Source organism: Paucibacter sp. M5-1 (assembly GCF_027498415.2).
Taxonomy (GTDB): domain Bacteria; phylum Pseudomonadota; class Gammaproteobacteria; order Burkholderiales; family Burkholderiaceae_C; genus Roseateles_E.
Window position 1 is genome coordinate 4,465,620 of sequence record NZ_JAPZLM020000001.1, and the last position, 54,518, is coordinate 4,520,137.

General features: G+C 68.8%; 56 protein-coding genes (2 of these 56 cut by a window edge). 36 read left to right on the forward strand and 20 right to left on the reverse strand.

The window, feature by feature from the left end:
- Nucleotides 1-306: the 3' portion of an acyloxyacyl hydrolase gene (locus O5M90_RS21230; RefSeq protein WP_269838169.1), read on the forward strand. Its footprint begins 237 nt before the window's first position; only the last 306 of its 543 coding nucleotides appear in the window; its start codon lies beyond the left edge, outside the window; the stop codon is at nt 304-306.
- 3 nt (nt 307-309) lie between these two features.
- On the opposite strand, the gene O5M90_RS21235 is transcribed toward O5M90_RS21230, so the two are convergent.
- The 3 genes from O5M90_RS21235 to metK form a co-directional block, all read right to left on the reverse strand.
- Entirely contained in the window at nt 310-1,326 is a 1,017-nt protein-coding gene (locus tag O5M90_RS21235; RefSeq protein ID WP_137944633.1) for a GGDEF domain-containing response regulator, read from the reverse strand.
- A 100-nt stretch (nt 1,327-1,426) separates the two neighbouring features.
- On the reverse strand, nt 1,427-3,064 hold the full coding sequence (locus O5M90_RS21240; protein WP_440402320.1) for a hypothetical protein: 1,638 nt from the start codon (nt 3,062-3,064) through the stop codon (nt 1,427-1,429).
- A 134-nt stretch (nt 3,065-3,198) separates the two neighbouring features.
- The gene (metK, locus tag O5M90_RS21245) at nt 3,199-4,383 is read right to left on the reverse strand and encodes a methionine adenosyltransferase (RefSeq protein WP_269838167.1); all 1,185 of its coding nucleotides are present in this window, start codon (nt 4,381-4,383) and stop codon (nt 3,199-3,201) included.
- Nucleotides 4,384-4,564: 181 nt separating this feature from the next.
- Between metK and O5M90_RS21250 the strand changes: the two genes are divergently transcribed.
- The 8 genes from O5M90_RS21250 (at nt 4,565) to cfa (ending at nt 12,882) form a co-directional block, all read left to right on the forward strand.
- On the forward strand, nt 4,565-5,425 hold the full coding sequence (locus O5M90_RS21250; RefSeq protein ID WP_269838166.1) for a lysophospholipid acyltransferase family protein: 861 nt from the start codon (nt 4,565-4,567) through the stop codon (nt 5,423-5,425).
- Nucleotides 5,425-6,312, forward strand: a complete 888-nt coding sequence (locus tag O5M90_RS21255) for an LpxL/LpxP family acyltransferase (protein ID WP_269838165.1) — start codon at nt 5,425-5,427, stop codon at nt 6,310-6,312. The genes O5M90_RS21250 and O5M90_RS21255 overlap by 1 nt, the downstream gene beginning before the upstream one ends.
- Nucleotides 6,313-6,410: 98 nt before the next feature.
- Nucleotides 6,411-7,268 (forward strand): diaminopimelate epimerase, encoded by an 858-nt coding sequence (gene dapF / locus O5M90_RS21260; protein WP_269838164.1) that lies wholly within the window; start codon nt 6,411-6,413, stop codon nt 7,266-7,268.
- Entirely contained in the window at nt 7,265-7,975 is a 711-nt protein-coding gene (locus O5M90_RS21265) for a DUF484 family protein (protein WP_137941309.1), read from the forward strand. Before dapF ends, O5M90_RS21265 begins: the two co-directional genes overlap by 4 nt.
- The gene (locus O5M90_RS21270; RefSeq protein WP_269838163.1) at nt 7,956-8,888 is read left to right on the forward strand and encodes a tyrosine recombinase XerC; all 933 of its coding nucleotides are present in this window, start codon (nt 7,956-7,958) and stop codon (nt 8,886-8,888) included. The genes O5M90_RS21265 and O5M90_RS21270 overlap by 20 nt, the downstream gene beginning before the upstream one ends.
- A complete protein-coding gene (locus O5M90_RS21275; RefSeq protein ID WP_440402322.1) occupies nt 8,885-10,411 on the forward strand; it encodes a hypothetical protein in 1,527 nt (508 codons plus the stop codon). Before O5M90_RS21270 ends, O5M90_RS21275 begins: the two co-directional genes overlap by 4 nt.
- 24 nt (nt 10,412-10,435) lie before the next feature.
- Nucleotides 10,436-11,620 (forward strand): class I SAM-dependent rRNA methyltransferase, encoded by a 1,185-nt coding sequence (locus O5M90_RS21280; RefSeq protein ID WP_269838160.1) that lies wholly within the window; start codon nt 10,436-10,438, stop codon nt 11,618-11,620.
- Between the two features lie 104 nt (nt 11,621-11,724).
- A complete protein-coding gene (gene cfa / locus O5M90_RS21285) occupies nt 11,725-12,882 on the forward strand; it encodes a cyclopropane fatty acyl phospholipid synthase (protein WP_269838159.1) in 1,158 nt (385 codons plus the stop codon).
- Here cfa and O5M90_RS21290 read toward each other — a convergent pair.
- Entirely contained in the window at nt 12,879-13,367 is a 489-nt protein-coding gene (locus O5M90_RS21290; protein ID WP_269838158.1) for an Lrp/AsnC family transcriptional regulator, read from the reverse strand. The two genes, cfa and O5M90_RS21290, sit on opposite strands and share 4 nt — an antisense overlap.
- A 142-nt stretch (nt 13,368-13,509) precedes the next feature.
- Between O5M90_RS21290 and glmS the strand changes: the two genes are divergently transcribed.
- The 6 genes from glmS to O5M90_RS21320 all read left to right on the forward strand — a co-directional run bounded on the left by glmS (nt 13,510) and on the right by O5M90_RS21320 (nt 24,078).
- Entirely contained in the window at nt 13,510-15,387 is a 1,878-nt protein-coding gene (gene glmS / locus O5M90_RS21295) for a glutamine--fructose-6-phosphate transaminase (isomerizing) (RefSeq protein ID WP_269838157.1), read from the forward strand.
- A gap of 161 nt (nt 15,388-15,548) precedes the next feature.
- Nucleotides 15,549-19,160: an alpha-1,6-glucosidase domain-containing protein gene (locus tag O5M90_RS21300; RefSeq protein WP_269838156.1), complete on the forward strand. Its 3,612-nt coding sequence runs from the start codon at nt 15,549-15,551 to the stop codon at nt 19,158-19,160.
- The gene (locus O5M90_RS21305) at nt 19,157-19,822 is read left to right on the forward strand and encodes a PEP-CTERM sorting domain-containing protein (RefSeq protein ID WP_269838155.1); all 666 of its coding nucleotides are present in this window, start codon (nt 19,157-19,159) and stop codon (nt 19,820-19,822) included. The genes O5M90_RS21300 and O5M90_RS21305 overlap by 4 nt, the downstream gene beginning before the upstream one ends.
- Before the next feature lie 158 nt (nt 19,823-19,980).
- Nucleotides 19,981-22,107, forward strand: a complete 2,127-nt coding sequence (locus tag O5M90_RS21310; RefSeq protein WP_269838154.1) for a DUF1800 domain-containing protein — start codon at nt 19,981-19,983, stop codon at nt 22,105-22,107.
- A gap of 25 nt (nt 22,108-22,132) precedes the next feature.
- On the forward strand, nt 22,133-23,482 hold the full coding sequence (locus O5M90_RS21315; protein WP_269838153.1) for a DUF1501 domain-containing protein: 1,350 nt from the start codon (nt 22,133-22,135) through the stop codon (nt 23,480-23,482).
- Nucleotides 23,483-23,727: 245 nt separating this feature from the next.
- The gene (locus O5M90_RS21320; RefSeq protein ID WP_269838151.1) at nt 23,728-24,078 is read left to right on the forward strand and encodes a cupin domain-containing protein; all 351 of its coding nucleotides are present in this window, start codon (nt 23,728-23,730) and stop codon (nt 24,076-24,078) included.
- Between the two features lie 36 nt (nt 24,079-24,114).
- On the opposite strand, the gene O5M90_RS21325 is transcribed toward O5M90_RS21320, so the two are convergent.
- The 8 genes from O5M90_RS21325 to O5M90_RS21360 all read right to left on the reverse strand — a co-directional run bounded on the left by O5M90_RS21325 (nt 24,115) and on the right by O5M90_RS21360 (nt 31,298).
- Complete coding sequence (locus O5M90_RS21325) at nt 24,115-24,744, reverse strand: LysE family translocator (protein ID WP_269838150.1); 630 nt, start codon at nt 24,742-24,744, stop codon at nt 24,115-24,117.
- A gap of 239 nt (nt 24,745-24,983) precedes the next feature.
- Nucleotides 24,984-25,646, reverse strand: a complete 663-nt coding sequence (locus O5M90_RS21330; RefSeq protein WP_269838149.1) for a nuclear transport factor 2 family protein — start codon at nt 25,644-25,646, stop codon at nt 24,984-24,986.
- Nucleotides 25,647-25,674: 28 nt separating this feature from the next.
- Nucleotides 25,675-25,914, reverse strand: coding sequence for a DUF1272 domain-containing protein (locus O5M90_RS21335; protein WP_269838148.1), 240 nt, complete (start codon nt 25,912-25,914; stop codon nt 25,675-25,677).
- A complete protein-coding gene (locus tag O5M90_RS21340) occupies nt 25,889-26,821 on the reverse strand; it encodes an alpha/beta fold hydrolase (protein ID WP_269838147.1) in 933 nt (310 codons plus the stop codon). Before O5M90_RS21340 ends, O5M90_RS21335 begins: the two co-directional genes overlap by 26 nt.
- A gap of 120 nt (nt 26,822-26,941) precedes the next feature.
- On the reverse strand, nt 26,942-27,673 hold the full coding sequence (locus tag O5M90_RS21345) for a response regulator (RefSeq protein WP_269838146.1): 732 nt from the start codon (nt 27,671-27,673) through the stop codon (nt 26,942-26,944).
- An 11-nt stretch (nt 27,674-27,684) separates the two neighbouring features.
- Nucleotides 27,685-30,633: an ATP-binding protein gene (locus O5M90_RS21350; protein WP_269838145.1), complete on the reverse strand. Its 2,949-nt coding sequence runs from the start codon at nt 30,631-30,633 to the stop codon at nt 27,685-27,687.
- Nucleotides 30,630-31,019, reverse strand: coding sequence for a hypothetical protein (locus O5M90_RS21355; RefSeq protein ID WP_269838144.1), 390 nt, complete (start codon nt 31,017-31,019; stop codon nt 30,630-30,632). The genes O5M90_RS21350 and O5M90_RS21355 overlap by 4 nt, the downstream gene beginning before the upstream one ends.
- Nucleotides 31,020-31,100: 81 nt before the next feature.
- Nucleotides 31,101-31,298, reverse strand: coding sequence for a hypothetical protein (locus O5M90_RS21360; protein WP_269838143.1), 198 nt, complete (start codon nt 31,296-31,298; stop codon nt 31,101-31,103).
- Between O5M90_RS21360 and hlyD the strand changes: the two genes are divergently transcribed.
- The 9 genes from hlyD (at nt 31,297) to O5M90_RS21405 (ending at nt 40,519) form a co-directional block, all read left to right on the forward strand.
- Nucleotides 31,297-32,283, forward strand: a complete 987-nt coding sequence (gene hlyD / locus O5M90_RS21365; RefSeq protein WP_269838142.1) for a secretion protein HlyD — start codon at nt 31,297-31,299, stop codon at nt 32,281-32,283. The genes O5M90_RS21360 and hlyD overlap by 2 nt on opposite strands.
- Before the next feature lie 11 nt (nt 32,284-32,294).
- Nucleotides 32,295-34,022 carry an ATP-binding cassette domain-containing protein gene (locus tag O5M90_RS21370; protein WP_269838141.1) on the forward strand — a complete coding sequence of 576 codons (1,728 nt, stop codon included), beginning with the start codon at nt 32,295-32,297 and terminating at the stop codon, nt 34,020-34,022.
- Nucleotides 34,019-35,131, forward strand: a complete 1,113-nt coding sequence (locus tag O5M90_RS21375; protein ID WP_269838140.1) for an ABC transporter permease — start codon at nt 34,019-34,021, stop codon at nt 35,129-35,131. Before O5M90_RS21370 ends, O5M90_RS21375 begins: the two co-directional genes overlap by 4 nt.
- Nucleotides 35,131-36,261, forward strand: coding sequence for an ABC transporter permease (locus O5M90_RS21380; RefSeq protein ID WP_269838139.1), 1,131 nt, complete (start codon nt 35,131-35,133; stop codon nt 36,259-36,261). Before O5M90_RS21375 ends, O5M90_RS21380 begins: the two co-directional genes overlap by 1 nt.
- Nucleotides 36,258-37,676, forward strand: a complete 1,419-nt coding sequence (locus O5M90_RS21385) for an efflux transporter outer membrane subunit (protein ID WP_269838138.1) — start codon at nt 36,258-36,260, stop codon at nt 37,674-37,676. The genes O5M90_RS21380 and O5M90_RS21385 overlap by 4 nt, the downstream gene beginning before the upstream one ends.
- 37 nt (nt 37,677-37,713) lie before the next feature.
- The gene (locus O5M90_RS21390) at nt 37,714-38,136 is read left to right on the forward strand and encodes an acyl-CoA thioesterase (protein ID WP_269838137.1); all 423 of its coding nucleotides are present in this window, start codon (nt 37,714-37,716) and stop codon (nt 38,134-38,136) included.
- A 32-nt stretch (nt 38,137-38,168) separates the two neighbouring features.
- The gene (locus O5M90_RS21395) at nt 38,169-38,702 is read left to right on the forward strand and encodes a DUF1203 domain-containing protein (protein WP_269838136.1); all 534 of its coding nucleotides are present in this window, start codon (nt 38,169-38,171) and stop codon (nt 38,700-38,702) included.
- 14 nt (nt 38,703-38,716) lie between these two features.
- Nucleotides 38,717-39,874, forward strand: a complete 1,158-nt coding sequence (metC, locus tag O5M90_RS21400) for a cystathionine beta-lyase (RefSeq protein ID WP_269838135.1) — start codon at nt 38,717-38,719, stop codon at nt 39,872-39,874.
- A 258-nt stretch (nt 39,875-40,132) separates the two neighbouring features.
- A complete protein-coding gene (locus tag O5M90_RS21405; RefSeq protein ID WP_269838134.1) occupies nt 40,133-40,519 on the forward strand; it encodes a tautomerase family protein in 387 nt (128 codons plus the stop codon).
- A gap of 112 nt (nt 40,520-40,631) precedes the next feature.
- Here the strand turns inward: O5M90_RS21405 and O5M90_RS21410 are convergent, their stop codons facing one another.
- Entirely contained in the window at nt 40,632-41,627 is a 996-nt protein-coding gene (locus O5M90_RS21410) for a GlxA family transcriptional regulator (RefSeq protein ID WP_269838133.1), read from the reverse strand.
- Nucleotides 41,628-41,686: 59 nt separating this feature from the next.
- On the opposite strand from O5M90_RS21410, the gene O5M90_RS21415 reads away from it, so the two are divergent.
- Nucleotides 41,687-42,364 (forward strand): DJ-1/PfpI family protein, encoded by a 678-nt coding sequence (locus O5M90_RS21415; protein WP_332909450.1) that lies wholly within the window; start codon nt 41,687-41,689, stop codon nt 42,362-42,364.
- Entirely contained in the window at nt 42,361-43,542 is a 1,182-nt protein-coding gene (locus tag O5M90_RS21420; RefSeq protein WP_269838132.1) for an acetylornithine transaminase, read from the forward strand. The genes O5M90_RS21415 and O5M90_RS21420 overlap by 4 nt, the downstream gene beginning before the upstream one ends.
- 41 nt (nt 43,543-43,583) lie before the next feature.
- Here the strand turns inward: O5M90_RS21420 and O5M90_RS21425 are convergent, their stop codons facing one another.
- The 6 genes from O5M90_RS21425 to O5M90_RS21450 all read right to left on the reverse strand — a co-directional run bounded on the left by O5M90_RS21425 (nt 43,584) and on the right by O5M90_RS21450 (nt 48,503).
- A complete protein-coding gene (locus O5M90_RS21425) occupies nt 43,584-44,441 on the reverse strand; it encodes an alpha/beta fold hydrolase (protein WP_269838131.1) in 858 nt (285 codons plus the stop codon).
- Nucleotides 44,442-44,461: 20 nt separating this feature from the next.
- Entirely contained in the window at nt 44,462-45,463 is a 1,002-nt protein-coding gene (locus tag O5M90_RS21430) for an NADP-dependent oxidoreductase (RefSeq protein ID WP_269838130.1), read from the reverse strand.
- A 9-nt stretch (nt 45,464-45,472) separates the two neighbouring features.
- Nucleotides 45,473-45,928, reverse strand: a complete 456-nt coding sequence (locus O5M90_RS21435; RefSeq protein WP_269838129.1) for a DUF2147 domain-containing protein — start codon at nt 45,926-45,928, stop codon at nt 45,473-45,475.
- Nucleotides 45,929-45,982: 54 nt separating this feature from the next.
- Nucleotides 45,983-46,588 carry a TetR/AcrR family transcriptional regulator gene (locus tag O5M90_RS21440; RefSeq protein ID WP_269838128.1) on the reverse strand — a complete coding sequence of 202 codons (606 nt, stop codon included), beginning with the start codon at nt 46,586-46,588 and terminating at the stop codon, nt 45,983-45,985.
- A gap of 86 nt (nt 46,589-46,674) precedes the next feature.
- Complete coding sequence (locus O5M90_RS21445; RefSeq protein WP_269838127.1) at nt 46,675-47,190, reverse strand: DUF1579 domain-containing protein; 516 nt, start codon at nt 47,188-47,190, stop codon at nt 46,675-46,677.
- A gap of 215 nt (nt 47,191-47,405) precedes the next feature.
- The gene (locus tag O5M90_RS21450; protein WP_269838126.1) at nt 47,406-48,503 is read right to left on the reverse strand and encodes a helix-turn-helix domain-containing protein; all 1,098 of its coding nucleotides are present in this window, start codon (nt 48,501-48,503) and stop codon (nt 47,406-47,408) included.
- A gap of 222 nt (nt 48,504-48,725) precedes the next feature.
- Between O5M90_RS21450 and O5M90_RS21455 the strand changes: the two genes are divergently transcribed.
- The 7 genes from O5M90_RS21455 (at nt 48,726) to O5M90_RS21485 (ending at nt 52,306) form a co-directional block, all read left to right on the forward strand.
- Nucleotides 48,726-49,526 carry an SDR family oxidoreductase gene (locus O5M90_RS21455; protein WP_269838125.1) on the forward strand — a complete coding sequence of 267 codons (801 nt, stop codon included), beginning with the start codon at nt 48,726-48,728 and terminating at the stop codon, nt 49,524-49,526.
- A 14-nt stretch (nt 49,527-49,540) separates the two neighbouring features.
- Complete coding sequence (locus O5M90_RS21460) at nt 49,541-49,678, forward strand: hypothetical protein (protein ID WP_269838124.1); 138 nt, start codon at nt 49,541-49,543, stop codon at nt 49,676-49,678.
- On the forward strand, nt 49,675-49,971 hold the full coding sequence (locus tag O5M90_RS21465; RefSeq protein ID WP_269838123.1) for a YciI family protein: 297 nt from the start codon (nt 49,675-49,677) through the stop codon (nt 49,969-49,971). The genes O5M90_RS21460 and O5M90_RS21465 overlap by 4 nt, the downstream gene beginning before the upstream one ends.
- Nucleotides 49,972-50,052: 81 nt before the next feature.
- The gene (locus O5M90_RS21470) at nt 50,053-50,667 is read left to right on the forward strand and encodes a response regulator (RefSeq protein WP_269838122.1); all 615 of its coding nucleotides are present in this window, start codon (nt 50,053-50,055) and stop codon (nt 50,665-50,667) included.
- A 28-nt stretch (nt 50,668-50,695) separates the two neighbouring features.
- Nucleotides 50,696-51,037: a hypothetical protein gene (locus O5M90_RS21475; protein ID WP_269838121.1), complete on the forward strand. Its 342-nt coding sequence runs from the start codon at nt 50,696-50,698 to the stop codon at nt 51,035-51,037.
- 201 nt (nt 51,038-51,238) lie between these two features.
- Complete coding sequence (locus O5M90_RS21480) at nt 51,239-51,775, forward strand: hypothetical protein (protein WP_262971454.1); 537 nt, start codon at nt 51,239-51,241, stop codon at nt 51,773-51,775.
- A 33-nt stretch (nt 51,776-51,808) separates the two neighbouring features.
- Entirely contained in the window at nt 51,809-52,306 is a 498-nt protein-coding gene (locus O5M90_RS21485; RefSeq protein ID WP_269838120.1) for a YciE/YciF ferroxidase family protein, read from the forward strand.
- A gap of 24 nt (nt 52,307-52,330) precedes the next feature.
- Here the strand turns inward: O5M90_RS21485 and O5M90_RS21490 are convergent, their stop codons facing one another.
- Nucleotides 52,331-52,678: a bacteriocin gene (locus O5M90_RS21490; RefSeq protein ID WP_262971452.1), complete on the reverse strand. Its 348-nt coding sequence runs from the start codon at nt 52,676-52,678 to the stop codon at nt 52,331-52,333.
- Nucleotides 52,679-52,939: 261 nt separating this feature from the next.
- Between O5M90_RS21490 and O5M90_RS21495 the strand changes: the two genes are divergently transcribed.
- The 3 genes from O5M90_RS21495 to O5M90_RS21505 all read left to right on the forward strand — a co-directional run.
- The gene (locus O5M90_RS21495; protein ID WP_269838119.1) at nt 52,940-53,890 is read left to right on the forward strand and encodes a hypothetical protein; all 951 of its coding nucleotides are present in this window, start codon (nt 52,940-52,942) and stop codon (nt 53,888-53,890) included.
- Between the two features lie 147 nt (nt 53,891-54,037).
- On the forward strand, nt 54,038-54,193 hold the full coding sequence (locus O5M90_RS21500; RefSeq protein ID WP_262971450.1) for a hypothetical protein: 156 nt from the start codon (nt 54,038-54,040) through the stop codon (nt 54,191-54,193).
- 65 nt (nt 54,194-54,258) lie between these two features.
- Nucleotides 54,259-54,518: the 5' portion of a hypothetical protein gene (locus O5M90_RS21505; RefSeq protein ID WP_269838118.1), read on the forward strand. It continues 49 nt past the right edge of the window; the window shows 260 of its 309 coding nt (coding positions 1-260); its start codon is at nt 54,259-54,261; the stop codon falls past the right edge of the window.

A 54,518-nucleotide genomic window follows, 5' to 3' on the forward strand; every position in this document is an offset into this window, starting at 1 on the left:
GATGCCGGCCGTGAGCCGCGCCGGCTGGCCCAGTTCAGTGCGGTGCCGCTGTGGCGCTGGTGGCCCAGCCAGGAGGCCCGCTGGTTCGTCGAGGCCGGCGTCGGCCCCAGCCTGCTGAGCAGCAGCCGTTTTGCGGACCGCCGGCTGAGCACGGCCTTCCAGTTTGCCGATCATCTGGGCCTGGGCTACGCGATCGACCGGGACACCCGGCTGGGACTGCGGGGCTCGCACTTCTCCAATGCCAGCATCAAGCGGCCGAATCCGGGCCTGGACATCTACCAGCTGACGCTATGGCGCCGCTTCTGACGCTCAAGGCACCAAGCCGCCCCAGGCCGTGTTGCCGCGCTGCTCCAGCGTGTCCATCTGCATCTCGAAGCTGAAGAAGCGGTTGCGCCCGCGCGACTTGGCCGCGTAGAGCGCGTCGTCGGCGCGGCGCAGCAGGCCTTCCAGGGTCGTGCTCTCGTCGGGCGTGCAGGTGGTGATGCCGCCCGACAGGGTCACATAGGGCGCGACGGCCGAATCCGGATGCGGCATCGCGGTCAGCGCCAAGGTGCGCAGCACCGCGCGCGCAAACGTCATCGCGCCGGAGCGTGGCGTGCCGGGCAGTATGAGTCCGAACTCCTCGCCGCCATAGCGGGCCGCGCAGTCGCGCGGGCGCCGGCAGGTCTCCTGCAGCAGCGCCGCCATGCGCTGCAAGCAGGCATCGCCCTCGACATGGCCGAGCCGGTCGTTATAGCCCTTGAAATGATCGATATCGCAGAGCACCAAGGTCAGCGGCTGCTGGTCGCGCCGGGCGCAGAGGATCTCGTGCTGCAGCCGCATATCGAAAGCGCGGCGATTCGGCAGCCGGGTCAGCGCGTCCTCGTTGCTGAGCCTGGTCAGCTGCTCATTGGCCAGGCGCAGCTCGTCCGAGAGCTCGATCAGCCGGGTCTGCATGCGGCGCAGGCGCTGCATCGCGCGCAGCTTGGCCTGCAGCACCGTGGTGGACACCGGCTTGACCAGGTAGTCGTCGCCGCCAGACTCGATGCCCTGCCAGAGGTCCTGGTCCTGGTCGCGGCTGGACAGGAAGATGATAGGCGTCCAGCCACCGGCCTCGCTGGCGCGCAGCTGGCTGGCCACCCAGTAGCCGTCATGGCCGGGCATCTCGACGTCCAGCAGCACCAGATCAGGCCGGCTGCTCTGAAATAGCGCCAGCGCACTGTCGCCGGAATCGGCCTCCATCACCCGATGGCCGGCGGCGCTGAGCTGGGCCGTCAGGACCTTGCGCGTCGAGGCCTGGTCGTCGACCACCAGGATTTGCAGCGGAGGCAAAGAGGAGGGCAGCATGGGGTGCCGGACCGGGGGCGTCGAATTGACGCTAGGCCATTATGTTGCCCTCTGTTACAGCCGCCTCAAGGGTTTGTGCGTAGCTTGTTTTCGAAGCGCTTCAGCGGGGGGTGTCGCCGGTCTTCGGTGCCAGGCATTGGGCGTGGGCCTTCCAGCGTGGTTTCGCGCATTGCGTCTGCATGCAGCGGTAGAGCGCGAAGTCGCTGCGTTTGCCGCAGTTGCTGCGCGGCGTTTCGGCGGAGCGGCGGGTCGGCGAGCTGCCTGGCTGGCTGGCGGCGCTCGCCGGCGGCGCTGACGAGGGCCCGGCGGCGGTGGGTTCGATGGGCAGCGGCTCGGACGGGGTGCCGGCTTCGGCGGGCGCCGAGCGCGCCAGCAGCTCCTCGGCTCGGCGCAGGTCGGCCTCGATGCGGGCGCGTCGGGCCGCTGTGGCGTCGGTGCCGGTATCTGCATCGGTGCTGCGGGCCGCGCCGCTGGCCGCCGCGTCGATGAACGCCGGCAGGGCGGCCATCGGTGCTTCCATCCGGCCGGCCTGCCAGAGACCCGCAGCCAGTGCTGCCAGCATCCCGAGCGCGGCCAGGGCCGCGACGCGCCGGGCCGGCGCCCGCCGCGCCCGGGGGGCTGTGTCGCGGACCTCGGGTCGGACCGGCGGCACGGATTCGGGCCGGGGCGGCACGGTGTTCGCGCGTCTGAGCTGCGCCAGGAATTCCGGCGACAGAAAGGCGTTGGCATCGTCCGGCGCAGCGCTGACTGGGGCCATCGCTACCGCCTCCTCGGCGGCGCGGCGCTCGGCCGGCGGACCGCCGAGCAGCCAGGCCCGGTACTGCGCGACGCCAGCGGGCCTCTCCTGGGGCCAGCCCGAGGTGGCGGCGTCCAGCGTATGCAGCAGCGGCAGGCTGTAGCGCGGGCGCGCATCGCTGGTGACGCAGCGCTCGATCAGCGCCGCCGTCGCTTCCCGGGGCTCGCCGCTTGGGCGCGCCGACGGCGGCATCGCGCCGCTGATGCAAAACCTCACAACTTCGCTGAGCGCGAACAGATCGAAGGCCGGATTCTGCGGTGCGCCGGGTGGGCTGCCCGGCTGCTCGGGCGGTGCAAAGCCGGCCAGCGCATCGGTCCGGGGGCTGCTGCCCAGGTCCAGCGCCAGCGTTGCGGCGGCCCAGTCGGGGCCCAGCAACAGCGGCCTGTCATCGCCCAGCAGCAGGATGCTGCCGGGATGGATGCCGCCGTGGGTCCGGCCCGTGCGGTGGAAGGCATCGAGCGCGCCGAGCAGATCGTCGAGCAGGGCCAGCAGCGAGGCCTCGTCGGGCGGGCCCGGCATATCGCGGCGCAGATCGAGCAGGGTCTGGCCGCCGCGATAGGGCATGGCGCGATAGACGGTGCCGCGTGCCTGCCACAGGCGTATCACCTGGACCAGGGCCGCATGCTGGCAGCGCGCCAGCATGCGCGCTTCATCGACAAAGGCGGCCAGGCCACGCTGATAGGCCGCCGCGTGACGGTCCTCCACGCAGGCGACGAGGCCCGCGCCATCGCGCCGTGCCAGCGCGGCGGGGAAATACTCCATCAGGACCACGGTCAGCCCCAGCTCCAGATCGGTCGCCAGATAGCTCAGCGAGGAGCCGCTGGCGGCGATCAGGCCATGCAGCTCGTAGCCGTCGAGCCTGTGGCCGCTGGGCAGCACCTGGTCGGCGTTTGGCAGTGCCGCAGGGCGGGCGGCGTCGGGCTGTGGGGCGGGCGAAGTCATGCGCGGGCGGAGGGTGTCGGGCTGACACAGCTTAACGAGAGCCGGGGCCGAGCTTGTACGCAGTTGTTGCGCGGCGGGGCAGCGCCGGTCACAAAAAAGCCACCTGGTGGTGGCTTCGGGTAAGGGGTTTCGCCTTACAGGCCGGCGGCCGCGCGCAGCGTCGCCGCCTTGTCGGTGCGCTCCCAGGTGAACTCGGGCTCCTCGCGGCCGAAGTGGCCGTAGGCGGCGGTCTTCGAGTAGATCGGGCGCAGCAGGTCCAGCATCTGGATGATGCCCTTGGGCCGCAGGTCGAAATGCTCCTGCACCAGCGCGGCGATCTTGTCGTCCGAGATCACGCCGGTGCCCTCGGTGTAGACCGTGACATTCATCGGCCGGGCCACGCCGATCGCGTAGGCGACCTGGATCTGGCACTGGCGTGCCAGGCCGGCGGCGACGATGTTCTTGGCCACATAGCGGGCCGCGTAAGCAGCCGAGCGGTCGACCTTGCTCGGGTCCTTGCCGGAGAACGCGCCGCCGCCATGCGGGCAGGCGCCGCCATAGGTGTCCACGATGATCTTGCGGCCGGTCAGGCCGCAATCGCCCTGCGGGCCGCCGATGACGAAGCGCCCGGTCGGGTTGATCAGGTACTTGGTGTCGGCCGTGATCCATTCCTTGGGCAGCACCGGCTTGATGATCTCCTCGCGCACCGCCTCGTAGAACTCGGGCTTCATCTTGTCGCCCAGGCTCCACTCGGGCGCGTGCTGGGTCGACAGCACGACGGTGTCGATGCTGTGCGGCTTGCCGTCCACATAGCGCATCGTCACCTGGCTTTTCGCGTCCGGGCGCAGATAAGGCAGGCGGCCGTCCTTGCGCAGCTGGGCCTGGCGTTCGACCAGACGGTGGGCGTAGTAGATCGGCGCGGGCATCAGCTCGGGCGTCTCGTCGCAGGCATAGCCGAACATCAGGCCCTGGTCGCCGGCGCCGATGTTCAGATGGTCGTCGGAGGCGTGGTCGACGCCCTGGGCGATGTCATTGCTCTGCTTGTCATAGGCCACCAGCACCGCACAGCCCTTGTAGTCGATGCCGTACTCGGTGTTGTCGTAGCCGATGCGCTTGATCGTGTCGCGCGCCACCTGGATGTAGTCCACATGGGCATTGGTCGTGATCTCGCCGGCCAGCACCACCAGGCCGGTGTTGCACAGGGTCTCGGCGGCCACGCGCGAACGCGGGTCCTGTTCGAAGATGGCGTCAAGAATTGCGTCCGAGATCTGGTCGGCCACCTTGTCAGGATGTCCTTCGGAGACGGATTCCGAAGTAAAGAGAAAATCGCTGTTCGCCACTTGTATGCTCCTAGTCGTCAGTCGGTCGGCGTTGCCGTGCTGTCGGGAGACGCGGCGAACGCTTTAGCGGCATTTATTGAGCATGACAGCCCGGCGGGGTTTTCAATGGCTTGATAAACACCCGCATCGCCCCGCAAGTTGTCCAAATTAACTCGGCGATGAGCCGATTATAGAAACACAAATGTCCCTGTTGCTGCGCTTGCTCTCCCGCTGCCCTTTGTGGCTGCTGCATGGCCTGGGCGCCATTGTTGGTTGGCTCAGCTGGGCGCTGTCACCCAGCTATCGCGCCCGCTTCAAGGCCAATGTGCAGACCGCCGGTCTGCGCTGGGCCCAGGCGCGGCCGGCTGTCGCGCACGCCGGCCGCATGATCGGCGAGCTGCCCTGGCTGTGGCTGCGGCCGCACGACCAGGCCCTGGGCGCGCGGGTGCGGCTGGAGGGCCGCGAGCATGTCGAGGCGGCGCTGGCCCAGGGTCATGGCCTGATCCTGCTGACCCCGCATATGGGTTGTTTCGAGGTCACGGCCCAGGCCTATGCCGAGGCCTACGGCGCGCGTGCGCCGATCACGGTGCTGTTCCGCCCGGCGCGCAAGGCCTGGATGCGCGAGCTGCTGGATGGCACGCGCGAGCGCCCGGGTCTGGCCACCGCACCGGCCAGCCTGGCCGGCGTGCGCCAGATGCTGCGGGCGCTGCGCCAGGGGCAGACGGTGGGCCTGCTGCCCGACCAGGTGCCGCCCGAGGGGCTGGGCGTATGGGCCCCGTTCTTCGGCCGCCCGGCCTACACGATGACCCTGGCGGCCAAGCTGAGCCTGCAAAGCGGTGCGCCCATCCTGCTGATCTGGGGTGAGCGCCTGAGCGGCGGGCGCGGCTATGTGGTGCGCATCAGTCCGGGTCCGAGCCTGCCGGCCGATTCCACGCCAGAATCCGCTGCCGCCATCATCAACAAGTCCATGGAAGACCTGATCCTGCTCGCGCCCCAGCAATACCTGTGGGGCTATCACCGCTACAAGAATCCGCGCGGCCTGGACCTGGGGCGGGGCGCTTGATGCTGGGCCGCCTGTCCGCCCATCTCTTCATCGGGCTCTTGTGGCTCTTGCATTTCCTGCCGCTGGGCCTGCTGGCGGCGCTGGGCCGGGGCCTGGGCTGGCTGCTCTGGCATGCGGCCGGCTCGCGGCGCAAGGTGGCGCTGCGCAATCTGGAGCTGTGCTTTCCCGAGCAGACGCTGGCGCAGCGCGAGCGCCTGGCGCGCGAGCATTTCGGCTGGCTGGGTCGCAGCTTTCTGGAGCGCGGCCTGCTGTGGTTTGCGCCGGCCGAGCGCTTGCAGAGGCTGGTGCGCGTCAAGGGCAATATCAAGCTGGCCGAGCAGGGTGGGGCGCCGGTGATGTGGCTGCTGCCGCATTTCGTCGGCCTCGAATGGTCGGGCCCGGCGCTGATGCTGAACCAGACAAGCCCCGGCGTCGATATGTACCAGGCGCAGAGCAACCCAGTCTTTGATGCCCGCATGCTGGCCGGGCGCTCGCGCTTCGGCACCACCGCCTTCGTCCAGCGCAGCGAGGGCATACGCCCGGTGCTGCGCCTGATCCGCCAGGGCTATGCCTATCTGAACGCGCCGGACATGGACTTCGGCGAGCGCGAGTCGGCCTTCGTGCCCTTTTTCGGCGTGCCGGCCTCGACCCTGCTGGCTCCCTCGCGGCTGGCGCGCAGCATGCAGATGCGGGTCCAGCCCATTGTCGTGACCATGCTGCCGGGCGGCCAGGGCTACGAGGTCGAGGCCGGCGAGCCGCTGGCCGGCTACCCCAGCGACGACCCCGAGGCCGACGCGTTCAGGCTCAACCAGTGGCTGGAGGCCCGCATCCGCGAGCGGCCGGCCCAGTATCTGTGGGTGCACAAGCGCTTCAAGACCCGGCCCGAGGGCGAGCCGGGCCTGTACTGAGCGCCCCCAAACCTGCCGCTGCGCGTCAGGCCCCCCGAGGGGGGTCAAGCAAACTCGGGAGCGGCCCTTCGTTCACTTGAGACGGTGATAATCGCGCCATGAAACTTCGCTTCACCAAGATGCAGGGGGCCGGCAACGACTTTGTCGTCATCGACGCCACCCAGGCGCCGCTGGCGCTGAGCGAGGCGCAGCTGCGCGCGCTGGGCGACCGCCGCTTCGGCATCGGCTGCGACCAGATCCTGGTGATCGAGCGCTCCGCCACGCCGGGCATCGACTTTCGCTACCGCATCTTCAACAACGACGGCGACGAGGTCGAGCATTGCGGCAATGGCGCGCGCTGCTTTGTTCGCTATGTGTCAGACAAGGGGCTGAGCGACAAGCGCAGCATCAAGGTCGAGACCGTCAACGCGGTGCTGGAGCTGCGGCTGCGCGAGGACGGCCGGGTCACGGTGGACATGGGCGCGCCGGTGTTCGCGCTCGAGCGCGTGCCCTTCGATGCGCAAGGCCTGACCCCGCGCGGCGAAGGCGGCTTCGAGCTCTGGCCTCTCGAAGGGCTGGCTTGCGAGGTGGCGGTGCTGTCGATGGGCAACCCGCATGCGGTGCAGCGCGTTGCCGATATCGAGTCCGCGCCGGTGCTGAGTCTGGGCCCGCAGGTCGAGCGGCACGCGCGCTTTGTGCGCCGGGTCAATGCCGGCTTCATGCAGGTGCTGGACCGGGGCCGCATCAAGCTGCGCGTGTTTGAGCGCGGCGCCGGCGAGACCCTGGCCTGCGGCACCGGCGCCTGCGCGGCCGTGGTGGCCGGCATCCGGCTCGGCTGGCTGGACGAGAAGGTCGATGTGCAGGCGCTGGGCGGCCTGCTGACGATTGAATGGGCCGGCCTGAGCCAGGGCCTGGCCGCGCCGGTTCTGATGACGGGACCGGCCCAAACTGTTTTTGATGGAGAGATCACGCTGTGAGCAGCAATCAAGGTACCCAAGGCATCACCGAGCAGGACATCGCCGATTTCCTGGCCAACACGCCCGGCTTTTTCGAGCGCCATGCCGAGCTGCTGGCCAGCGTGCAGCTGAGCCATCCGCTCGGCCAGCGCGCGGTCTCGCTGCAGGAGCGCCAGGCCGAGATGCTGCGCGAGAAGATCAAGGGCCTGGAGCACAAGATCATCGAGATGATCCGCAACGGCCAGGAGAATGTGTCTATCGCCGACCGCCTGCACCGCTGGACCCTGTCGCTGATGCAGACCCGGGATGCGGCGGCGCTGCCGGCCGTGCTGCTGCAGGAGCTGCGCCACCAGTTCATGATTCCGCAGGCCGGGCTGCGGCTGTGGGGCGTCGATGCTGCGCATGCCGGGGCCGAGTTTGCCCAGGCGGTCAGCCAGGATGTGAAGAGCTTCGCGGCCAGCCTGAATCAGCCCTACTGCGGCGTCAACTCGGGCTTCGAGGCGGCGCGCTGGCTGGACCAGAGCCACGGCGTGACCTCGCTGGCCCTGATCCCGCTGTCGCAGGGGGGCCAGGCCTTCGGCATGCTGGTGCTGGGCTCGCCCGACCCGACCCGCTACACGGCCGAGATGGGCACCGAATTCCTGGCCCGCATCGGCGAGATCGCCAGTGCCGGCCTGGCGCGGCTGCTGCCGGCGCCGGCCGCTCCCGATGTCGGCGCCGCAGACTGAGGATGTGCTGCAGCGCTATCTGGCGCATGCCCGCGTGCAGCGCCGGCTGGCGCCGCGCACGCTGAGTCTTTACGCGGACGCGCTGCAGCGCCTGCAGGCGCTGGCCTTGCGCGACGGCGTCGAGCTGCTGCGCTTGCAGACCGCGCAGGCGCGGCGCTGGGTGGCGCAGCTGCACCGCGAGGGCCTGGGGCCGCGCAGCCTGGCTTTGCTGCTGTCGGCCTGGCGCGGGCTGTATCGCTGGCTGGGCGGCGAGCGGCTGGTGGCGCTGAATCCGATCGAGGGCTTGCGTGCTCCCAAGGCAGCCAAGCCCCTGCCCAAGGCCTTGTCGGCCGACGATGCGGTGCAGCTGGCCGACCATGCCGACGCTCGGGCCGACCCGGCGCTGGAGGCGCGCGACCGCTGCATCGTCGAGCTGCTCTACGGCTGCGGCCTGCGCGTGGCCGAGCTGGTGGGCCTGGATGCCCAGGCCAGCGGCACCGCGCGCGGCTGGGTCGATCTGGTCAGCGCCGAGGCCCAGGTGCTGGGCAAGGGCAGCAAGCGCCGCAGCGTGCCGCTGGGCCGCGCGGCGATCAGCGCCTTGCAGGCCTGGCTGGCGTTGCGAGCGCAGCGCGCGCGCGCCGGCGAAGCGGCCCTCCTGGTGGGCGCGCGCGGCGGCCGTATCCACGAGGCCCAGGTGCGCGCGCTACTGAAGGCGCGCGCGCTGGCCGCCGGCATGCCAGCCCATGTGCACCCGCATATGCTGCGCCACTCATTCGCCTCGCATCTGCTGCAGTCCAGCGGCGATCTGCGCGCGGTGCAGGAGCTGCTGGGTCACGCCCATATCACCACCACCCAGGTCTATACCAAGCTGGACTACCAGCACCTGGCCAAGGTCTACGACGCCGCGCATCCGCGCGCGAAGAAAAAGCAATGAAACCTCGTTACCTGATGCCCTTGTTCCCGCTGCTGGTGCTCAGCGGCGCCGTGCAAGCCCAGTCGCCGCTGCCGCGGCCGGGCTTTCTGCAGGCCCAGCCGGCCGCCTTCGAGGCCAACTGGACGCCGCTGAAGATGCCCACTGGCGAGCGCATCGCGCTGCTGGGCGCCAGCTATCTGGTCGCGATGAACGAGGACTGGGGCGTGGGCCCGAGCTTCTACGGTTCGGCCAAGGGCAATTTCGGCGGCATCTTCACGGTGGGTTTCACCGCGCAGCGGCGCTGGCGCCTGGGCTCCAGCACCCATGCGGCCGCCGGCCTTTATGCCGGTGCCGGCGGCGGCCTGAGTTCGGACAAGGTGCGCTTCGGCGGTGGCCTGATGCTGCGGCCCGAGTTGTCGCTGCGCACCGAGTTCGGCAACTGGTACAGCGGCGTATCGCTGGCCCACACCGCGTTTCCGAACGGCCGGGGCAATGTGCGCGGCACTTCGCTGGGTCTGGTGCTGGGCTATTCCGATGGTTTCTTCAGCTATGCGCCCGGTGATGCCGGCCGGCGTGTGCAGAACACGCGCCGCAGCGGCCTGGGCGTTGACGAGGTGTCCTTGAGCGTGGGCTCCTACAAGCCGCGCTCCGGCGCGCGCACCCGCGGCGGTGCCCCGGCCCAGCGCATGGGCAAGGCCGGCGCGGTGCTGCGCCAGTACGTGACCGAGGGCGCCTGGTGGGGCATGGAGGCGGCCGGCGCTGCCTCGGGCGGCGCCGATGGCTATATGGAGGTGCTGGCGACCATGGGTCAGGACTACGGCCTGGGCGGGCCGAATCTGCGTGCCGGCTGGCATGTGGCGACCGGCCTGGGCGGCGGTGGCGATGTCGACACCGGCAATGGCTGGCTGGTCAAGGGCGGACCGACGCTGCGCTGGAAATCCCCCTGGGGACCGGCCCTGCATCTGGATGCCGGCGTGATGGGCTCGCTGACCGGCAGCTTCAAGTCCACCTATGTGCGCGCCTCGCTGGGCCTGCCGCTGGACCAGGCCACCGGCCTGTTCGGTCAGCCCAATGAGGAGGGCGGCGTGGTGCGCACGCAAACCGTCTATGCCAGCCTGATGCACCTGCCCAAGGTCAGGTTCAAGGATGGGCATGAGACCAGCGTCGGTCATCTGGCGATGGTGATGAGCCGCGATCTCGGCACCCACCTCTATGGCACGGCCCAGGCCGGCAGCGCCGCCTTCGGGCGCGCCGGTGCCTATTCCTTCGGCCTGTTCGGGCTGGGCTTGCAGGGCCGGCCGTTGGCCGGCGGGCCCCGTGTCGGCGCCGAGCTGCTGGTCGGCGCGGCCGGCGGCGGCGGCGTTGCGGTGACTGGCGGTGCGGTGGCCCAGGCCGAGGCCTGGGCCGAATGGCGCTTCGGCGAGAGCGAGCGGCTGCGCCTGCGTACCGGCGTCGGCCAGTGGCGCACGCTGCGCGGCCAGACCCAGTCCTCGCCCGTGGTCAATGTCTCGCTGGGCTATGCCTTCGGCGCACTGAGCCGCTAAGCCACTGCGGCGACAATCCGCCGCATGAAATCCATACGTCTTCGCGCGGGCAAGGAACGCTCGCTGCAACGCCGCCACCCCTGGGTGTTTGAAAGCTCGCTGCACAAGGGCGGGGGCGATCCGGGCGAGACCGTGCGGGTCGAGTCGCACGAGGGCCAGTTCCTGTGCTGGGCGGCGTTTAGCCCCAGCTCGCAGATCCGGCTGCGGGCCTGGAGCTTCGATGAGGCCCAGCGTATCGACGCGGCCTTTTTCGAGGCCCGCATCGCCGAGGCCCTGGCGATGCGCCAGCGGCTGCCGATTGCCTCCGACGCGCTGCGCCTGATCCATGGCGAAGCCGATGGCCTGCCGGGTCTGATCGTCGACCGCTATGGGGACACCCTGGTCGCGCAGTTCGGGTCCGTGGGCGTGGAGCGCTGGAAGAAGGTCATCGTCGATAGCCTGCTCAGGCAGACCGGGCTGGCCCGCTTTTACGAACGCTCGGACGCCAGTGCGCGCGGCCTGGAGGGTCTGGAGGAGCGCAGCGGCTGGCTGCATGGCGAGGGCGCGACCGAGCTGACGATCGCCGAGCATCAGTGGCGGCTGACCCTGGACATCGCCACCGGCCACAAGACCGGCTACTACCTGGACCAGCGCGACAACCGCAAGCGCTTCGCCGATGCGGTGCGCCACTACGGCTGCAAGCGCGTGCTGAACTGCTACAGCTACACCGGCGGCTTCTCGGTGGCGGCGCTGGCCGGCGGCGCCGAGCGTGTCATCAGCGTCGATTCCTCGGGGCCGGCGCTGGCCAGGGCCAGTGCCCATGTGGCGCTGAACGGCTTCGAGCCCGGCCGCCACGAGGCGCGCGACGCCGACGTCAACCAGACCCTGCGCGGCCTGCTGGAGGCCGGCGAGCGCTTCGATGCCATCGTGCTGGACCCGCCGAAGTTCGCGCCGACGGTGGCCCACGCCGAGCGCGCCGCCCGCGCCTACAAGGACATCAACCGCCTGGCCTTCAAGCTGCTGGCGCCCGGCGGCCTGCTGTTCACCTTCTCCTGCTCGGGCGGCATCGCGCCGGACCTGTTCCACAAGATCGTCGCCGGCGCCGGCCTGGATGCGCCGGCCGATGGCTACATCCTGGAGCGCGTGGCTGCCGCGCCCGACCATCCGCAGACCATCTGCTTCCCCGAGGGCGAGTATCTGAAGGGTCTGCTGGTGCTCAAGCGCGGCTGAGCGTCATAGCAATGAGGCTATCGAGGACTTCGATGATCTGAATTGGCGCCCGGCGCTCCGGCTTGGCACAGTCTTGGCACTGGCAGCATGGAGAAGAGGGCTGGATGGACGCTCGGCTCACCGATTCACCGCGGCCGCTGCGCCGCCGCAGCGCCGATGCGCGGCAGGTCTTGTCGGACTGGCTGGCGCTGGCAGATGTGCGGCTGGACGGCCCGCGGCCCTGGGACATCCAGGTCCACCGCACCGATCTGGCGAGCCGCCTGCTGGCCGGTGGTTCGCTGGCGCTCGGCGAGGCCTATATGGATGGCGACTGGTCGGCCGAGCGCCTGGACCTGCTGTTCGACCGTCTGATCCGCGCGCGCCTGGCGGATCGGCTGAGACCACTGCCGGCGCTCTGGCATGTGGCCAAGGCGCGGCTGTTGAACCTGCAGACGCACCGGCGCGCCTGGCAGGTCGGCGAACGGCATTACGACCTGGGCAACGACTTCTACCGGGCCATGCTGGACCGGCGCATGAGCTATACCTGCGCCTACTGGAGCGGCGGTGCCGGCGATCTGGAGACTGCCCAGGAGCACAAGCTTGACCTGGTCTGCCGCAAGCTGGGCCTGCGCCCCGGGCTGCGCCTGCTGGACATCGGCTGCGGCTGGGGCAGCCTGATGAAGTTTGCCGCCGAACGCTACGGCGTTGAGTGCGTCGGGCTGACCGTATCGATCGAGCAGGCGATGCTGGGGCGCGAGCTGTGCGCGGGCCTGCCGGTCGAGTTCCGGCTGCTGGACTACCGGCAGCTCGACGAGCGCTTCGACCGCATCGCGAGCCTGGGCATGTTCGAGCATGTGGGCCACAAGAATGTCGACACCTTCATGGCGATGGCGCGGCGCTGCCTCAGCGACGAAGGCCTGTTCCTGCTGCACACGATAGGCCGCAACGACAGTGCCCATGGCACCGACCCCTGGATTCACCGCTACATTTTTCCGAATGGCGAGCTGCCCAGCATCGCCCGCATCGGCCATGCCTGCGAGCAGCGCTTCGTCGTGGAGGACCTGCATAACTTCGGCGCCGACTATGCGCTGACCTTGACGGCCTGGTACCAGCGTTTCGAGGCCGCCTGGCCGCAGTTCGCCGACCGTCTCGGCGAGCGCTTCCAGCGCATGTGGCGCTACTACCTGCTGAGCTGTGCGGCCGCCTTCCGGGTGCGCGACATCCAGCTGTGGCAATGGGTGCTGTCGCCGCACGGTGTGCCCGGCGGCTATCGCCGGCCCTAGGCGCCGGGCAGGCTCAGGCGCGGCTCGAACTTGCTGCGCAGCACGCTGAAAAAGGTCTTGACGTTGCGCACATTGGCGTCCTGCGTGAACAGACGCAACACCAGCGCGTGATAGGCCGGCATATCGGGCACCTGCAGGATCAGCACGAAGTCTGGTCCCGGTGAGACGCGGTAGCACTGCTGCACCGCCACCTCGGCCAGCAGCTTCTGCTCGAAGGCCGCCAGATGCTCGGCCCCCTGGCGGTCCAGCGTGATCTCGACGATGGCGCTGAGGCCGGCGCCCAGCTTGTCGGGCGACAGGAGGGCCACGCGCCGCTCGATCACACCGGTTTCGACCAGGCGCTTGACGCGCCGCAGACAGGTGGCCGGCGAGACATGGGCCAGCTCGGCCAGTGCCTGGTTGGACAGCGAGGCGTCCTGCTGCAGCAAGTCCAGCACCCGCAAATCGGTGGTGTCCAGTGCTATGGATTTGACTGAATTATTCATAATGATTAAAAATTTGAAATATTCAGTCTTGAAATGATTGGTGTGGTTGATTATTTCATTTGACGAGGAAATTTGAAAACATTGGTTTTCGCTGTCTGCCTACCATCCGGCATCTATTCAAAGCCTCAGGCAGGAGCAACTCATGTGTGGCATCGTCGGCGCCGTCAGTCAGCGCAATATCGTCCCCATCCTGATCGAGGGCCTGAAGCGCCTGGAATATCGCGGCTATGACTCCTGCGGCGTGGCCGTGCACCAAGGTGGCGAGCTCAAGCGCGCCCGTAGCACCTCGCGCGTGGCCGAACTGCATGCGCTGGCGGCCGAGGATGGCATCGCCTCCGGCACCGGCATCGCCCACACCCGCTGGGCCACCCACGGTGCGCCGGCGGTGCACAACGCCCACCCGCATTTCTCGCACGGCCCGGGTGCCGATGCCAACACCGCGACCGCCGGCCGGATCGCGCTGGTCCACAACGGCATCATCGAGAACCACGACGAGCTGCGCGCCGAGCTGAAGGCACGCGGTTATGTCTTCAGCAGCCAGACCGACACCGAGGTGATCTGCCATCTGGTCGACCAGCTCTACAACGGCGATCTGCTGGAGGCGGTGCAGCAGGCGCTGACCCGACTCAAGGGTGCTTATGCGATCGCGGTGTTCGCGCGCGACGAACCGCACCGCGTGATCGCTGCGCGCGAGGGTTCGCCGCTGGTGCTGGGCGTGGGCACCGAGGCGGGGCAGGGCGAGCATTTCGTCGCCTCGGACGCGATGGCCCTGGCCGGCGTCACCGACCAGATCGTCTATCTGGAAGAGGGCGATGTGGTGGACCTGCAGTTGGGCCGCTACTGGATCAGCAAGCGCAATACCGAGACCGGCCGCTACGAGGCCCAGACCCGCGAGGTGCGCACCGTGCACGCGCACAGCGGCGCGGCCGAGCTGGGCCCTTATCGGCATTACATGCAGAAGGAAATCTTCGAGCAGCCGGTGGCCATTGCGAACACGCTGGACGCCGTCACCGGCATCAGCCCGGAGCTGTTCGGCGACGGTGCCTATCGCATCTTCAAGGAGATCGACTCGGTGCTGATCCTGGCCTGTGGCACCAGCTACTACTCGGGCTCCACCGCCAAGTACTGGCTGGAGAGCATCGCCAAGATCCCGACCAGCGTCGAGATCGCCAGCGAATACCGCTACCGCGACAGCGTGCCGAACCCGCGCACCCTGGTCGTCACGATCAGCCAGAGCGGCGAGACCGCCGACACGCTGGCCGCGCTCAAGCATGCCCGCGCTCAAGGCATGACGCACACGCTGACGATCTGCAATGTGGCCACCAGCGCGATGGTGCGCGAATGCGAGCTGGCCTACATCACCCGTGCTGGCGCCGAGATCGGCGTGGCCTCCACCAAGGCCTTCACGACCCAGCTGGTGGGCCTGTTCATGCTGACCCTGGCGCTGGCGCAGACCCGCGGACATCTGAGCGAGGCGCAGGAGGCCGAGCACCTGAAGGCCTTGCGCCACCTGCCGGTGGCCGTGCAGGCGGTGCTGGCGCTGGAGCCGCAGGTGATCGCCTGGAGCGAGGAATTCGCGCGCAAGGAGAACGCGCTCTTCCTCGGCCGCGGCCTGCACTATCCGATCGCGCTGGAAGGCGCGCTCAAGCTCAAGGAGATCAGCTATATCCATGCCGAGGCCTACCCGGCCGGCGAGCTCAAGCATGGCCCGCTTGCCCTGGTGACCGCCGAGATGCCGGTCGTCACGGTGGCGCCCAACGACGCGCTGCTGGAAAAGCTCAAGAGCAATATGCAGGAAGTCCGCGCCCGCGGCGGCCAGCTCTATGTGTTCGCCGACGGCGACACCCAGATCGAAAGCGAGCCGGGCCTGCATGTGATCCGCATGCCCGAGCACTATGGCAGCCTGAGCCCCATCCTGCACGTGATCCCGCTGCAACTGCTGGCCTATCACACCGCCTGCGCGCGCGGCACCGATGTCGACAAGCCGCGCAATTTGGCGAAGAGCGTGACGGTGGAGTGAGTAGGAAGCAAAACTACATAGAAAAATCTCGAGTCGCCAAGAATCCCCACTCTATCGGTGAGGAATCGATTGTTTTGATAAACGACCATCGGGATTCCACCAGCTTACATATGTAGTTTTACTTCAATACGATCCGCGCATCTCGCAAGGAGTGCTCGGACATGAAGGCATGGACAGGCGGTTTCGCGCGGCAGGCGCGACGGGTTGTGGGGGCGGTGGCGCTTGGCATGTGCGGGCTGCTGGTGGCCTGCGGTGGCGGCGGAGGCGGTGCGGACGCCACGCAGGCTGCGATGGGCAGCGCGGGCCTCGCCGCGGCGGCCGCTGACGACAGCGGCGTCGAACTGCTGGCCGGCGTGCCCGGCAGTCCGCCGGCGCCGCGCGCGCGCATCGCCGCAGCCGCCACGCCCGGCGCACCGGCCACCTCGCTGCGCGTGCACTACCGCCGCGCCGATGGCGACCACGCCGGCTGGCAGATCCATACCTGGAATGCCGCTCAGAGCCCGAACTGGAATGCCGGCTGGAACGCCGCCGGCAGCGACGAGTTCGGCGTCTACTACGACGTGCCGCTGGCCGCCGGCACCGGCACGGTCGGCTTCCTGCTGCACAAGGGCGACGAGAAGGACAACGGCGGCGCCGACCAGAGCTATCAGTTGCAGGCCGGCGCCAATGAGATCTGGCGGCTGCAGGGCGACAGCAGCAACTACACCAGCAACCCGCTGCTGCTGGCCGCGCCGGACATCAGGACCGTGCGCGTGCACTACAAGCGCTTCGACGGCGCCTACACGGCCTGGGGCCTGCACTTGTGGAACGGCAGCGGGCTGGATGTCGCTGCGCTGCAAGCCCAAAGCCCAGGCGTGCAGATCGACCGCTGGAACCAGCCGGTGGGCTTCAGTGCCATGCCCGGCTACGCCGTCGGCAACGGCGAGGTGGTGTTCGACATCCCGGTGCTGAATCCCCAGGGCGACACCAGCCGCAAGGCCCTGGAGTTCATCATCCACGGCATGCCGCCGGGCGAGAACGACAAGGACGGCCGCGACAACAACATCCGCGTCGACTTCGGCGCGCTGACGATCCAGAACCAGGTCGGCCATGTCTGGCTGGTCGAGCGCGATGCCACGGTCTACACCGCGGCGCCGGACCTGCGCCAGGTCTCCAGCACCGATGCGCGCGCCGTGTGGCTGGACCGCCGCCTGGTGCAATGGCCGCGCGTTAGCGGTGGCGGCGTGCGCCTGTGCCACTCGCCCACCGGCCAGATCCAGGTCACGGCAGATGCGCCGGTGCAGGGCGCCGAGGGCTGCCTGGCGCTGGAGACCTTCGCCGGCAGCGTGCCGGCGGCCCTGGCCCAGCGCTTCAAGTACGTGGCCAGCGGCGGCGTCTACCGCGTGCGCGATGCCGATCTGCCGCGCCTGCCGGCCCTGCACCAGCAACAACTGGTGCTGGTGCAGGAAGACGCTGCCGGCAAGGTGCAGAACGCCACCACCGCCCAGATCGCCGGCGCGCTGGACGATCTTTATGCGGCCGCAGCCGAGGTGCCCGACCTGGGCGCCGTGGTGTCCGGCGGCAAGACCAGCTTCAAGCTCTGGGCACCGACCGCGCAGGCCGTATCGCTGGTGCTGACGACCCCGGTCAACGGCAACCCGCTGCTGACCCGCAGCAGCACCGAGGCCATGCAGCGCGACGCCGCCACCGGCGTCTGGCAGCTCCGCAAACCCGGCAGCCTGCAGGGCGCCAGCTACCGCTACCAGGTGCAGGTCTTTGTCAAAGGCACGGGCCTGGTGCGCAACCTGGTCACCGACCCCTACTCGCTGGGCCTGACCCAGGGTGGGCAGCAGAGCGTGGTGATGGACCTGAACGCGCCCGCCACCAAGCCGACCGGCTGGGATGCCGGCGCGCCGCCGGCGACGGTCAGCGCGCCCTCGGACATGAGCATCTACGAGCTGCATGTACGCGACTTCTCGATCGGCGATGCCAGCGTGCCGGCCGCGCGCCGCGGCAAGTACCTGGCCTTCACCGAGCCAGACTCGGCCGGCATGCGCCACCTCAAGGCCCTGGCTGCCGCCGGGCTGAGCGATGTGCACCTGCTGCCGGTCTACGACATGACCAGCGTCAACGAGAAGAGCTGCGTCACGCCGACGCCAAGCGGCACCCCGGATGGCGAATCCCAGCAGGCCGCGGTGGCCGCCACGGCGGCCAGCGACTGCTTCAACTGGGGCTATGACCCGCATCACTTCACGACGCCCGACGGCAGCTATGCCAGCAGCGCCGCCAACCCGGTGGCCCGCGTGCTGGAGTTCCGCCAGATGGTGCAGGCACTGAACGCGGCCGGACTGCGTGTGGGCATGGACGTGGTCTACAACCACACCGCCTCCTCCGGCCAGAACACCAACTCGGTGCTGGACAAGATCGTTCCCAACTACTACTTCCGCTACAACGCCAGCGGCGGCATCGAGCGCTCCACCTGCTGCGAGAACACCGCGTCCGAAAACCTGATGATGGCCAAGCTGATGATCGACTCGGCCGTCACCTGGGTGCGTGACTACCGCATCAGCTCGCTGCGCTTCGACATCATGGGCCACCATCCGCGCACGGTGATGGAGGCCTTGAAGGCGCGCGTACAGGCCACCGCCGGCCGCCCGGTGCAGATCGTCGGCGAGGGCTGGAACTTCGGCGAGGTGGCCAATGGCGCGCGCTTCGTGCAGGCCGAGATGCTGTCGCTCAACGGCTCCGGCATCGGCAGCTTCAACCCGCTGATCCGCGACGCGGTGCGCGGCGGCGGCTGCTGCGACTCCGGGAACACGCTGATCGCCGCCCAAGGCTATGTCAACGGCTTCTTCTACGACCCCAACCCGGCCGCCAGCGGCCAGAGCCGCGGCGAGCTGATGTGGCAGGCCGACCGCATCAAGGCCGCGCTCGCGGGTTCCATCCGCAGCTTCCAGATGCGCACCAGCTGGGACGCGACGCTGCGCCTGGACCAGATCGATGTCGGCGGCATTCCGGCCGGCTGGGTGCTGGAGCCGGGCGAGGTGGTCAACTATGTGGAGAACCACGACAACCTGACCCTGTTCGACAACAACGCCTTCAAGCTGCCCATCACCACCAGCCGCGAGGACCGCGCCCGCGTGCAGATCCTGGCCAGCGCGATCAACGCCTTCAGCCAGGGCGTGGCCTATTTCCATACCGGCGTCGACACCCTGCGCAGCAAGTCGCTGGACAAGAACAGCTACGACAGCGGCGACTGGTTCAACCGCCTGGACTGGAGCTATGCCGACAACAACTTCGGCGTCGGCCTGCCGCCGGCGCGCGACAACGCCGAGAACTGGAACCTGGCCCGGCCGCTGCTCGCCAACGCGCTGATCAAGCCGCATGCCCACGACATCGCCTGGACCCGCGACGCCTTCCGCGACCTGCTGAAGATCCGCAAGAGCACGACCTTGCTGCGCCTGCGCACGGCCGAGGACATCAAGGCGCGCCTCAGCTTCCTCAACACCGGCTCTGCGCAGGAGCCCACGGTGCTGGTCGGGCGCCTGAACGGCGTGGGCTACCCCGGCGCCAACTTCGACGAGCTGGTCTACCTGATCAATGTCGACAAGACGCCCAAGCAGCTGAGCCTGCCCGAGCTGGCCGGCCGCGCGCTGGAGCTGCATCCGGTGTATGCCGCCGCCGGTGCCGCCGACCAGCGTGCCCGGCAGGCGCAGTTCGAGCGCGCCAGCGGCAGCTTCAGCCTGCCGGCCCGCACGGCCGTGGTCTTCGTCCGCTCCGCAGCCGCCCCATGAAAGCCCTCATCATGAAGAAGCATTTCCAGCACCTGGCCGCCGCGGCCACTCTCGGTCTGGCGGGCCTGTACGCCCAAGCCGCCCCCATCGTCATCGACGTCAGCGGCGCGCAGAGCATCAACCTGCTCGGCGAGAGCGGCAACACCGTCTGGCTGATCGACATCGGCGCGGGCAGCGTGCTGAATTCGCTCAGCTGGGACGTCACGCTGAGCGCGCCGGCCCCCAGCCTGCTGAGCGAGCTGCAGCTCAGCTTCGGCAGTTCCAGCGGGTTGGACCTGATCACCTGGGCGCCGGCCGCGTCTGACGGATTCAGCGGCACCGGCGCCTATGCCGGCAGCCTGGACCTGGCGCCGCTGGGCCTGGCCGTCGGTGGCGACGGCCTGCTGCGCCTCGAGTTCAGCGAGGCCTTCAAGGACCTGGCCATGGGCATGGCCGAGGGGCAGTGGCTCGGCGGCCAGCTCAGCTTCGACGTGGCCGCCGCGCCCGTGCCGGAGCCGGCCGGCGCGGTCTTGCTGCTGCTGGGGCTGGGCTTCGTCGCGGCAAGGCTGCGCCGGTCCGGCCGCGACGAAGTTGTGACCAAAAGCAAGACCGAGGTGCCGGCGCATCAAGCCGAACTGGATGCCGGCGCCGGGCTGCGCTCTGGACTTGCCCGAGTGGCATAGCGCTGCCGCCGGCCAGCCGCGCAAGAGCGCGGGACCTCAGCAAGTCCATACCTCCGTGTTTCATCTGAAACACGCCGACGCCGCCGCTGAAACGCGGCCCGGCCAGGCCTCTTCAAACTCCGGACCTGTCGCATACCGGAAAAGAAGAGAGGAGCAGCTTGAACAAGCCATCTCATGAATCGTCGATGTGGCGCGCGCCCTGGCTGGGGCTGATCGTCGCCACGCTGGTGCAGCAGCCGGCCTGGTCGCAGACCATCACGGTCTATTCCAGCGGCAGCATCGCCGTCGGCGCCAGCCGCCAGCTCAGCGCCTATGTGCCGCTGTCGCCCAACGGCGTGATCTGGAGCGTCAACGGCGTGCCCGGCGGCGACGCGCTGCACGGCACCATCAGCAGCGCCGGCCTCTACCGCGCGCCCGCCGCGCTGCCGGGCGTCAATGCGGTCGAGGTGCGCGCCACCAGCGTCGCCAAGCCCGGCGTCTTCGGCGCGGCGACGCTGACGATCACCCAGGTCCAGCCGCGCCTGTGGAACGCCAGCCCGAGCACGATCGCGCCCGGCGCCTTCACGCTGACCCTCAACGGTGCCAACTTCGGCGACAGCGCCGTCGCCTGGTTCGGCAACCAGAAGCTGGCGACGACGCGCCTCTCCGCCACCCAGCTGCGCGCCAGCGGCACGGCGACGGCGGCGCAGCTGGGCAGCCAGGTGTCGGTGCTGGTCGAGGCGGCCGGCCCCGGCGCCGTGCTCAGCGAGACGGTCAATGTGCGGATCAGCCAGACGGCGCCGACCACGCCGCCCACGACACCGCCGACCACCCCACCGCCCGCCGAACCGCCGACACCGGCCCCCGGCCAGGGCACGGCCAACCTGGCGGCCGCGCGCTTCCTGGAGCAGGCCACCTTCGGCCCGACGCCGGCCGAGGTGCAGCGCCTGCGCCAGCTCGGCATCCCGGCCTGGCTGGACGAGCAGTTCGCGATGCCCGAGACCGCGATCCCCAATCCCGGCGGCCAGGCCAGCGGCGAAGTGCGCCAACAGTACCTGCACCGGCTCTCCGGCGCGCCGGACCAGCTTCGCCAGCGCGTGGCCCATGCGCTCGGCCAGCTGCTGGTGATCTCGATGAACAAGAACATCTACCCGGACGAGATCGTGCCGCATCTGCGCACGCTCAGCCGCCACGCCTTCGGCAACTACCGGACGCTGCTGGGCGAGGTGGCGACCAGTTCGCAGATGGGCAAGTACCTCGACCTCGCCAACAGCACGCGGCCCAGCGGCATGCGCGGCGCCAACGAGAACTTCGCGCGCGAGCTGCTGCAGCTCTTCACGATCGGCCTGCTGCGGCTCAATCCCGACGGCAGCGTGCAGCTCGACGGCGCCGGCCGCCCCATCCCCGCCTACGACCAGGGCACGATCCAGCAGGTGGCGCTGGCGCTGACCGGCTGGACCTATATCGGCAGCGGCAACAGCAACTGGGAGAACTTCGCCGGCCCCTTGGTCGTGCGCGACATGCACCATGACCTGCGCGCCAAGAGCTTCCTCGGCTGCCAGCTGCCGGCCGGCCAGGGGGCGCAGGCCGATATGGAGGCGACGCTGGACTGCGCCTTCAACCATCCCAACACGCCGCCCTTCGTCGCCACCCGGCTGATCCGCAGCCTGGTCAAGAGCAATCCCTCGCCGGCCTATGTGCGGCGCGTCGCGGCCGCCTTCGAGAACAATGGCAGCGGCCGCCGCGGCGACCTGCGCGCCGTGGTGCGCGCCGTGCTGACCGATGCCGAGGCGCGCCAGGACGCGCCCGCGAGCGGCGGCGGCCGCCTGCGCGAGCCGCTGCTGCACCTGACGACCCTGCTGCGCGCGCTCGGCGGCGGCATTGCCCCCGGCAACCAGCTGAGCTGGGAGCTGGGCCGGATGTCGCAGGCACCGCTGACGCCGCCCTCGGTGTTCGGCCATTACTCGCCGCTGTTCCGTCTGCCGGCCGACCCGAGCCTGCATGCGCCCGAGTTCCAGATCTACACGCCGACCGAAGCGGTGTTGCGCGGCAATCTGTTCTGGCGCCTGCTCAACGGCGGCGGCACCGACGTGCAGCTCGACATCATGCCCTTCGTCGCCGCGGCCGGCAGCGGCACGACGGCGCTGATCGACCGGGTCGACCAGGCCCTGCTATGGGGCCGCATGCCCGCCGCGATGCGCCAGAGCCTGGCCAGCGCGGTGGCCGCCCAGCCCGACGCGCGCCAGCGCGCCCTGACCGCCCTCTACCTGACGGCGCTCTCCGGCCTGCACGCGGTGCAGCACTGAGACCCAACGCGACGAGTCCAAGACGATGACGAACCCCATCCATTCCCGCTTCCGCCGCCGCGATGTCCTGCGCCTGGCCGGCACCCTGGCGGGCGCCGCCGCCCTCGGCGCTCGGGCACAGGCTCAGCAGCCCGACTACAAAGCCCTGGTCTGCGTGCTGCTGGCCGGCGGCAACGACGGCCACAACATGATCGTGCCGCTGGACGACGCGCCCTACGCGGTCTACCGCGCGGCCCGCGGCGCGCTGGCCCTGCCCGACGCCAGCGCGCGCCTGCTGCCGGTGCAGACCCCGGCGGGGCAGCGCTACGGCCTGAACTCCGGCCTGCAGGCGATCGCGCCGCTGTGGTCGCAGGGCCGGCTGGCGGTGGTCGCCAATATGGGGCCGCTGGCCGCGCCGACGACGCGCGCGCAGTACCTCGCCGGCACCGCCGCGCTGCCCGGCAATCTGTTTTCGCATTCGGACCAGATCGTGCAGGCGCTGGCCGGCAACGCCAGCGGCGCCGGCGGCACCGGCTGGGGCGCGCGCAGCGTCGACGCGCTGATCGCGCGCAACAGCAACCCGCGCTTCCCGGCGGCCGTCTCGATGGCCGGCTCCAGCCTTTTCTGCACCGGCAGCAAGGTCGCCTCCGCCAGCCTGGTGCCCGGCTTCGACCTCGGCGCGGACGGCATGAGCACCTGGCCCGAGAGCGCGGCCCAGGCGCGCGCGCGGGCACTGGGCGAGATCCTGCAGATCGACCAGGGCGTGGTGCTGGTGCAGGCGGCCAACCGCGTGCGCGCCGATGCGCGCGAGCTGAACGCGCTGCTGCGCGCGGGCTCGTCGGCCGCTGCGATCGCCACGCCCTTTCCCGGCACGGCCTTGGGCCAGCAGCTGCTGCAGGTGGCGCGGCTGATGAAGCTGCGCGACAGCGCCGGCGTCGGCCGCCAGGTGTTCTTCTGCTCGCTGGGCGGTTTCGACACCCACAGCGCGCAGGGCTGGACCCATTGGGACCTGCTGCGCCAGCTGGGCGAGGCGCTGGCCGCCTTCCACGCCGCGACCCAGGAGCTGGGCCTGGCGTCCCAGGTTACGAGCTTCACGCAGAGCGACTTCGGCCGCACCCTGCAGCCCAGCGGCAGCGGCAGCGACCATGGCTGGGGCAACCACCAGCTGGTGCTGGGCGGCGGCGTGCGCGGCGGTGAGGTCTATGGCCGGTTCCCGACGCTCGAACTCGGCGGCGCCGACGACGCCGGCAGCCGCGGCGTGCTGATCCCCAGCACCGCGCTGGAGCAATTCGGCGCCACGCTGGCGCGCTGGTTCGGTGTGCCGGCAAACGAACTGCCCGCCGTGTTCCCGAACCTGGCCGCGTTCGCGCCGGCCACGCTGGGCTTCATGGGCTGAGGGCGAGGCCCGAAAACTTTCCTGCTGGTTCGCAAGGCCGGTGCATCAAGTGCGCCGGCGTCTCGCGCCAGAGGGCCTTGCTGCCGTGCAGGCTCGCTTGCCTGCCCGCCGTGTTGCAATCGCAATGTGTGCCTCGGCAGTTGAAACCGGCTCACAGCGCCGATCCGATGCAATGTCAGCGTGCCTAGGACAGGCACGCGGTCGGCCCAGAGCCGCCTGCTGGAGCAACCATCATCAGGAACGCCATGAAAACCATCGATCTGGCAGCAAGCCTCGCCACCTTCTCCGAGCATTACAAGCCCCGCACCGTCGGGCAGTTCAACGACCACGATGTGATGGTCGTCAAGGTCAAGGGACCGTTCAACTGGCACAAGCACGACGACACCGACGACTTCTTTCTGGTGCTGAAGGGCGAGTTGACCATCCAGCTGCGCGACGGCGACGTCAAGCTGGGCCCGGGGCAGATGTATATCGTGCCCAGGGGCGTGGAGCATTGCCCCGTCGCCGAGGAGGAGGCCCATATCCTGCTCATCGAGCCTCGGGGCACCCCGAACACCGGCAATGCGGCCACCGCGGCGACGCGCGTCGTTGTCTGAGCCTTTCAGCCGCCTCCGCCCTTGCAGGGCGGGGCGCTAGGCGTGCTGCTTCGTGGTGGCCAGCATGCCCGCCGCGACCAGGAAGACCGAGCCGGTGACTCGGTTGAACAGGGTGGCTCGGCCGGGCTTCATGAGCCATTGCCGCGCCGTTGCCGCCATGATCACGTAGGCGGTCAGCCAGAACAGTTCGAAGAAGATGAAGGTTGCCCCCAGGACCAGGAACTGCCAGGTCTGGGATGCCGAGGGATCGATGAACTGCGGGAAGAGCGCGCCGAAGAACAGCAGCGCCTTCGGGTTGCTCGCCCCGACAAGAAGCCCCCGACCGAAGAGCGAACGGGCGCCGGTCTGCGCCAGGGGCGCGTCGGGGATGGCGACGCCGCTCGTCTTGGAGAGCAGGGACAAGACCCCGAGAAAAGCCAGGTAGGCAGCCCCCAGCCATTTCAGCGCGGTGAAGAGCGTTTCGGACGCGGCCAGGGCGGTCCCGAGGCCCAGCATCGACAGCAGCATGATGCAGGCGATGGCCAGCGTGCTGCCCAGCGCGGCCAGCAGCGCACGACGCGGCCCGAACTGGACGGAAGCGGAAACGGACATCAGCACGCTGGGTCCGGGGGACATCGTCAGGACGAGGACGGCGGCTGCATAGACAAGCCAGGTCGATAGCGTCATGGGCTACTCCTTGAGGGGCAGAGATCTGGAATGGGGTTTCTCATGTTCGGCATCGATTCGTCCCCTTGATCTGCGATAGCAAGAAGGAAAAGGAAGCGAGTCGCGCTTCACTGTGTGGCAACGGCCCGCTCTTCCCGGACCAAGCGGTCGAACAGGCCCGGAAGAGAAGCCGCGCGCGGCGAACCGCTCAGCCGCCGCAGCGCCAGCAAGGCCAGGCGACAGCGCCGCTCGAGTCTGCCTCAGCCACGCCGCTGTACCAGCGAACCCAGCAGGTGGATCAGCAGCATGGGCAGGGCCAGCACCTGTCGCAGCGGCTCCCACAGCCGTGGCAGCGCGAAGGCCGGCCGGTCGAAGCGGCGCAGATCGTGCAGCTGGTAGACCGGATCGCCTGTCCCGCGCTGGCCCATCAGCACGCGGTTCGGATGCGCGGCCGGCACCAGTCGCTGCATATCGGCGGTGTCGATCCAGCGTTCGGCGTCGAGCACCGTGACGCGCTTGAGGATGCGCCACTGGCCGTCGCGGCGCTCCAGCTCGTCGAGATAGCGGCCTTGGTGCCACATGTCGGTGAACTTGCCCCAGCGCTTGAGGCGGTGGATCACCGACCATTGGGTCTCCACATGGGCCTTGTTGCCGCGCACGCTGATGATGGGGTTGCTCAGCGAATGGATGCTGCGCTCCAGCTGGGCCAGGATGGGCAGCACATAGTCGGCGAAATCCCAGCCGCGGCCGACAAAGAAGCCGTGGTCGTCGGTGCCGTCCTCGTGGTAGCAGGATTTCATCAGGGCCGCGTCGCCGCGGTCCACAGCGCGGCAGTAGCGGTGCAGCAGGTCGCGGATCTGCTCGCGGTCGATCAGCTCGCTGACCTGCAGGCGAAGGTAGTCGGTGTCAGGTTGGTTCATCATGGCTTGTCATGCTCGAGAGCGGGCAGGGTCATGCACAGCCCGCGGGTTTGACGATGCGCTCGGTCGAGGCCGGATGGCGTTGCAGCGCGGTACCGACACGGCGCGGGCGCCGCACCAGGTCGCCGCCGCAGTTCGGGCATTGGTCGTCCAGCCGCTGCAGCGCGCAGGCGGCGCAGAAGGTGCATTCGAAGCTGCAGATCAGCGCCCGGCCGCTGGTGGCGGGCAGGTCGGCGTCGCAGCACTCACAGTTGGGGCGCATCTGCAGCATGGGGCACCTGGGTGGGAAGAAGACGGCGGATGCAGTCCTCGAAACAGTGAACGACGATGGACAGGTGGCCCTCGGCCGGCCGCGGGTGCAGCCGCGCCGTCGGCAGGTGGGCCGCCATGTACGCGCCCATCGCCGGCGGCACGTTGCGGTCCTGCCCGCTCTGGTAGATCTGCACCGGCACATGGATGTCGGCGAGCGAATCGCTGCCCAGGCCGGCGATGCGCCGCGCCTCCTCGCGCGCGCCGGCGATGCCCTGCGCATAGGCGCGCGCCAGGCTGTGGCCGAAGCGCTGCCGCACCTGCGTGTCGCGTTCCAGCAGCGCGCGGTCCGGTGCCGTCAGCAGGCCGGCCAGCGCGCGCACGGCGCGCTCGGGCGAGCGGAACATCAACCGGTCCAGCGCCAGCAGCGGGTTGATCAGCCAGGCATGCCGGCGCGCCAGCCCGAACATCAGGCGCAGCGGCGGCAGCTGCCCGCGCCGGAGCTCGGGCCGGTCCATCGGAGCGATGCCGGCCAGCAGGCCGACGCCGGTGACGCGCCGGCCCAGCAGGCGGGCGCAGGCCAGCGCATAGGGTCCACCGCAGGAAACACCCAGCGCTGCGAAGCGGCCATGGCCCAGATGGGCGGCCAGCTCGGCCGTGTCATTGACGATCGCTGCGAAGCCGGCCCCGGGCAGGGGGCTCGAATCGCCGAAACCCGGCCGGTCGAAGGCCACCAGGGCCACGCCGGCCCGCGCGGCCTGCTCCGTCACCAGCGCCGCCTGCTCGTGGCTGCCCGGCAGGCCGTGGAAAAAATAGACCGGCGCGCCCTGCGGATCGCCGTAGACGCGATAGCCGAGGATCCGGCCGTCGCTCAGCGTCAGCGGCGCCGTCGCGCGGTCGTCGTTCGCCTCGTGCAATGTGCTTGTCATGCTGTCACCTCGATCGGCGCCGCACGATGCGGCGCCCCGGTGACATTTCGCCAGAGCAGGCCCGGCGCCGGGTTTCGATCCGGCGCCCGCCGGTTCCAACTGAAACCGGATGGCGCGATCTCAGCGGATCGCGCTGACCTCGGCGTCGAACATATAGCCCTCGCCGCGCTGCGTCACGATGAAGCCGGGGCGGCGTGGGTCGGCCTCGATCTTGCGACGCAGCCGCAGGATCTGGATGTCGATCGAGCGGCCGTAGACCTCGGCGTTGTGCAGGCGAGAGAGGTCGAGCAGCTGGTCGCGGTTGAGCACGCGCCGCGGCGAGGCCAGGAAGGCCACCAGCAGGCTGAACTCGCCGTTGGTGATCTCGACCGGCTCGCCCTGCGGGTTCTTCAGGCGGCGCAGCCCGATGTTCAGCTCCCAGCCGTCGAAGCGGTAGCCGCGCACGCGGCTGGTCAGGTCCGCGATGTTGACGATCGCCTGCGCGCGCCGCAGCAGCGCGCGGATGCGCGCCAGCAGCTCGCGCGGCGAGAAGGGCTTGGTCAGGTAGTCGTCGGCACCCAGCTCCAGGCCCATCACGCGGTCGGCCTCCTCGGCGCGGCCGGTCAGCATCAGGATCGGAATGGTGGCCGAACGCTCGCGCAGACGTCGCGCGATCTGCAGCCCGTCTTCGCCCGGCAGGCGCACGTCCAGCACCACCAGGTCCACGGTGTCCTGGTCCAGCAGCGCGAACAGCTCGCCGCCGCTGGCGACGGCGCGCACGCGCAGCTCGTTGTCGCTGAGGTACTGAGTCAGCAGATCCCGAACGGTGGGGTCATCATCAACGGCCGCGATCAGGGGTTTACCTTCCAGCATGGGCTTCCTTCCTAGCCATGAATCGCCGGCCGCGTGTCGCGCAGCACCTGCGCCAGCGCTGCAGCCAGCTCGGCTGCCATCAAGGGCTTGTTCAGCACCGGCACATCGCCCAGTTGGCGGGCACTCTCCTGCAAGGCCGGCGTGACGAACCCGCTCATCAGCACCACTTTCAGTTGCGGCGCCATCATGCGCATCTGCGCCGCCAGCTGCGATCCCTTGAGGCCCGGCATGGCCTCGTCGCTCAACAACAGATCGAAGCGCGCCGGGGCCTCGCGCACCAGCGCCAGCGCCTCCTGCGGCGAGGTGCAACCTGTCGGCTCATAGCCCAGGTCGGCCAGCGTCTCCTCGGCCCAGGCGACCAGCGCTTCCTCATCATCGACGATGAGCACACATTCGCCACGCCCTGATTCGACGGCTGCCTGCTGCGGCGCCGGCCTTGGAGCACAGTCACTCAGCAGCGGCAACAGAACGGTGAAGCAGCTGCCCTGACCCGGCTCGCTGCGCACCTCGATACCGCCGCCCAGGTCGCCGACGATGCCATGCACCATCGACAGCCCGAGCCCGGTACCGACGCCGACCTCCTTGGTCGTGAAGAAGGGATCGAAGATGCGAGACAGCAGTTCCTGCGGCATGCCCACGCCCTGGTCGCTGACGGCCAGGCGCAGGTAGCGGCCGGGCGGCAGGTGGGCGGTGCCGGCCGGATGCGGCCGCTCGAACCCGGTGAGGTCCAGCGCCACGTTGATCTGGCCCGCCGACTTCATCGCCTGCGCCGCGTTCATGCACAGGTTCATCACCACCTGATGGATCTGCGTCGGGTCGCCCAGCACGCCGGCATCGCCCGCCTCCAGCCGACGCTGCAGCCGGATGCCGGCCGGCAGGGCCGGCGCCAGCGCGTCCAGCGCCTCCCGCACCACCGACTGCACATGCACCGGCACGCGCTGCCCGACACCGCTGCGGCTGAAAGCCAGGATGCGCTCGACCAGCGAGCGCGCGCGCAGTCCGGCGGCCAGCGCCGCGTCGATGTGGCGGCGCAGCGCGCTGCCCGGTTCGGCGGCCTTCTGCGCCATCTCGCCGAAGCCGAGGATGCCGGCCAGGATGTTGTTGAAGTCGTGCGCGATGCCGCCCGCCAGGGTGCCGATCGCCTCGAGCTTCTGCGCCTGGCGCAGCTGCTCCTCGAGGCGCGCGCGCTCCAGTTCCGCCTGCTTGCGCTCGGTGATGTCGATGCTGACGCCGGCGATGCGCGCGCCCTCGCCGTCGGCGCCGTCGAAGCGCTGCGCCCGCATCTGGATCCAGCGCTCGCCCGCCGGGCCGGCGATGCACAGCTCGTAGTCGGCGCGCTCGCGCGTGCCGGCGATCAGCTCCTGGCTCAGGCCGCGCACCTTGGCAATGTCCGCCGCGCTGAGCCGGGCCGCCTCGAAGAAGGCCGTGCGCGTGCCGATGGGGTTGTCGGCCGGCAGGCCGAACAGCTCGTTGAAACGGTCCGAGACGAACAGCTCATCCGACTCGATGTCCCAAACCCAATGCCCGCCCAGCGAGCCGGCCATCGCCAGCGCATAGCGCTCCTCGCTCTGGCGCAGCGCCTCCTCGGCGCGCTTGCGCTGGTCGATGTCGACCACCGAGCCGGCCAGCCGGCAGGGATGGCCGTCCGCATCATGGGTGCAGACCGCGCGCGCCCGCACCCAGCGGTAGCTGTCGCCGCCCGCGGGCACCCGGTACTCGATCTCGAAGAAGGGGCTGAGTCCCTGCAGATGCGCGTCGAGCCGGCTCAGCACCTCGGCGCGATCGAGCGGATGGATGACCAGCGCCGCGCGCAGCTGCGCCAGCGGCTCCAGCTCGGGCTCCAGCGGCAGCGCCAGCAGCTGGCGCGCGCGGCGCGACATGAAGGCAGTGCCACCGCTCAGGTCCCAGTCCCACAGCCCCATGTCCGAGCCGGCCGCCGCCAGCGCATAGCGCTGCTGCGAGGCCAGCAGCTCGCGCTGCGCCCGCTGGGTGCGCGCCAGCTGGCGCAGCGCCGCCCACAGCAGCCCGCTGGCCAGCAGGCACAGCGCCAGCGTGCGCGCGGCGGTGGCCTTGGCGCTCTCCCGCCAGGGTGCCATCGCGGCGGCGTAGTCCTTGGAGACCGCGATGATCAGCGGGTAGTCGGGCACCTTGCGCACCGCGGCGAAATGGTCGGCCCCGTCGACCGGGCTGGGCAGGCGCACGAAGGCCGCATCGATGGCAGAGTCCGGCGGCAGCAGCGTATCCACCACGTCCAGGCGCTTGCCCAGGCTGTCCGGCACCGGCGGGTGGCGCGCCAGCAGCCAGCCCTGGCGGTGGATCAGCGCGACGCGGGTGTTCTGCGCGCCGAAGCCCTCGCTGTAGAAGGTCTGGAAATAGTCGACCCGCGCCTGCGCGCCGACGACGCCCAGGAAGCGCCCCTGGGCGTCCTCGATGCGCCGGCCGATCGGCACCACCCAGCGGCCGTGGCCGGGGCTGCGGCGCACCTGGTCGATCAGCAGCGCGTCGCCGCGCATCGCGCGCAGGGTGCTGAACGGCGGCTTGTCGGCGACATTGATCTGCCGCGTCTGGTCCAGCGGCAGCAACGAGGTGGCGCGCAGCTGGCCGCTGGCGTCGAACAGCACCAGGCCCTCGGTCTGCACCAGGCCCTGGGCCTTCTGCCGCACCATCTCCTGCAGCGGCTGCTCGCCCACCTCGCCGCCCAGCGCCACCCGGTCGGCGACGTTCTTCAGCGTGACGTCGATGGCCTGGATGCTGCGCGCCGTCTGCTCGGCGATCACGCGCGCCTGCGCCGACAGCTCGCGCTCGGTCCAGCGCACCGCCGCGTCGCGGCCGGTCCAGATCTCGTAGCCGGCCTGGCCGGCCAGGGCAGCGATCACCAGCCCGCCGCCCCAGGCGAGCTGGCGCACCGACAGCTGGGCGAGATAGCCGGACGCGGGAGGGGGCGTGGAGTTCTGGTTCATGAGCCGAGCACCTCCGCAATGGTCTGCATCAGGCGCGCCTGCGTCAACGGTGTCGCCAGCGCGGCCGCGACGCCCAGCATGCGCGCCACCTCGCCGCGCGCCGGCACATTGGGGAACAGCGTCGGCGACAGCAGGATGACCGGCGCCCCGGGCCAGCGCCGGCGGATCTGCGCCAGCCGCCGTTCCTCGCCGCGCCGCGGGTAGGCCGATTCGGCGAACACCAGCGCCGGCGGCGCGCCCACCTCGGACTCCGCCTCCGCACCCGCCAGCACGCGAAAGCCGCCCGCGCCCAGCCAGAGCGCGAGCAGCGCCGCGGTGTCGTGCCCGACATCGATCAGCAGGGCGCGACGCTCGGCGTGCGGGACGGGGGCGGCTTGTTGGGACACGGGATGGAGGTTCAGGAGCTTGATGGCGCCAGTCTCGCGGTCCGGCCGCCGCCGCAGGTTTCCCGCCGCGGCGGCCCCGTTTCATTTGAAACCGTCGCCATCCCCGGGATAACCCGCCGATGTCGGGGCGGTGGCCATGGCGGCTCCGGGTTTCATCGGAAACATCGCGGCCGCCGGCTGTAACGGACGCTTTGCCGCCGGCGCTTGCAATCCATCCCAGCGCCGCGGCGCCGACACCGCGCCACCCAGGTCTTCCCCGTCGGCAAAGGACATGCTCATGAAAAGGAACGTCGCCCGCCCCCTCGCCCTGCTTGTCGTCGTGCTCGGCGCGGCCGCAGCCTACGCCTGGTGGGGCCGTGACACCGCCACGGCCGCGCCGACGCGGCTCTACGGCAATGTGGACATCCGCGAGGTCGAACTGGCCTTCCGCCAGCCGGGCCGCGTCGCCAGGCTGCACGTCGATGAGGGCAGCGCGGTGCGCCAGGGCCAGCTGCTGGCCGAGCTGGACGCCCAGACCTACCGCGACGCGCTCAAGGCCGGGCAGGCCAACCGCGCGCTGGCCCAGGCCGAGCTGGACAAGCTGCGCCGCGGCAACCGCAGCCAGGAGATCGCGCAGGCCCAGGAGGCGGTGCGCCAGGCCGAGGCCGCGGCCCAGGAGGCCGAGCGTCACCATGCGCGCCAGGCCGCGCTGCAGGGCGGCGGCGCCGCCAGCGAGCGCGCCGTCGAGGCCGCGCGCAGCGCCCGCGACCAGACCCGCGCCCAGCTCGCGGCGGCACGCCAGGCGCTGTCGCTGCGCCAGGAGGGGGCGCGCCGCGAGGACATCCAGGCGGCCGAGGCGCGCCTGGCGCAGGCCGAGGCTCAGCTGGCCCAGGCCGAGACCGCGCTGGCCGACACCCGCCTGAACGCGCCCGCCGACGGCCTGATCGCGGCCCGCGTGCGCGAGGCCGGCGCGATGGCGGCCGTCGGTGCGCCGGTCTACACGCTGTCGCTGCAGGACCCGGTCTATGTGCGCGCCTATGTGAGCCAGACCCAGCTCAGCGGCCTGCAGCCCGGCAGCGCCGTCACCGTGACGACCGACGGCAGCCGCGAGCGTTTCAAGGGCACGGTGGGCTTCATCTCGCCGAAGGCCGAGTTCACGCCCAAGTCGGTCGAGACCACCGAGCTGCGCACCGAGCTGGTCTACCGCGTGCGCATTGCCGTGCCCGGCGCGGCACGGGCGCTGCGCCAGGGCATGCCGGTGACCGTCGAGCTGGCGGCGCGTTGAAGGGGACGGCCATGCAAGACCCGGATATTCCCGCCAGCGTGCTGATCGAGGGCGTGGTCAAGCGCTTCCCCGGCGCGACCGCGCTGCAGGGGCTCAGCGCCGCGATCCGGCCCGGCCGGCTGACCGGCCTGGTCGGCCCCGACGGCGCCGGCAAGACCACGCTGATGCGCCTGATGGCCGGCCTGCTGCGCCCGGACGCGGGCCGCATCACGGTGCTGGGCCGCGACACGGTGCGCGAGCAGGGCGAGATCGCCCGGCTGACCGGCTACATGCCGCAGCGCTTCGGCCTCTACGAGGACCTGTCGGTGCTGGAGAATCTGCGGCTCTATGCGCGGCTGCGCGCGCTGCCGCGGGCCGAGACGCCGCGCGTCTTCGAGCAGCTGCTGGAGTTCACCCGGTTGGGGCCCTTCACCGCGCGCCTGGCCGGCAAGCTCTCCGGCGGGATGAAGCAGAAGCTGGGCCTGGCCTGTGCGCTGATGGCGCGGCCCCAGGTGCTGCTGCTGGACGAGCCGGGCGTCGGCGTCGACCCGGTCAGCCGCCAGGACCTCTGGCGCATGGTGGCCGAGCTGACCGGCGAGGGCATGGCCGTGGTCTGGTCCACCGCCTACCTGGACGAGGCCGAGCAATGCGAGCAGGTGCTGCTGCTCAACGAGGGCCGGCTGGCCTTCGACGGCCCGCCCGGCGCGCTGACCGCGCAGCTGGCTTCGCGCTGCTTCCTGCTCGACCCGCCGCCGGGGCGAGACCATCGCCAGCTGCTGGCCGAGCTGCTGGACCGACCCTCGGTCAGCGACGGCGTGATCCACGGCCGCGCGCTGCGCCTGGTGCTGCGCGACGCCGCAGGCCGCGCCGCGCTGGACGATGCGCCGCAGCTGCGCCCGGCGGCACCGCGCTTCGAGGACGCTTTCGTCGACCTGCTGGGCGGCGGCCCTGGCGGCAGCTCGGCGATCGCCGAGCGCATGGCGCCGGTGCGGCTGGACAGCGAAGTCACCGTGTCCTGTCAAGACCTGACCCGCTGCTTCGGCGACTTCACGGCCACCGACAAGGTCAGCTTCGAGGTGCGCCAGGGCGAGATCTTCGGCCTGCTGGGCCCCAACGGGGCCGGCAAGTCGACCACCTTCAAGATGCTGTGCGGCCTGCTCGCGCCCAGCGCCGGCAGCGCCCGCGTTGTCGGCCTGGATCTGGCCCACGCGGCCAGCGCGGCCAAGAACCGGCTCGGCTATATGGCGCAGAAGTTCTCGCTCTACGGCCTGCTGTCGGTGCGCCAGAACCTGGACTTCGCGGCCGGCGTCTACGGCCTGGCGGGCGCGCTGAAGCAGGCCCGCATCGCCGAGATGGTCGAGGCCTTCGAGCTGCAGCGCTGCCTGGACGCGGCGCCGGACTCGCTCTCGCTGGGCTACAAGCAGCGCCTGGCGCTGGCCTGCGCGCTGATGCATCGCCCGCCGGTGCTGTTCCTGGACGAGCCGACCTCGGGCGTGGACCCGATCACGCGGCGCGAGTTCTGGACCCACATCAACGGCCTGGTGCGCAAGGGCGTCACGGTGCTGGTGACCACGCATTTCATGGACGAGGCCGAGTACTGCGACCGCGTCGCGCTGATGTACCGCTCGCAGCTGATCGCGCTGGACACGCCGGACGCGCTGAAGCGCCGCGTGGCCCGCGACGCCAGCCACGAGCCGACGATGGAGGAGGCCTTCATCGGGCTGATCCGCCGCTTCGACGAACAGGAGGCCACGGCATGAATCCAACCCGCCTCGTTGCCCTGGTCGCCAAGGAGAGCCTGCAGGTGCTGCGCGATCCCTCGACCCTGCTGGTGGCCTTCGTGCTGCCGGTGGTGCTGCTGTTCCTGTTCGCCTACGCGGTGTCGCTGGACATCCGGCGCATGCCGGTGGGCGTGGCGCTGGAGAGCGACACGCAGCCCGCGCAGGAGCTGGCCGCGGCCTTCGGCGGCAGCCGCTATTTCGCCGTGCATCCGGCGCGCGACCGGCGCGAGCTGCAGGCCGAGCTGGTCGGCGGCCGCATCCGCGGCTATGTCGTGATCCCGGCGGATCTGGAGCGCCGCCTGGCCGCCGGCGCCCGCGAGCCGCTGGTGCAGGTGATCACCGACGGCTCGCAGCCCAACACGGCCGGCTTCGTCGGCAACTATGCGCAGGGCGTCGTCGCCGCCTGGCTGGCCGGCCGCGGCACGGCGACAGCCGGCGGCATCACGCTGCTGCCGCGCTTCTGGTTCAACGCCGAGCTGGAGAGCCGCCGCGCCCTGGTGCCCGGCGCGCTGGCGATCGTGATGACGATGATAGGCACCCTGCTGACCGCGCTGGTGGTGGCGCGCGAGTGGGAGCGCGGCACGATGGAGGGCCTGCTGGCCACGCCGGCCAGCGTGGTCGAGATCCTGCTCGGCAAGCTGCTGCCCTATTTCGGCCTGGGCCTGCTGGCCACGCTGATCGGCGCCGGCCTGGCGGTGGGCCTGTTCGGCGTGCCGCTGCGCGGCTCCTGGGCGGCGCTGCTGCTGAGCGCCGCGGTGTTCCTGATCCCGGCGCTGGGCCAGGGCCTGCTGATCTCGGCCATCACCAAGAACCAGTTCGTCGCCGCCCAGGTGGCGCTGCTGACCGGCTTTCTGCCGGCGATGCTGCTGTCGGGCTTCCTGTTCGAGATCGCCTCGATGCCGGTGGCAATCCAGTGGCTGACCCATATCGTGCCGGCGCGCTACTTCAATGCGGCGCTGCAGACCCTCTTCCTCGCCGGCGACGTCTGGCCGCTGCTGCTCAGGCAGCTGGCGGCGATGGCGGCGATCGGCGCGGTCTTCTTCGCCATCGCCCGCGCCAAGACGCGCAAGAGCCTGGAGGTGTCTTGATGTCCACCGCCTCGACGAACCCGCTGGGAGCCACGCTGGTGCGGCTGCGCGCGCAGATCCTGAAGGAGCTGCTGTGCGTGCTGCGCGACCCCAAGAGCCGCATGGTGCTGATCGTCCCGCCGCTGATGCAGCTGCTGATCTTCGCCTTCGCCGCGACGCTGGAGGTCAAGCAGATTGACGTCGCCGTCTACAACCGCGACGCCGGCCGCGCCGGCCAGGAGCTGGTGCAGCAGCTGGCGGCCTCGCAGCTGGTGCGCCGCCTCCACCCGGCGCGCAGCGAGGCGCAGATCGCCGCGCTGATCGACCGCCAGCAGGTCGTCGCCGCGCTGCTCATCCCGGAGAACTTCTCGCGCGACCAGGCCGCCGGCCGCCCGGCCACGGCCCAGGTGCTGCTGGACGGGCGCCGCGCCAACTCGACCCAGGTGGCGCTGGGCTATCTGCAGACGATCGCCGCGCGCGCCGGCGCCACGCTGACGGGCCAGGCGCCGGCAGAGCCGGCGGCGCTGCGCCATGCCTTCAACCCCAACCTGATCTACCAGTGGTTCATCGTGCCCAGCCTGGTCGGCATCCTGGTGACCTTCATCACCCTGCTGGTGACCTCGCTGTCGATCGCCCGCGAGCGCGAGCTGGGCACCTTCGATCAGCTGCTGGTCTCGCCCTGCACGCCGATGGAGATCATCGTCGCCAAGATGGTGCCGGCCTTCCTGGTCGGCACCGGGCTGGCCTCTGTGATGGTGGGCGCCGCGGTCTGGGGCTTCCGTATCCCCTTCACCGGCTCGCTGGGCCTGCTGTTCCTGTGCCTGCTGCTGTTCATCCTCTCGATGGTGGGCACCGGGCTGATGATCTCCTCGGTCTGCTCGACCCAGCAGCAGGCCATCCTCGGCACCTTCGCGGTCGGCGTGCCGGCGGTGCTGATGTCGGGCTTCGCGACGCCGGTCGAAAACATGCCCCAGGCCCTGCAATGGGCGGCCGAGGCGCTGCCGCTGAAGCATTTCCTGATCATCCTGCGCGGCAGCTTCCTGAAGGCCATGCCGAGCGCCGAGCTGTTCGCCAACGCCTGGCCGATGGCCTGCATCGCCGCCGTCACCCTGGGCCTGGCCACCCTGTTCGTTAGGAGCAAGCTGCAATGAAAACATCCCCCGCAATCCTTCTCCCCACGGCGCTGGCCGTGGCCCTGCTGCTGGGCGGCTGCGCCGCCGTCGGCCCCGAGCACCGGCGACCCGCCGTCGCCACCGGCGAGGGCTGGAGCCGCCCGGCGGACGCCGCGCTCGACGCGGCGCTGCTGGCGCGCTGGTGGACTGTGTTCGGCGACACCGAGCAGGACCGGCTGATCGAGCAGGCCCTGCTGCGCAACCACGACCTCGCCACCGCGGCGGCCAATATCGCCGCGGCGCGCGCCGCGCTGGCCCGCGCCGACGCGGCCGGCCGGCCCGCCGTTACGGGCCGTGCCGGCATCGAGCGGCGCCGGCTGAGCCGCAACAGCCCCGAGTTCAACCCGCAGCGCGCGGCCAGCCAGACGGTGGCCGATCTCGGTGTCGATGCCAGCTGGGAGCTCGACCTGTTCGGTTCGCTGCAGCGCCAGCGCGAGGCGGCGGCGGCCAACCTGGCGGCCAGCGAGAGCGATCGGGTGCTGCTGCGCATCGGCGTCGCGGCCGAGGTGGTGCGCCTCTATCAGGAGCTGCGTGGCGCGCAGCGCGAACGCTCAGCACGGCAGGAACAGGTTGCGGCCGCCGAGCGCGCGCTGGACCTGGTGGGCCTGCGCCAGCGCGCCGGCGAGGCGGCGGCCAGCGAGCGGGACCGGGCCGAAGCCCGCGTGGCGCTGGCCCGCGCCGCCTTGCCGGCGCTGGACGCGCGCATCGAAGGCGCCGTGCTGGCGCTGGGCCAGCTGGCCGGCGGCCTGCCGGAATCCGAGCTGGGCCTGGCGGCAAGCCCGGCGACGGCCGAGCCGCAGCTCGCGCCTATCCCGCTGGGCCAGCGCGCCGACCTGCTGCGCCGCCGCCCCGACGTGATCGCGGCCGAGCAGCGCCTTGCCGCCGCGACGGCGCAGATCGGCATCGCCACGGCCGAGCTGTTCCCCAAGCTGAGCCTGGGCCTCGGCGGCGGGCTGCGCGCGCTGGCGCTTGGCGACCTGGCCGAGGCGGACAGCCGCCGCGCGTCCGTCCTGCCGCTCGTTTCCTGGCGCCTGTTCGACGGCGGGCGCATCCGGGCCGAGATCCACGCGGCCGAGGCGCGCCAGCTGGCCGCGGCGTTGCAGTACGAGCAGGCGGTGCTGGCGGCGCTGGGCGATGCCGAGCGCAGCCTGGTGCAGTACCAGCATGGCCTGCAGGCGCTGGCCGCGCAGCGCCAGGCCCTGCAGGCGGTGGAGCAGGCGGCGGCGGCCGTGCGTCTGCGCGTTTCTCTGGGCGACGCTTCGGAGCTGGAATGGACCGAGGCTCGGGCGGAGATGGCCGACGCGCAGCTGCGGCTGCAGCAGGCCAGCAGCGCCGCCGTTGCCAGCCTTGTCGCGCTTTACAAGTCACTGGGTGGTGGCTGGGCGGCGGGCTGACCGATCAACTCATTTGACAACACACAAGGAGATGCCGATGACACAAGCCCTGCTGAGCTACCGCGGCGCCGTCTACCCCTGGCATTGCGATCACATCGGTCACATGAACGTCATGTGGTACGTCGGCAAGTTCGACGAGGCGACCTGGAACGCCTTCCACCAGATCGGTCTGACCCCGTCCTATCTGCGCGATTCCGGCCGCGGCATGGCCGCCGTCGAGCAGCACATCCAGTACCTGCGCGAGGTGCATGCGGGGGCGGTGCTGAGCATCCGCACCACCGTCAGTGAGATCCGCGACAAGGTCGTGGTGCTGCAGCATGAGATGAGCAACGACGACACCGGCGAGATTGCGGCCCGCATGACCCTGACAGGCGTGCATCTCGACACCGTGAAGCGAAAGGCCTGCGCCTTCTCCTCTCAGATCCTTGAGGCGGTGAAGCCGCTGCTGGGAAAAGACTGAACATCCGCACTGTCTCGAGCCGAGAAAAACCGATGATTGAAGCCTACGATTCCGTACCGGCGCCGCACGGCGCAGCAGACAAAACTCCCGGGGGTTTTGTCGTGCTTGGGCTGTCACCCGAGCCGTTTGCGCCGCTCTTCAAGATGACGGCTCAAGAGCTTGCGTCACGAGACATCGACACCCACATCGCGGATGACGACGTTCCCTGCCGAATCTCACTCAGCGCGCCTGCAGCGGGAACTCGGGTGCTGTTGATCAACTACCATCACCTCGACGCGAAATCTCCTTATGCCTCGGCCGGCCCGATCTTCATATCCGAGGAGGCCGGATCGCAAGGGCGTTACCTCAACTTCCTCCCGCCAGTCCTTGCGTCGCGACTGTTGTCCATCAGGGCCTACGACAAGGCAGATCGCATGCTGGATGCCCGGGTCTGCGAAGGTAGCGCCGCGGTGCCGATCATCTCCGCGATGCTGAACGAACCGGACGTGCACTACCTGCATCTGCACTTTGCGAAGCGGGGCTGCTTCGCGGCAAGGGTCATCCGCACAGAAGCCACCCCTTCTTGAGAAGAGAGCAAGCCATGCACATCGACACGCAACTGATTCATCTCGGCCGCGAGACCTCGAGCGCGGCAAACTCTGTCAGCCCTCCATTGGTTCGAACCTCCACCACACTGTTCCCTAGCCTGCAGGCCTACAAGCAGGCCCAACAGGGCCAAGTCTTCAACGCGCCTCGCTATGGACGGTCCGGGACTGCCACGACCTTCGAGCTTCAGCGGGCCATGGCGACGCTCGCTGGCACCGAAAGCTGCATTGCCACCGGCTCCGGGCTCTCTGCCATCACCGCCGTCCTGGGCGCGCACGGCGGTGCTGGCAAGCACATCCTCGTGAGCAATGGTGTCTATGGGCCGACAAGGGTTTTCTGCGACAGGGAGCTGGCGGCATCGGGGACGGAAGTCGAGTACTTCGCCCAGGACGCGGACATCGCCCCGCTTGTCCGGAAAAACACATCTCTGGTTTTCATCGAAACCCCAGCCTCTCTCACGATGGAGATGCTTGATGTTCGAGCGATCTGCGTGGCCGCCCACGCGAGCCATGTGCCCGTTGCCTGTGACTCCACCTGGGGAACACCGATCTACTTCGATGCGCATGCACTTGGCATCGACATCTCGATCCATGCCGCAACCAAGTTCATTAATGGCCACTCGGACGTGATGCTGGGCTTGATGACTGGGGCCGAGCGCGCACTGGCCGTCGTCCGGAGCCACTGTGATCGCAACGGAACACATGCATCTCCAGATGCCTGCTGGCTGGCGTTGCGGGGCTTGAGGACGCTGGCGGTTCGCTTGGAGCGGCATCAGCGCTCGGCCATGGTGGTTGCGTGCTGGCTTCAGGGTCAGGACTCGGTTCAGCGCGTCATGTTCCCTGCGCTCAGCTCGGACCCTGGGCACGGGTTCTGGAAGGCCCAGTTCTCTGGTGCGGCCGGGCCCTTCACGATCGAGATGCAGCCTTGCCACGAAGACGCGTTCGCGCGGTTCATCGACGGGCTCGCATTGTTCGGGCTCGGTACCAGTTGGGGCGGCTTCGAGAGCCTGGTGATGCCAGCGGTTCCCCATCATCTGCGAGCGCTTGCTGGCCCAGCCGATTCCCCCCGGTTGGTACGCCTTCACATCGGCCTCGAGAGTGCGGATGACCTGTGCAACGACCTCGCTTGCGCGTTGTCACGCATGAGGCCCTGAAGCTCTTGCGCCACCCGGGGCCGCGCTGAGCTTTGCATCGCTTGGCCGCGAGGGGCTGACCGAAGCAGCGGTTGCCTTGTTCTCCTGCCCCGATGCAGCGGCACACCGACGGTACCGCGAGCAGGTGCCGACGGATCCTGTTGCGGTCTCCGCGAACCTTGGCTTCGCGCAGCCGCCATTCAAGACCTATCAAGGACGCTTCCTGGACCCCATCCAGGAATAGCGTCGCTGTCTCAAACCAGAGCACGGAGTATTGCGATGCCCAATGTCTACATTCACGTCCGTCGTCCTTATGAGCCGGCACAGGAGACAATGATCATGCAGGCGGTGCAGGATGCACTCGTGAAAGCATTCGGGGTTGATCCAACTGACACCAACATTGTTCTGATGGAACACCCGGCACACAGGTTCTTGTGCCCTCCTGACCGCGATGACGCCACACGCTACACGAACATCACCGTGATCGGCCACGCCAGCCGCAGCATCGAGGCCAAACGTCTGTTCTACCTGTCGGTCGTCGAGAACCTCGAATCCGTCGGCATTCCGAGAAACTGTAGCCTCATTCAGATCCATGAGCTGCCGCCAGAGAACATTGCGATCAGGGGCGGGCAGGCGATGTCCGACATGCAAGGTCTCAAGGCTTGAGGGAACTGGGAACCCCTCGGCTGCGAGCGTCATGGGATCCGGATGCCTGCGCTTCGCGCCCGGGCGATAGCTGTTGACGACTTCAAGTGCCAAGACAACGATCCACGCACTGTCAGCGCGTGATCTCTTCTCGCGCCGTTCGAGCCTTGCGAAACGCCGCGGGAGGCCGCCCCAGCAAGCGCTGGAATGATCGCCTCATGCGCTCCGTGCTTCCGAAGCCGCAATCCTCGGCAATGCGCTGCACCGACGGCAGACCGCCCTCCAGTGCGGCACGCGCCGCCTCCACGCGCAGCCGCTCGACCACGTGCGCCGGCGTCGCCCCGGTCTCCGCATGAAAACAGCGCGCAAAGTGGCGAGGGCTCATGCAGGCACGCGCTGCCAGCGCTTCCACGCGATGGTCGAGCCGCAGGTTGCGCCTGATGTGTTCGAGCAGTTCGCCGAACCGCCCCTCGGGGCGCTGCAGGTCCAGCAGAGGCGAGAACTGCGACTGCCCGCCCGGGCGCCGCCGCTCCACCACCAGCTGGCGCGCCGCCTCGAGCGCCACCTCCTCACCGCAATCATGCGCGACCAGCGCCAGGCACAGGTCGATCCCCGCCGTCATGCCGGCGCTGGTCCACAGCTCGGGGAGACGAACCGAGCCGCTACGGGTGGCAGGCTCTCTGACGAAAATCCGATCCGGCTGCAGGCCGACCGCAGGGAACTCGGTGGCGAACTGCCGGCTGCGGGACCAGTGCGTGGTGGCCGTGCGATGGTCGAGCAGGCCCGCAGCGGCGAGCAGCAGGCTGCCGCTGCAGATGCTGGTGATGCGCGCGCCCGTTTGACTGGCACGTTGCAACCACCGCACCAACTGCGGATCGCGACAGGCGGCATCGATGCCGTCGCCGCCAATCACCATCACCAGGTCGACATCGCTGCATGTGCGCGGCAGCGATTGCACCGGCCAGGCCACGCCTGCCGAGCTGTTCACGGAGCCGGCCATGCTGGCCGCCAGGCGCCAGACATAGCTGCCCGGCCGCTGCAGCCGCGCCACCTCGAACACCGCCATCGGCCCGGCCAGGTCCAGCTGCTGGAAACCAGGGAACAACACGAAGACGATGCGGCAGGCCATGGCCCATTCTGACAGCGCCGGGGACATTCTTGCGTGGCAGAAAAAGTGGGAACAGCGTCATGGCTGTCGGCGGCAGGATTGCGCAAACTGCGCAGCATCTTGAATCGATGCGCGGCAAAGGGGGCCGCATTGCCATGCAGGTAGGCATACTGATCTTTGACGAGGTGGAGCTGCTGGACATGGCAGGGCCGTACGAGGTCTTCACGACCGCATCGCGGGTGCATGCCAGGACCCAGCCTGTGGGCACAGCGCCGCTCTTCAACGTGACCACGCTGGCGCATGACAGCCGCGCCGTGCGCGCCCGCGCCGGCCTGCGCCTGCAGCCCGACGCCACGCTGCACGACCATCCGCCGCTCGACTGCGCCATCGTCCCCGGCGGCGTGGTCGACGCCGAGCTCGGCCGGGCCGAGCTGATGGCCTGGATCGCGGCGCAGGCGCGCACGACGCGCATCGTCGCCTCGGTTTGCACGGGCGCATTGCTGCTGGCTCACGCCGGCGTGCTGGATGGCCTGGAGGCCACCACGCATTGGGAGGATGTGGCTGCGCTGCAGGCCCTGAGGCCGGGGCTGCGCGTGCGGGAAGGCCTGCGCTGGGTCGATGCGGGCGCCATCGTGACGTCGGCCGGGATCTCTGCGGGCATCGACATGAGTCTGCACCTGGTCGAGCGGCTGCACAGCCGGGAACTGGCCTTGCGCACGGCCCGGCAACTGGAATTCGACTGGACGGAGGCCGCATGAGCGAACTCGGGAACGAGCTCATCACCATCATCAGCCGTCCCGACATCGTGTTCGGGCAGGGCCATGGGTCCTGGCTGACCGACGAGCGCGGCAAGCGCTACCTCGACCTCGTCCAGGGCTGGGCCGTGAACAGTCTCGGCCACAGCCCGGCCGTGGTCGTCCAGGCGCTGGCGGACCAGGCGCGCCGCCTCGTGAACCCGGGACCGGCCTTCTACAACCGGCCGATGCTGGATCTGGCAGAAAAGCTGGTGGCGCTGAGCTGCTTCGATCGCGTCTTCCTCGCCAGCTCGGGTGCCGAGGCGAACGAAGGCGCTGTCAAGCTGGCACGGCGCTGGGGCCGCAAGATGCGAGGCGGCGCCTACCAGATCATTGGATTCGAGCATGGCTTCCACGGCCGCACGCTGGCCATGATGAGCGCCTCCGGCAAGCCCGGATGGGACAGCATCTATGCACCCATGCCGGCGGGATTCGCCAAGGCCAAGTTCAATGACATCGGCTCGGTGGAGCGCGCGATCAGCCAGCACACCGTCGCCGTGATGATCGAGTTCGTGCAGGGCGAGGCCGGCGTGAATCTGGCGGACCCCGGCTTTGTGCGTGAACTTCGGGCGCTGTGCACCGAACGGCAACTGCTGCTGATCGCGGATGAAGTGCAGACCGGCATCGGCCGCTGCGGCCACGCCTTTGCGTACGAGCTGTTCGACATTGAGCCGGACCTGATGACCCTGGCCAAGGGCATTGGCGGCGGCGTCCCCCTTTCCGCGCTGCTGTGCAAGGAGCGCATCAACTGCTTCGAACCCGGCGATCAGGGCGGCACCTACTGCGGCAACCCGCTGATGGCCGCCGCGGGTCTTGCCGTACTGAACGAGGTGTGCCGCGAGGACTTCCTTGAGCAGGTGCGTCTGCGTAGCCACCAGTTCAGCAGCGGCCTCCAGCAGATAGCGCGCGACTTCAAGCTCCCAGGTGAGCGTGGCGCCGGGCTGCTGCGGGCGCTCGTGCTGCCCAGCGATCAAGCCGAGCAGGTCGCCACCGTCGCCCGAAATCTGGCGCCCGTCGGACTCCTGCTCAACGCACCACGGCCGGACCTGCTCCGATTCATGCCCGCATTGACGATCAGCGCCGCAGAGATCGACGAGGCGCTGGGATTGCTGCGGAAGGCCTTGCGTGATGTCCTGTGCTGAGGGCGCTGCGTGCAGCGATCAGCGTCGCCCAGCGCAGGCCCTCAGCGCGCCAGGAACGCCAGCGCCCTGGCCACAAAGTCGGCGTGGAATTGAAACACCGCACCATGGCCGGAATCCGGATAGATGACGAGCTCGCTGTTCGGCAAGCGCTGCGCCAGATCGTGCGTGTTCTTGCTCGGCACCATGCGGTCGCTGTCGCCGTTGGCGACGAGCACCGGGTGACGAATCTTTGACAGGTCGGCAGGTGCCTTGTTGCCCCACAGCCGCAGCGCTTTCAGCTGGGCCTGCAGCGCGGCCACGGTGATCTTCTGGTCGCGGCCTTCGGTGCGCTCCTTCAGGCGCAGCAGAAACTCCTTGCCGGCGCGGATGCCGGCCGGTGTCCGGGTGAAGAACAGGAACTGCTTGGGATCCTGGAAGGTCAACCAGCCTCGCAGCATGTCGAGGTAGGTCACGCGGGCCACCTTGCTGATGCCTTCGCCGCCGGCCGGGCCGGTCCCGGTGATGATCATCCTGCGCACCAGCATGGGCTCCATCTGCACGATTTCCTGGGCGATCATCCCGCCCATCGAGAAGCCGAACAGGTCGACCTGCTTCAAGCCCAGGGCCTTGATGAAGCTGATGGCGTCCCGGGCCATCTCCTCCATGGACGCCGCCGGGGCGCCGCTCGATGCGCCGACGCCGCGGTTGTCGAAGGTGATCACGCGGTGCCTGGCCGCAAGCCCGTCGATGACGCGTGGGTCCCAGTTGTCCAGCACGGCGGCCAGGTGGATGAGGCATACCAAAGCGGTGCCGGGATTGTCTGTACCGAGCTCTCGGTAGGCGAACTGCACACCTCCGGCAGCAACGGTCCGGGTCGGCACGTTCTTCCAGGTGTGCGGCGAGGTCAGCGAGGGGGTCATGGCTGGGTCTATGGTCGGTATCACTTGATCTTGATGACGACCTTGCCTTTGGCGCGGCCCGACTCGACGTAGGCCAGGGCCTCGTTGGTCGCATCGAAGGGGAACACCCGATCAATCACCGGGCGGATGGCTCCCGCCTCGATCAGCCGGGTGATCTCACGCAGCTGGAGCCCGTTCGCCTTCATGAAAAGGAACGAGTAACGAATGTCTCGGCGCTGCGCCCTGCGCCGGATGCCGGAGCTCAGCAAGCGCATGACCAGCCGCACGAAGCCGCGAGCCGAAATCTCCGCGCCGAAATCCGGATCCGGCGGTCCGGAGATGGAGATCAGCTTCCCACCGCGCTTGAGCACCTTGAGGGACTTCTCCAGCGTCTTGCCGTCCTGGCTGTTGAGGACAAGATCGAAGTCGCGCAAGACAGCCTCGAAGTCCTGTGTCTTGTAGTCGACCACAATGTCTGCGCCGAGACCCTTGACGAGTGATGTGTTGCCCGAGCTGGTGGTCGTGGCCACCGTGGCGCCCACATGCTTGGCCAGCTGGATCGCGAAGCTGCCGACACCACCGGAGCCAGCCTGGATGAAGACCTTCTGCCCCTTCTTCAGCCCGGCTTTCTCAATCAATGCTTGCCAGGCCGTCAGGCCCACCAGCGGGATCGAGGCGGCTTCCACCATCGTGAGGTTCTTTGGCTTGGGCGCCAGCGAGGCTTGCTTGACGGGGACGAACTCGGCGAACGTGCCGATGCGGAAGTCGTCCACCCGTGCGTAAACCTCATCGCCTACCTTGAACTGTTGGGCACGCGGCCCCGTCTTCACGACGACGCCGGCGACGTCATGGCCCAGGGCCGTGGGCAGGCGGTAGGGCAGGATGAGCTTGAACTCGCCGTCCCTGATCTTGGCGTCCAGCACGTTCACGCTGGCCGCATGCACCTCAACCAGGACTTCGTCATCCCGAAGTTCTGGCACCGGTGTTTCCGTCAATCGCAGCGGGCGCTTCTTGCCGTAGCGCTCCAGGAGAAATGCTTTCATCAGGCTTCCTTATTCCTGGCGCAACCAGGTCTGTGAGCGGCCCAGCATGGGCACGCCGATATAGCCACGCACGCTGAGCTGCTGGCCGTTCTGCATGAGGCGCAGCTTGCTGCGATAGACCTTGCCGTTGTCGGGGTCGAGGATCTGACCGCCAGCGTATTCATCGCCATCCTTGGTCAGGCCGCTCAGGATGACAAGGCCTAGCACCGGGGCGTTCTTGAGCGCGCCTTCGCATTTGTCGCACTTCGGATTCGGGTCTTCGCCGGCCGCCGGGAAGACCTTCTCGATCTTTCCCTGCAGCGTGCCATTCGATTCGGTGATACGTACCAGCGCGCGCGGCTTGCCGCTGACATCGTCCAGGTTCTTCCACAGGCCCAGCGGCGAAGCGTCGCCGGCCCGGGCGGGCAGGGCTGTGAGTGCCGCAGACAGGGCAATCAAAAGGACGGGTTTGAAGCTATTTCGCATGATGATCATCATGTGTTTATTCAAAAAAAGGGAGGGAAGCCCGCCCTCACGAAATCAATGGCCGCCAGGCGCCAGGTGCTTGAGCGCTGCTTCACGCAAGCCCTCGGCCAGGGCAGGCTCATCCACGGCGCGCGACAACATCAGCGCCCCGACCATGGTGGAGATGGTGAGCAGTGCCCGCTCGTGGGCGGCAGGCGATCCCCAGTCAGGCGACTGCCGAGCGAGCAGGTCCACCATCTCCTTGATGTGCCGCGTCGCCACGCGGCGCAGCTCCGGCGCCTGACGGGAGGTCTCCGAACCCAGCGCAGCCAATGGGCAACCGACATCCACAGCGGCGGCGTGTTCTTTGGAAAGGTAGACCGCGAGCATGGCTGCCAATGCCGATCCGGGCGGCACCTGGGCCACCACTTCGGCCACAGCACCCGCGGACTCGGCACAAGCCCGTGCCGCAGCCTCGGCCAGCATGGCCTCGCGCGAGGCGAAGTGGGAGTAGAAGGCGCCATGCGTCAAGCCGGCCTCCTTCATGATGTCCGCGACGCCGGTGCCGTCGTAGCCACTGCGACGGATGGCCCGGGCGGCCACCGCCACGATGCGTTCGTGGGTGGCGTCTTTCGCCGCCGCTCTTGCGCTGGTTCTTGAGTTTCGCATGATAAGTATCATATATTATTTCGGATGCATGGCCAGGTCCCCTTCCACGTCTATGGAGATGCTTCGAGCGGGGTTTCTTCAAGGCACCGCGCAAGCCTTCAGACGCCACCCGGCTCGGGCGGCATGCGGCGGTAGTTCACTTCGACGGCCAGCGCCTCGTCGCCTTCGGGCGTGATGTTGTACATGCACAGGTCGAGCGTGTCATCGTCGGGCTGCTCGATGGCCGTGCGCCAGCCCCAGCGCGAGCCGCCTTGTCCGTCGCTGTAGCTGCCCAGCATGGACAGGCGCGGGTCGCCGCTGACGCCGGTGCTGAACATGAGGGCGGTGCCGGTGCCGAAACTCTCGGCCCAGGCCGATTCGTAGCGGCGCTCGTCCAGGTGGTAGGCGATCAGCGCCACGCCTTCCATCGGCTCGCCGGCGCAGTGGCCGGTGTACTCGTGCAACAGCACGCGGCCGCCCAAGAGCACGCGGATGCTGCCCCGCTGCAGCGATTCGTCCGCCAGCTTGCCGGGCTCGAACCAGAGGCGGAAGCGGCCCTCCCACTGCCCCGCCATGCGCACCAACCGGGCGTGAACGCCATCAGCCAGCGATGCTTCGAATTCCTTGCGACCCATGATCCCTCCTTCAAGGCAGTGGTGTTGGCGACGGTCGAACTCTGCCATGAAGGGTGGACTCGTCAACGGCCAACATCGCTGTCCCGGTGCCGCCAGGAAGCGGCGTCGGCCCTACAGCTTCAGACGCGGTCGATGCTTTTGCGCAGCGGCAACTCGCGGATGCGATTGCCGGTGACGCCAAAGATCGCACTCGCCAGCGCAGGAGCAGCGGGTGTTCAGCCGGGCGGAACCCGAGCTTCGTCCGACGAGCCTTTGGAGACCGCATAGGCCGAGCGCACCGCGTGCGGCGTGCTGCCTGTCCAGCCCTGAAAGGCTCGGATGAAAGAGTTCGGATCTTCAAAGCCGAGCAGAAAGGCGATCTCCGCGCCCGACATCAAGGAGTTCTGCAGGTAGTGGTGAGCCAGCGCCTTGCGAAGGCTGTCCAGCGTCTGCTGGAAGCTGCTGCCTTCCTCCTGCAGCCGACGCTGCAGTGTGCGGCTGCTGACGCCCAGTTCTCGGCACACCGCCTGCATCGAGAGCTCGCCGGCCGGCAGCGCTTCGAGCAGCGCGCTGCGCACACGGTCCGCGGTCGTCGAATGCTTGTTCAGATCTTCGAGCCGCTGACGCAGCGCCGGCTCAAAGAAGGACCACATGCCGTGGTTGGCTGTCAGGAAGGGGCGTTGTGCGTCTTCGGCCGAGAGCACCAGCGTCGGCATGGATGCCCTTTCGACCGAGACACCGAAGTAATCTGCATAGGCGCGCGCCTCGGACGCAGACTGCGGGGGCTGCGGCCAGCCCACCCGCACCGGGTGCATGGTGCTGCGGGTGGCAAGCCGCGCCAGCTGAAGCAGAAACACCAGCTTGAAGGCCATCAACACCGGCGGCGGCGGGAGTGCGCGGTCCAGGAACTCCAGCGTGGCGGTCGTGCGTCGCTCGCTGCGCTCGATGTGCAAGGCCATCGGCCCGGCGAGGCGCTTGTACTTGGCCAGCCGGGCCAGGGCGCCATTCATGTCGTCGCTGCACAGTGCCACGAAGAGCTCTGGCTCGAACCAGTCGGACGACATCCGCCGCGCGAGCTGCAGGGGCACGGGATCCTGCCCGGGTCCGGCCTCCGCCTCGATGGCGGCCCAGAGCTTGAAATAGGTCTTGGAATCCAGTCGTGTGCTGGTCCGCCCGAACAGGTCTCCTGGCAGTTGGGCCCGCCGCAGCACGTTGGCGGCATTCACGCCGGCATCGTGCATCAGCAGCAGCCAGCCGGGCCAGATTGCGAAAGTGCCTGCATGGGCGGGGCGGCCCTTCGCTAGGCCTGGGCCAGATACCTGATCATCTTGCATGGGTTCAGTCTACAAGCCGACCCGCTGCGACGCATCAGCCGAACGCGCCAAGTTCGGCTCGGCACTTGGCGCCTTGTGCATGTGGATTGGCGCGGTCGGCGAGTGCGGTGGCGCCGCTTCGTCGGCACAGTTGATCCCGTTCCCTTCGAATCCGGGCTCCTTCGCCCGGTCACCGCAAGTTCTCGCAGACACCAAAACTCTGCAGCCCTGAAAGCACTGACCATGAAAAAGACTGTTTTGATCACCGGCGCCTCGTCCGGCTTTGGCCTGATGCTGGCCACCCAGCTCCATCAGCAAGGCTACAACGTGATCGGCACCAGCCGTACCCCGGAAAAATATGCCCTGCTGCCGTTCAAGCTTCTGCGCCTGAATATCGACGATGACGAGTCCATCAAGTCGTTCACGCAGGAGCTGCTTCGCCATACCCAGCGGCTCGACGTGCTGGTGAACAACGCCGGCTATATGGTCACCGGTCTGGCCGAAGAAACGCCGCTTGAACTCGGACGCCAGCAGTTCGAAACGAACTTCTGGGGCACGGTCAAAGTGACGAATGCGCTGCTGCCGCTTCTCAGGGCGCAGAAGAGCGGCCAGATCATCACAGTCAGCTCCATCGTCGGCCTCATCGGCCCGCCCAATCTGTCCTTCTACACCGCCTCCAAGCATGCGGTCCAGGGCTTCTTCAAGTCGCTGCGCTTCGAGTTGAACCCATTCAATATCAAGGTCAGCATGGTCGAGCCGGTCTGGTTCAAGACCAATCTCGGCAGCAACGCCGTCGTCGCCAAGGGTCGCAGCATTGGTGACTACAACGGCTACCGCAAACAGGTGAACGCTGCCACGCAAAAAGGCATGGATGAGGCGCAGGCGCCGGACGCCGTCATCCACACCATTGTCAAGCTGATCGAAACCAAGGAGCCGAAGTTCAGCAACCCGGTCGGCAAGATGACCGGGATGATTCTGTTCCTGCAGAGCTACGCCCCCAAGATGTTCGAGGGCTCCATTCTCAAAAGCGTTCAAACCGCTTGAGCAAGGAGAGTCACATGTCACAAGCCCCTGTCGATCAGTTCAGCCTGCAAGCCGGGCAACCCTATCCTGCCGCGCGGGCAGGGCGGTTGGAATGGCATCGCAGCGCTGCGGAACTGGATGGGCACAGCCAGATGGAGGAGGGCCGGCAATGAAATACTGGCTTTGCAAATACATCCCGCCGCGGCAGGACTTTCTCGCCACGCTGTCGGCCGAGGAGCGGGATTTGATGAAGCGCCATGGTGACTTCATGAATGACCTTCTGGCCAGAGGCATGATCGTTGCCCATGGCCCGGTGATGGAACCGGATGGCGGCTACGGTGTATCGCTGTACCAGATCACCGACGAACAGGACATCACCGCGCTCACATCGGAAGATCCCATGGTCAAGAGTGGCATTGGCCACTATGAGCACCATGCAATGCTCAGCCTGACGGCGCGCGCATAGCAAGCTGCGTGCGGCAGCGCACATACGCCGCCCGCCCAGACTGCCAAGATAAGCCATTACTTGTCAGTGGGAGAGTCCTTCATGAGCGGTGTTCCGGCCATGGGTTCGCCCGCCTCGCGCGGCCTGCGTGGAATTCTCAGGGCCTGGTTGCAGGGCTGGTCAAGAGATCTGTGGCAGTCGGCCGGAGATCTGCCTGCTGAGGCCAGGCGGCCCAACGAGCATTTCTACGGCTCGGCTCGTGTGCTGGTGGTCGATGACAACCCGGTGAATCTGGTGCTGGTCTCGGCGCAGCTGGAGGCGCTGGGCCTGGTGCCCTGGCTGGCCGCCGATGGGGCTGAGGCCGTGATGCTGGCCTGCGCCAAGCGCTTCGACCTGATCCTGATGGACTTGCAAATGCCCGTCGTTGACGGGTTCGCGGCAACCTCCACGATCCGCCGCTTTGAGCGCAACAACTCGCGCTGCGCGGTTCCGGTGATCGCCTACTCCGACCTGTCGGTGGACGCGGATGCGCTGGCGCTGCACGGTCTCGATGGCCGCCTGAACAAGCCCTGCACAGATGAAGAGCTCAGGGACTGTCTGCTGCGCTGCTGCCCCGGCTATCGCCCGAACGCGGCCGACCCCAGCCTTGCCCGGGAGACCGGCCGATGGCCACCACGGGCCAGCGGCCCCGACACCGCGCCGCAGCATCGGACGTGAACACAGGATCCCCGCGTGGACCCAGCAGATGAAAAGGACCGAGCTCGAAGCGCACCCCGCATCGCGGGGCGGGGCTCGCTCGGCTGGCGCCCCGACCGCTGCGGCGTCGCCGCCGCCGCAGCACCCCGTCGGGCAGGCTGAGTCACCGGCCTGCCAATGCCTGAGCGAGATCAGCTCGGGCGGGACGCCCGCGCGAGCGGATATCGCGCCGCAGGACTGGGATCTGCTCTTCCGGGCGGTGCTCGAGACCCTGGCCCGCGTGGCGGTCGACAAGACCGCGACCGAGGGCAAGGGCTTGCAGGCGCGCGGCAGCATGCTTCGCGAATGCCTGGACGCCCTGGACCAGTTGCGCAGATCGATGCCGGTGTAGAACGCCGACGCTCGGCCAAGCGGCGCCGCACGGCACCAAGTCCTACGTCCCCTGATGGCCTGCGCCTATTCGAGCGACGCCATCGCGTCCCTAGCATCGTGGCTGTGCTGGGGAACCCCACCGCACCGAGTGATGCGGCTTCGCCGCATCTCCACCCGCGAGCCGTTGAGTCGGCCGCTTCCACCCGCAACAGGAGTCCCTATGGACACGAACAGAGACAGCACGGACGGCAGATTGGTGACCGGTCTTTTCCCCGACCGCGCAAGTGCCGAGGCCGCTTATGGCACGGTCAATGATCGCGGCTACTCCCGTGATGACGTCAACTTGGTGATGTCGGACGAAACGCGGACGCGGCATTTCGTCGGCGACGGCGTGGAGACCGAGCTGGGCAACAAGGCGGCCGAGGGGGCCGGCATCGGCGGCGCCATCGGCGGCACGCTCGGCGCGATAGCCGCTGCGGTGGCGGCCGTCGGCACCACCCTGGCCTTGCCGGGTCTTGGCCTGGTGATCGCGGGACCGCTGGCCGCGGCCATCGCGGGTGCCGGCGCCGGTGCCGCCAGCGGTGGCCTGGTCGGTGCGTTGATCGGCTGGGCCATGCCGGAAGAGCGCGTCAAGGACTACGAGGACGGCATCCGCAAGGGCGGCATCCTGATGGGCCTGCGCACGCGCAATGAAGAGGATGCGGCTCACTTCGAGCAGAGCTGGAAGACCAACCAAGGCCAGCACGTCTACCGCTGAGCGCGGACGTCTTGGTGAAGCAAAGGAAACCCCATGATTTCGAACCTGTCTGAGCTCTATATCGACGAGCTCAAGGACCTGTGGTCGGCCAACGACCAGATGAGCCGTGCCTTGAAGAAGCTCGCCGCGAAGGCGACCCACCCCAAGCTGAAGGCAATGCTCGATAGCTCTCAGCAAGGCATCGCCGGGCACACCGATCTGCTGAAGGCCTTGATCGCCAATCAGGGCGAGAAGGTGTCCAAAGAGCATTGCCGGGGCATGCAAGGCCTGGTGGAGGAGGCCCTCAAGCACACGGTCGAGGACGGCCCGGAGCCGGGCCCCGTGCTGGACGCCGCGATCATTGCCCAGTACCAGCGCATGACGCACTACGGCATCACCGGCTTCGGCACCGTGGCAGCCTTCTCCAAGGCGCTGAAGCTCAAGGACGACAACAAGCAGCTGAGGGCTGCGGTGAAGGCCTTGTACCTGGCCGACGAGCTGATGACCGAGCTGGCTGAAGCGGCAGTGAACGAAGACGCCGCCGCCGAGTAGGGCTTCGCGTCAGCGGCGGGTGCCTCAAGGCGCTCGCCGTTGGCGCAGCGTCTTGGGTGCTGCCGCGCTCGGACTCATCGCCGCACCGGCCGCCGCGCCACCCAGCGCACCCGCCACGGCACCGACCGAGCCGCCGACCACCACACCCACCGGTCCGCCCACCACGCCGCCGATCGCCGCGCCGATGGCCGCGCCACCCACCACGCCGCCGCCCGTCAGCGCCGAGTTGGCCTCTCGTTTCGCCTCCTTGGGGTCCAGCGGGAGCTGTGCGGCAGGGTTCGGATCCTGCGACGGGACGCCATGGCCGGGCCGAGCTTGCTCGGCAAGATCCTTGTCGCGGACCGGGGTGCTTGGATGGGCAGAGGTGTTCATCAGGGAGTCCTCGGTAGGTGGGCGATCCGATGATCGCGAAGCTCGATCGAGCCACAGACTCTTATACGGGCCTACCCCGGCCTGCTGCGTCCTCCAGCCAGCCGTCAACGCGTAGGACAAGTGGAGCAAGTCATTCGTCTGCCGACCCTGCGTGCGCAAGCGAACAGACGCCTGTTTGAGTGCTGCCTAAGGTGCAGTTTCTGCTTCGATATCCGGCCGCCAATCCGGCGCCGGAATCGCTGCGCAATGACAGGAACTTCGATGGACATCTCTTCAACAGCGGGCGCTGAGCGCATTGATCGTCGCCGCAGCCCGGCCGGCAGCCTTGCGGCGGACCTCGCGGGGCGCAGCGCCGTCTCGTGGGGCGCGGTGGCCGCAGGCGCTGCCGCGGCGGCCTCACTCTCGCTGATCCTGCTGATCCTCGGGGTTGGGCTTGGCCTGTCGTCGGTGTCGCCCTGGGCGCGCGAGGGCGCGAACGCTGCGACGATAGGGTTGTCGACGATTCTTTGGCTGTCGCTGACCCAGGTGCTCGCTTCGGCGATGGGCGGCTATCTTGCGGGCCGGCTGCGCGCGAGATGGACCGAAGCGCCTGCCGATGAGGTGTACTTTCGCGACACGGCCCATGGCTTCCTGGCCTGGGCGGTGGCCTCGCTGGCCACCGCCGCGCTGCTGGGTTCGGTGATTGCTTCCATCCTCGGCGGTGGGGTGCAGGCGGGTGCCTCGATGGCGGCCACCGGCACGGCCAGCGCAGCCGTAGCCGGCTCCGCAGCCGGGGCGCAGGGACCTGCTCCCATGGGCTATTTCGTCGATGCCCTGTTCCGGCCCATGGCGGCCAACGCTGAACAGGCCGCGTCAGCATCGGCCGTCAGCGCGCAAGCCCAAGCCTCCGACAAGGACACGGCCGAAGTCGGCCGCATCTTCATGAATGTCAGCCGGGCGCAGCCGCTGCCCGCAGAGGACATCCGCTATATCGGCCAGTTGGTGGCGCAGCGCACGGGGCTGTCGCAGCAGGACTCGGAAAAGCGGGTCAACGATGTCTACAGCCGGGTTCAAGCAAAGCTGAACGACGCCGAGGTCGCCGTGCGTGAGGCCGCCGACAAGGCTCGCAAGGCCTCGGCCTACAGCGCGCTGTGGCTGTTCGTGTCGCTGCTCGTCGGCGCCTTCGTGGCGAGCCTGGCTGCGACCTTCGGTGGCCGGCTGCGCGACGCCTGAGCCCCTTCATCACACTCCCGAGGTCGCCATCATGCGCTCACTGCTGCTTCTGTTTCTCGGCATCCCGATCCCGCTCATCATCCTGATCGCACTATTGCTTTGACGGCCTCGAGTGGAATCGACTGAAGACGCCGAAACAGGCCGGCCATGGACATCGTCCCCATCCTCATCGCCAGCTCGCTCGTCTTGCCGGCCGTGGGCCTGGTGAGCTGGGCATGGCTGTGCATGGCCCAGGTCGAAACGGACTTGCGTGAATTCAACGCATTTGGCGGGCATTGGGTCCTGCACGGGCTCGCGAGATGAGCGAGCGACGCGTTGCGCTCGTATCTCAGTCCCTTCAATCCACACCACCAGCACAAGGAAACGCGATGAGCAAAAGCAAGCAAACACCGGTCCTGCGCGATGCCCCTGGGCGCACCGCCAATCGCGAGGTGCCGCACTCGGCGCGCGGCGCAAAAGCACCCCGCTCAGCGACCGGTCTGGCGCTGCCCCATGAGCGCGATGAATCGCCCGACTCGGTGGCTGTCGAACCCGATCCGCTGATGGTGCAGGCCCAGCGCGATCTCGATGCCGGCCAGGTCGACACCGATATGCGCGCCACGCCCGGCCTGGACGCCGAGCGCCGCGC

Excerpts from the sequence above, each read along its gene's own strand:
- O5M90_RS21305 (WP_269838155.1), top strand. The coding sequence starts at position 19,157 with ATGAAAGCCCTCATCATGAAGAAGCATTTCCAGCACCTGGCCGCCGCG.
- O5M90_RS21445 (WP_269838127.1), bottom strand. The coding sequence starts at position 47,190 with ATGGGTCGCAAGGAATTCGAAGCATCGCTGGCTGATGGCGTTCACGCC.
- O5M90_RS21470 (WP_269838122.1), top strand. The coding sequence starts at position 50,053 with ATGAGCGGTGTTCCGGCCATGGGTTCGCCCGCCTCGCGCGGCCTGCGT.
- O5M90_RS21415 (WP_332909450.1), top strand. The coding sequence starts at position 41,687 with ATGGCTGTCGGCGGCAGGATTGCGCAAACTGCGCAGCATCTTGAATCG.
- O5M90_RS21495 (WP_269838119.1), top strand. The coding sequence starts at position 52,940 with ATGGACATCTCTTCAACAGCGGGCGCTGAGCGCATTGATCGTCGCCGC.
- O5M90_RS21385 (WP_269838138.1), top strand. The coding sequence starts at position 36,258 with ATGAAAACATCCCCCGCAATCCTTCTCCCCACGGCGCTGGCCGTGGCC.
- O5M90_RS21420 (WP_269838132.1), top strand. The coding sequence starts at position 42,361 with ATGAGCGAACTCGGGAACGAGCTCATCACCATCATCAGCCGTCCCGAC.
- O5M90_RS21490 (WP_262971452.1), bottom strand. The coding sequence starts at position 52,678 with ATGAACACCTCTGCCCATCCAAGCACCCCGGTCCGCGACAAGGATCTT.
- O5M90_RS21480 (WP_262971454.1), top strand. The coding sequence starts at position 51,239 with ATGGACACGAACAGAGACAGCACGGACGGCAGATTGGTGACCGGTCTT.
- O5M90_RS21375 (WP_269838140.1), top strand. The coding sequence starts at position 34,019 with ATGAATCCAACCCGCCTCGTTGCCCTGGTCGCCAAGGAGAGCCTGCAG.
- O5M90_RS21280 (WP_269838160.1), top strand. The coding sequence starts at position 10,436 with ATGAAATCCATACGTCTTCGCGCGGGCAAGGAACGCTCGCTGCAACGC.
- O5M90_RS21325 (WP_269838150.1), bottom strand. The coding sequence starts at position 24,744 with ATGACGCTATCGACCTGGCTTGTCTATGCAGCCGCCGTCCTCGTCCTG.
- O5M90_RS21405 (WP_269838134.1), top strand. The coding sequence starts at position 40,133 with ATGCCCAATGTCTACATTCACGTCCGTCGTCCTTATGAGCCGGCACAG.
- O5M90_RS21465 (WP_269838123.1), top strand. The coding sequence starts at position 49,675 with ATGAAATACTGGCTTTGCAAATACATCCCGCCGCGGCAGGACTTTCTC.
- O5M90_RS21320 (WP_269838151.1), top strand. The coding sequence starts at position 23,728 with ATGAAAACCATCGATCTGGCAGCAAGCCTCGCCACCTTCTCCGAGCAT.
- O5M90_RS21270 (WP_269838163.1), top strand. The coding sequence starts at position 7,956 with ATGTCGGCGCCGCAGACTGAGGATGTGCTGCAGCGCTATCTGGCGCAT.
- O5M90_RS21275 (WP_440402322.1), top strand. The coding sequence starts at position 8,885 with ATGAAACCTCGTTACCTGATGCCCTTGTTCCCGCTGCTGGTGCTCAGC.
- O5M90_RS21395 (WP_269838136.1), top strand. The coding sequence starts at position 38,169 with ATGATTGAAGCCTACGATTCCGTACCGGCGCCGCACGGCGCAGCAGAC.
- O5M90_RS21500 (WP_262971450.1), top strand. The coding sequence starts at position 54,038 with ATGGACATCGTCCCCATCCTCATCGCCAGCTCGCTCGTCTTGCCGGCC.
- O5M90_RS21235 (WP_137944633.1), bottom strand. The coding sequence starts at position 1,326 with ATGCTGCCCTCCTCTTTGCCTCCGCTGCAAATCCTGGTGGTCGACGAC.
- O5M90_RS21435 (WP_269838129.1), bottom strand. The coding sequence starts at position 45,928 with ATGCGAAATAGCTTCAAACCCGTCCTTTTGATTGCCCTGTCTGCGGCA.
- O5M90_RS21345 (WP_269838146.1), bottom strand. The coding sequence starts at position 27,673 with ATGCTGGAAGGTAAACCCCTGATCGCGGCCGTTGATGATGACCCCACC.
- glmS (WP_269838157.1), top strand. The coding sequence starts at position 13,510 with ATGTGTGGCATCGTCGGCGCCGTCAGTCAGCGCAATATCGTCCCCATC.
- O5M90_RS21460 (WP_269838124.1), top strand. The coding sequence starts at position 49,541 with ATGTCACAAGCCCCTGTCGATCAGTTCAGCCTGCAAGCCGGGCAACCC.
- O5M90_RS21475 (WP_269838121.1), top strand. The coding sequence starts at position 50,696 with ATGAAAAGGACCGAGCTCGAAGCGCACCCCGCATCGCGGGGCGGGGCT.
- O5M90_RS21350 (WP_269838145.1), bottom strand. The coding sequence starts at position 30,633 with ATGAACCAGAACTCCACGCCCCCTCCCGCGTCCGGCTATCTCGCCCAG.
- O5M90_RS21390 (WP_269838137.1), top strand. The coding sequence starts at position 37,714 with ATGACACAAGCCCTGCTGAGCTACCGCGGCGCCGTCTACCCCTGGCAT.
- O5M90_RS21255 (WP_269838165.1), top strand. The coding sequence starts at position 5,425 with ATGCTGGGCCGCCTGTCCGCCCATCTCTTCATCGGGCTCTTGTGGCTC.
- O5M90_RS21450 (WP_269838126.1), bottom strand. The coding sequence starts at position 48,503 with ATGCAAGATGATCAGGTATCTGGCCCAGGCCTAGCGAAGGGCCGCCCC.
- O5M90_RS21330 (WP_269838149.1), bottom strand. The coding sequence starts at position 25,646 with ATGATGAACCAACCTGACACCGACTACCTTCGCCTGCAGGTCAGCGAG.
- O5M90_RS21410 (WP_269838133.1), bottom strand. The coding sequence starts at position 41,627 with ATGGCCTGCCGCATCGTCTTCGTGTTGTTCCCTGGTTTCCAGCAGCTG.
- dapF (WP_269838164.1), top strand. The coding sequence starts at position 6,411 with ATGAAACTTCGCTTCACCAAGATGCAGGGGGCCGGCAACGACTTTGTC.
- O5M90_RS21455 (WP_269838125.1), top strand. The coding sequence starts at position 48,726 with ATGAAAAAGACTGTTTTGATCACCGGCGCCTCGTCCGGCTTTGGCCTG.
- O5M90_RS21315 (WP_269838153.1), top strand. The coding sequence starts at position 22,133 with ATGACGAACCCCATCCATTCCCGCTTCCGCCGCCGCGATGTCCTGCGC.
- O5M90_RS21425 (WP_269838131.1), bottom strand. The coding sequence starts at position 44,441 with ATGACCCCCTCGCTGACCTCGCCGCACACCTGGAAGAACGTGCCGACC.
- O5M90_RS21290 (WP_269838158.1), bottom strand. The coding sequence starts at position 13,367 with ATGAATAATTCAGTCAAATCCATAGCACTGGACACCACCGATTTGCGG.
- O5M90_RS21340 (WP_269838147.1), bottom strand. The coding sequence starts at position 26,821 with ATGACAAGCACATTGCACGAGGCGAACGACGACCGCGCGACGGCGCCG.
- O5M90_RS21485 (WP_269838120.1), top strand. The coding sequence starts at position 51,809 with ATGATTTCGAACCTGTCTGAGCTCTATATCGACGAGCTCAAGGACCTG.
- O5M90_RS21250 (WP_269838166.1), top strand. The coding sequence starts at position 4,565 with ATGTCCCTGTTGCTGCGCTTGCTCTCCCGCTGCCCTTTGTGGCTGCTG.
- O5M90_RS21240 (WP_440402320.1), bottom strand. The coding sequence starts at position 3,064 with ATGACTTCGCCCGCCCCACAGCCCGACGCCGCCCGCCCTGCGGCACTG.
- O5M90_RS21335 (WP_269838148.1), bottom strand. The coding sequence starts at position 25,914 with ATGCTGCAGATGCGCCCCAACTGTGAGTGCTGCGACGCCGACCTGCCC.
- metC (WP_269838135.1), top strand. The coding sequence starts at position 38,717 with ATGCACATCGACACGCAACTGATTCATCTCGGCCGCGAGACCTCGAGC.
- O5M90_RS21370 (WP_269838141.1), top strand. The coding sequence starts at position 32,295 with ATGCAAGACCCGGATATTCCCGCCAGCGTGCTGATCGAGGGCGTGGTC.
- cfa (WP_269838159.1), top strand. The coding sequence starts at position 11,725 with ATGGACGCTCGGCTCACCGATTCACCGCGGCCGCTGCGCCGCCGCAGC.
- O5M90_RS21300 (WP_269838156.1), top strand. The coding sequence starts at position 15,549 with ATGAAGGCATGGACAGGCGGTTTCGCGCGGCAGGCGCGACGGGTTGTG.
- O5M90_RS21440 (WP_269838128.1), bottom strand. The coding sequence starts at position 46,588 with ATGATACTTATCATGCGAAACTCAAGAACCAGCGCAAGAGCGGCGGCG.
- O5M90_RS21430 (WP_269838130.1), bottom strand. The coding sequence starts at position 45,463 with ATGAAAGCATTTCTCCTGGAGCGCTACGGCAAGAAGCGCCCGCTGCGA.
- O5M90_RS21380 (WP_269838139.1), top strand. The coding sequence starts at position 35,131 with ATGTCCACCGCCTCGACGAACCCGCTGGGAGCCACGCTGGTGCGGCTG.
- hlyD (WP_269838142.1), top strand. The coding sequence starts at position 31,297 with ATGAAAAGGAACGTCGCCCGCCCCCTCGCCCTGCTTGTCGTCGTGCTC.
- O5M90_RS21360 (WP_269838143.1), bottom strand. The coding sequence starts at position 31,298 with ATGAGCATGTCCTTTGCCGACGGGGAAGACCTGGGTGGCGCGGTGTCG.